The organism is Saccharopolyspora sp. NPDC000359 (assembly GCF_040300525.1).
Lineage (GTDB): Bacteria > Actinomycetota > Actinomycetes > Mycobacteriales > Pseudonocardiaceae > Saccharopolyspora.
The window spans coordinates 1-56,488 of the sequence record NZ_JBEPDU010000021.1; the positions used below are offsets into that span (position 1 = coordinate 1).

General features: G+C 70.7%; 54 protein-coding genes (1 of these 54 cut by a window edge). 32 read left to right on the plus strand and 22 right to left on the minus strand.

What is annotated here, in order from left to right:
• Positions 1-91 precede the first annotated feature (91 nt).
• The 5 genes from ABT324_RS15485 to ABT324_RS15505 all read left to right on the plus strand — a co-directional run bounded on the left by ABT324_RS15485 (position 92) and on the right by ABT324_RS15505 (position 2,828).
• The gene (locus ABT324_RS15485; protein WP_351176830.1) at positions 92-478 is read left to right on the plus strand and encodes a YchJ family protein; all 387 of its coding nucleotides are present in this window, start codon (positions 92-94) and stop codon (positions 476-478) included.
• Positions 479-517: 39 nt separating this feature from the next.
• On the plus strand, positions 518-1,261 hold the full coding sequence (locus tag ABT324_RS15490; RefSeq protein WP_351176833.1) for a MerR family transcriptional regulator: 744 nt from the start codon (positions 518-520) through the stop codon (positions 1,259-1,261).
• Positions 1,262-1,443: 182 nt separating this feature from the next.
• Positions 1,444-2,052 (plus strand): hypothetical protein, encoded by a 609-nt coding sequence (locus tag ABT324_RS15495; RefSeq protein WP_351176836.1) that lies wholly within the window; start codon positions 1,444-1,446, stop codon positions 2,050-2,052.
• A 115-nt stretch (positions 2,053-2,167) separates the two neighbouring features.
• A complete protein-coding gene (locus tag ABT324_RS15500) occupies positions 2,168-2,443 on the plus strand; it encodes a hypothetical protein (protein WP_351176839.1) in 276 nt (91 codons plus the stop codon).
• 100 nt (positions 2,444-2,543) lie between these two features.
• Positions 2,544-2,828, plus strand: a complete 285-nt coding sequence (locus tag ABT324_RS15505) for an SgcJ/EcaC family oxidoreductase (protein WP_351176841.1) — start codon at positions 2,544-2,546, stop codon at positions 2,826-2,828.
• Positions 2,829-2,917: 89 nt separating this feature from the next.
• On the opposite strand, the gene ABT324_RS15510 is transcribed toward ABT324_RS15505, so the two are convergent.
• Genes ABT324_RS15510 through ABT324_RS15520 form a run of 3 tightly spaced genes read right to left on the minus strand, consistent with a single transcriptional unit; the run spans position 2,918 to position 5,134 of the window.
• Positions 2,918-4,111 (minus strand): MAB_1171c family putative transporter, encoded by a 1,194-nt coding sequence (locus tag ABT324_RS15510; RefSeq protein WP_351176844.1) that lies wholly within the window; start codon positions 4,109-4,111, stop codon positions 2,918-2,920.
• Positions 4,108-4,680, minus strand: coding sequence for a M48 family metalloprotease (locus tag ABT324_RS15515; RefSeq protein WP_351176847.1), 573 nt, complete (start codon positions 4,678-4,680; stop codon positions 4,108-4,110). The genes ABT324_RS15510 and ABT324_RS15515 overlap by 4 nt, the downstream gene beginning before the upstream one ends.
• 43 nt (positions 4,681-4,723) lie before the next feature.
• Complete coding sequence (locus ABT324_RS15520; RefSeq protein WP_351176850.1) at positions 4,724-5,134, minus strand: helix-turn-helix domain-containing protein; 411 nt, start codon at positions 5,132-5,134, stop codon at positions 4,724-4,726.
• 296 nt (positions 5,135-5,430) lie between these two features.
• Here ABT324_RS15520 and ybiA point away from each other — a divergent pair, with 296 nt between their 5' ends.
• On the plus strand, positions 5,431-6,024 hold the full coding sequence (gene ybiA / locus ABT324_RS15525) for a riboflavin biosynthesis intermediates N-glycosidase (protein WP_351176853.1): 594 nt from the start codon (positions 5,431-5,433) through the stop codon (positions 6,022-6,024).
• 99 nt (positions 6,025-6,123) lie between these two features.
• Positions 6,124-7,689 carry an SMI1/KNR4 family protein gene (locus tag ABT324_RS15530; RefSeq protein WP_351176856.1) on the plus strand — a complete coding sequence of 522 codons (1,566 nt, stop codon included), beginning with the start codon at positions 6,124-6,126 and terminating at the stop codon, positions 7,687-7,689.
• 136 nt (positions 7,690-7,825) lie between these two features.
• Here ABT324_RS15530 and ABT324_RS15535 read toward each other — a convergent pair whose 3' ends face one another.
• The 3 genes from ABT324_RS15535 to ABT324_RS15545 are packed head-to-tail and all read right to left on the minus strand — an operon-like array spanning position 7,826 to position 8,525.
• The gene (locus ABT324_RS15535) at positions 7,826-8,122 is read right to left on the minus strand and encodes a hypothetical protein (RefSeq protein WP_351176859.1); all 297 of its coding nucleotides are present in this window, start codon (positions 8,120-8,122) and stop codon (positions 7,826-7,828) included.
• Positions 8,122-8,319 (minus strand): hypothetical protein, encoded by a 198-nt coding sequence (locus ABT324_RS15540; RefSeq protein ID WP_351176862.1) that lies wholly within the window; start codon positions 8,317-8,319, stop codon positions 8,122-8,124. Before ABT324_RS15540 ends, ABT324_RS15535 begins: the two co-directional genes overlap by 1 nt.
• Positions 8,316-8,525: an HC3 family zinc finger protein gene (locus ABT324_RS15545; protein WP_351176865.1), complete on the minus strand. Its 210-nt coding sequence runs from the start codon at positions 8,523-8,525 to the stop codon at positions 8,316-8,318. Before ABT324_RS15545 ends, ABT324_RS15540 begins: the two co-directional genes overlap by 4 nt.
• Before the next feature lie 131 nt (positions 8,526-8,656).
• On the opposite strand from ABT324_RS15545, the gene ABT324_RS15550 reads away from it, so the two are divergent.
• The 7 genes from ABT324_RS15550 to ABT324_RS15580 all read left to right on the plus strand — a co-directional run bounded on the left by ABT324_RS15550 (position 8,657) and on the right by ABT324_RS15580 (position 16,304).
• Positions 8,657-9,508: a helix-turn-helix domain-containing protein gene (locus ABT324_RS15550; protein ID WP_351176868.1), complete on the plus strand. Its 852-nt coding sequence runs from the start codon at positions 8,657-8,659 to the stop codon at positions 9,506-9,508.
• Between the two features lie 3 nt (positions 9,509-9,511).
• Entirely contained in the window at positions 9,512-9,772 is a 261-nt protein-coding gene (locus tag ABT324_RS15555) for a DUF397 domain-containing protein (RefSeq protein WP_351176871.1), read from the plus strand.
• A 483-nt stretch (positions 9,773-10,255) separates the two neighbouring features.
• Entirely contained in the window at positions 10,256-10,711 is a 456-nt protein-coding gene (locus ABT324_RS15560) for a YbaB/EbfC family nucleoid-associated protein (protein WP_351176874.1), read from the plus strand.
• 2 nt (positions 10,712-10,713) lie between these two features.
• Positions 10,714-11,031 (plus strand): type VII secretion target, encoded by a 318-nt coding sequence (locus tag ABT324_RS15565; RefSeq protein WP_351177120.1) that lies wholly within the window; start codon positions 10,714-10,716, stop codon positions 11,029-11,031.
• Positions 11,028-11,729 (plus strand): WXG100 family type VII secretion target, encoded by a 702-nt coding sequence (locus ABT324_RS15570; RefSeq protein WP_351176877.1) that lies wholly within the window; start codon positions 11,028-11,030, stop codon positions 11,727-11,729. The genes ABT324_RS15565 and ABT324_RS15570 overlap by 4 nt, the downstream gene beginning before the upstream one ends.
• A 10-nt stretch (positions 11,730-11,739) precedes the next feature.
• Positions 11,740-15,549 carry a DUF6531 domain-containing protein gene (locus ABT324_RS15575; protein WP_351176880.1) on the plus strand — a complete coding sequence of 1,270 codons (3,810 nt, stop codon included), beginning with the start codon at positions 11,740-11,742 and terminating at the stop codon, positions 15,547-15,549.
• Positions 15,546-16,304 carry a hypothetical protein gene (locus ABT324_RS15580; protein ID WP_351176883.1) on the plus strand — a complete coding sequence of 253 codons (759 nt, stop codon included), beginning with the start codon at positions 15,546-15,548 and terminating at the stop codon, positions 16,302-16,304. Before ABT324_RS15575 ends, ABT324_RS15580 begins: the two co-directional genes overlap by 4 nt.
• A 133-nt stretch (positions 16,305-16,437) precedes the next feature.
• Here ABT324_RS15580 and ABT324_RS15585 read toward each other — a convergent pair whose 3' ends face one another.
• Both ABT324_RS15585 and ABT324_RS15590 read right to left on the minus strand, forming a co-directional pair.
• Positions 16,438-18,819, minus strand: coding sequence for a Tex family protein (locus ABT324_RS15585; RefSeq protein WP_351177123.1), 2,382 nt, complete (start codon positions 18,817-18,819; stop codon positions 16,438-16,440).
• Between the two features lie 158 nt (positions 18,820-18,977).
• Positions 18,978-19,676 carry a hypothetical protein gene (locus ABT324_RS15590; protein ID WP_351176886.1) on the minus strand — a complete coding sequence of 233 codons (699 nt, stop codon included), beginning with the start codon at positions 19,674-19,676 and terminating at the stop codon, positions 18,978-18,980.
• Between the two features lie 186 nt (positions 19,677-19,862).
• On the opposite strand from ABT324_RS15590, the gene ABT324_RS15595 reads away from it, so the two are divergent.
• Both ABT324_RS15595 and ABT324_RS15600 read left to right on the plus strand, forming a co-directional pair.
• Positions 19,863-21,026 carry a GH25 family lysozyme gene (locus ABT324_RS15595; protein WP_351176889.1) on the plus strand — a complete coding sequence of 388 codons (1,164 nt, stop codon included), beginning with the start codon at positions 19,863-19,865 and terminating at the stop codon, positions 21,024-21,026.
• Between the two features lie 267 nt (positions 21,027-21,293).
• Positions 21,294-26,297: a tetratricopeptide repeat protein gene (locus tag ABT324_RS15600; RefSeq protein WP_351176892.1), complete on the plus strand. Its 5,004-nt coding sequence runs from the start codon at positions 21,294-21,296 to the stop codon at positions 26,295-26,297.
• On the opposite strand, the gene ABT324_RS15605 is transcribed toward ABT324_RS15600, so the two are convergent.
• The 3 genes from ABT324_RS15605 to ABT324_RS15615 form a co-directional block, all read right to left on the minus strand.
• Positions 26,298-26,609: a hypothetical protein gene (locus tag ABT324_RS15605; RefSeq protein ID WP_351176895.1), complete on the minus strand. Its 312-nt coding sequence runs from the start codon at positions 26,607-26,609 to the stop codon at positions 26,298-26,300.
• Positions 26,593-26,826, minus strand: coding sequence for a DUF397 domain-containing protein (locus tag ABT324_RS15610; RefSeq protein ID WP_351176898.1), 234 nt, complete (start codon positions 26,824-26,826; stop codon positions 26,593-26,595). The genes ABT324_RS15605 and ABT324_RS15610 overlap by 17 nt, the downstream gene beginning before the upstream one ends.
• A 110-nt stretch (positions 26,827-26,936) precedes the next feature.
• Positions 26,937-27,806 carry a Sco1979 family transcriptional regulator gene (locus tag ABT324_RS15615; RefSeq protein ID WP_351176900.1) on the minus strand — a complete coding sequence of 290 codons (870 nt, stop codon included), beginning with the start codon at positions 27,804-27,806 and terminating at the stop codon, positions 26,937-26,939.
• A 123-nt stretch (positions 27,807-27,929) separates the two neighbouring features.
• Here ABT324_RS15615 and ABT324_RS15620 point away from each other — a divergent pair, with 123 nt between their 5' ends.
• From ABT324_RS15620 to ABT324_RS15635, 4 genes are all read left to right on the plus strand, one after another.
• Positions 27,930-28,766: an SAM-dependent methyltransferase gene (locus ABT324_RS15620; RefSeq protein ID WP_351176903.1), complete on the plus strand. Its 837-nt coding sequence runs from the start codon at positions 27,930-27,932 to the stop codon at positions 28,764-28,766.
• A 201-nt stretch (positions 28,767-28,967) separates the two neighbouring features.
• A complete protein-coding gene (locus tag ABT324_RS15625) occupies positions 28,968-30,128 on the plus strand; it encodes an acetyl-CoA C-acetyltransferase (RefSeq protein WP_351176906.1) in 1,161 nt (386 codons plus the stop codon).
• 28 nt (positions 30,129-30,156) lie between these two features.
• Positions 30,157-30,621: a MaoC family dehydratase N-terminal domain-containing protein gene (locus ABT324_RS15630; protein WP_351176909.1), complete on the plus strand. Its 465-nt coding sequence runs from the start codon at positions 30,157-30,159 to the stop codon at positions 30,619-30,621.
• 2 nt (positions 30,622-30,623) lie between these two features.
• On the plus strand, positions 30,624-31,040 hold the full coding sequence (locus ABT324_RS15635) for a MaoC family dehydratase (protein WP_351176912.1): 417 nt from the start codon (positions 30,624-30,626) through the stop codon (positions 31,038-31,040).
• Positions 31,041-31,658: 618 nt separating this feature from the next.
• Here the strand turns inward: ABT324_RS15635 and ABT324_RS15640 are convergent.
• The gene (locus ABT324_RS15640) at positions 31,659-32,855 is read right to left on the minus strand and encodes a S8 family peptidase (protein ID WP_351176915.1); all 1,197 of its coding nucleotides are present in this window, start codon (positions 32,853-32,855) and stop codon (positions 31,659-31,661) included.
• A gap of 149 nt (positions 32,856-33,004) precedes the next feature.
• Here ABT324_RS15640 and ABT324_RS15645 point away from each other — a divergent pair, with 149 nt between their 5' ends.
• Positions 33,005-35,875 carry an ATP-binding protein gene (locus tag ABT324_RS15645; protein ID WP_351176918.1) on the plus strand — a complete coding sequence of 957 codons (2,871 nt, stop codon included), beginning with the start codon at positions 33,005-33,007 and terminating at the stop codon, positions 35,873-35,875.
• On the opposite strand, the gene ABT324_RS15650 is transcribed toward ABT324_RS15645, so the two are convergent.
• The 4 genes from ABT324_RS15650 to ABT324_RS15665 are packed head-to-tail and all read right to left on the minus strand — an operon-like array spanning position 35,872 to position 39,927.
• Positions 35,872-36,954, minus strand: coding sequence for an acyl-CoA dehydrogenase family protein (locus ABT324_RS15650; RefSeq protein ID WP_351176921.1), 1,083 nt, complete (start codon positions 36,952-36,954; stop codon positions 35,872-35,874). The two genes, ABT324_RS15645 and ABT324_RS15650, sit on opposite strands and share 4 nt — an antisense overlap.
• Positions 36,955-36,971: 17 nt before the next feature.
• The gene (locus ABT324_RS15655; protein ID WP_351176924.1) at positions 36,972-37,955 is read right to left on the minus strand and encodes an acyl-CoA dehydrogenase family protein; all 984 of its coding nucleotides are present in this window, start codon (positions 37,953-37,955) and stop codon (positions 36,972-36,974) included.
• Positions 37,952-39,067, minus strand: coding sequence for an acyl-CoA dehydrogenase family protein (locus ABT324_RS15660; RefSeq protein WP_351177126.1), 1,116 nt, complete (start codon positions 39,065-39,067; stop codon positions 37,952-37,954). Before ABT324_RS15660 ends, ABT324_RS15655 begins: the two co-directional genes overlap by 4 nt.
• A 5-nt stretch (positions 39,068-39,072) precedes the next feature.
• Complete coding sequence (locus ABT324_RS15665) at positions 39,073-39,927, minus strand: enoyl-CoA hydratase (protein WP_351176927.1); 855 nt, start codon at positions 39,925-39,927, stop codon at positions 39,073-39,075.
• A gap of 104 nt (positions 39,928-40,031) precedes the next feature.
• On the opposite strand from ABT324_RS15665, the gene ABT324_RS15670 reads away from it, so the two are divergent.
• From ABT324_RS15670 to ABT324_RS15680, 3 genes are all read left to right on the plus strand, one after another.
• Complete coding sequence (locus ABT324_RS15670) at positions 40,032-41,207, plus strand: acyl-CoA dehydrogenase family protein (RefSeq protein WP_351176930.1); 1,176 nt, start codon at positions 40,032-40,034, stop codon at positions 41,205-41,207.
• Between the two features lie 19 nt (positions 41,208-41,226).
• On the plus strand, positions 41,227-41,997 hold the full coding sequence (locus ABT324_RS15675; protein ID WP_351176933.1) for an SDR family oxidoreductase: 771 nt from the start codon (positions 41,227-41,229) through the stop codon (positions 41,995-41,997).
• 202 nt (positions 41,998-42,199) lie between these two features.
• A complete protein-coding gene (locus ABT324_RS15680; protein ID WP_351176936.1) occupies positions 42,200-42,829 on the plus strand; it encodes a TetR/AcrR family transcriptional regulator in 630 nt (209 codons plus the stop codon).
• Here ABT324_RS15680 and ABT324_RS15685 read toward each other — a convergent pair.
• From ABT324_RS15685 to ABT324_RS15700, 4 genes are read right to left on the minus strand one after another with little or no spacing between them, the layout of a single operon-like run.
• The gene (locus tag ABT324_RS15685) at positions 42,792-43,883 is read right to left on the minus strand and encodes an NAD(P)H-dependent flavin oxidoreductase (RefSeq protein ID WP_351177129.1); all 1,092 of its coding nucleotides are present in this window, start codon (positions 43,881-43,883) and stop codon (positions 42,792-42,794) included. The two genes, ABT324_RS15680 and ABT324_RS15685, sit on opposite strands and share 38 nt — an antisense overlap.
• An 11-nt stretch (positions 43,884-43,894) precedes the next feature.
• Complete coding sequence (locus ABT324_RS15690; protein WP_351176938.1) at positions 43,895-44,635, minus strand: CoA-transferase subunit beta; 741 nt, start codon at positions 44,633-44,635, stop codon at positions 43,895-43,897.
• 31 nt (positions 44,636-44,666) lie between these two features.
• A complete protein-coding gene (locus ABT324_RS15695) occupies positions 44,667-45,533 on the minus strand; it encodes a CoA transferase subunit A (protein ID WP_351176941.1) in 867 nt (288 codons plus the stop codon).
• Positions 45,533-46,288 (minus strand): enoyl-CoA hydratase family protein, encoded by a 756-nt coding sequence (locus tag ABT324_RS15700; protein WP_351176944.1) that lies wholly within the window; start codon positions 46,286-46,288, stop codon positions 45,533-45,535. The genes ABT324_RS15695 and ABT324_RS15700 overlap by 1 nt, the downstream gene beginning before the upstream one ends.
• Before the next feature lie 127 nt (positions 46,289-46,415).
• Between ABT324_RS15700 and ABT324_RS15705 the strand changes: the two genes are divergently transcribed.
• Both ABT324_RS15705 and ABT324_RS15710 read left to right on the plus strand, forming a co-directional pair.
• Positions 46,416-47,312, plus strand: coding sequence for an SDR family oxidoreductase (locus tag ABT324_RS15705; RefSeq protein WP_351177132.1), 897 nt, complete (start codon positions 46,416-46,418; stop codon positions 47,310-47,312).
• A gap of 256 nt (positions 47,313-47,568) precedes the next feature.
• On the plus strand, positions 47,569-48,603 hold the full coding sequence (locus ABT324_RS15710; RefSeq protein ID WP_351176947.1) for an MBL fold metallo-hydrolase: 1,035 nt from the start codon (positions 47,569-47,571) through the stop codon (positions 48,601-48,603).
• 6 nt (positions 48,604-48,609) lie between these two features.
• On the opposite strand, the gene kstR is transcribed toward ABT324_RS15710, so the two are convergent.
• On the minus strand, positions 48,610-49,218 hold the full coding sequence (gene kstR / locus ABT324_RS15715) for a cholesterol catabolism transcriptional regulator KstR (protein WP_351176950.1): 609 nt from the start codon (positions 49,216-49,218) through the stop codon (positions 48,610-48,612).
• Between the two features lie 162 nt (positions 49,219-49,380).
• On the opposite strand from kstR, the gene ABT324_RS15720 reads away from it, so the two are divergent.
• Genes ABT324_RS15720 through ABT324_RS15730 form a run of 3 tightly spaced genes read left to right on the plus strand, consistent with a single transcriptional unit; the run spans position 49,381 to position 52,422 of the window.
• Positions 49,381-50,637: a glycosyltransferase family 4 protein gene (locus tag ABT324_RS15720; RefSeq protein WP_351176953.1), complete on the plus strand. Its 1,257-nt coding sequence runs from the start codon at positions 49,381-49,383 to the stop codon at positions 50,635-50,637.
• 2 nt (positions 50,638-50,639) lie between these two features.
• A complete protein-coding gene (locus tag ABT324_RS15725; RefSeq protein WP_351177135.1) occupies positions 50,640-51,362 on the plus strand; it encodes a class I SAM-dependent methyltransferase in 723 nt (240 codons plus the stop codon).
• A complete protein-coding gene (locus ABT324_RS15730) occupies positions 51,349-52,422 on the plus strand; it encodes a prenyltransferase (RefSeq protein ID WP_351176956.1) in 1,074 nt (357 codons plus the stop codon). The genes ABT324_RS15725 and ABT324_RS15730 overlap by 14 nt, the downstream gene beginning before the upstream one ends.
• A 152-nt stretch (positions 52,423-52,574) precedes the next feature.
• Here ABT324_RS15730 and ABT324_RS15735 read toward each other — a convergent pair whose 3' ends face one another.
• The gene (locus tag ABT324_RS15735; protein WP_351176959.1) at positions 52,575-53,258 is read right to left on the minus strand and encodes a class I SAM-dependent methyltransferase; all 684 of its coding nucleotides are present in this window, start codon (positions 53,256-53,258) and stop codon (positions 52,575-52,577) included.
• Between the two features lie 168 nt (positions 53,259-53,426).
• On the opposite strand from ABT324_RS15735, the gene ABT324_RS15740 reads away from it, so the two are divergent.
• The 3 genes in view from ABT324_RS15740 to ABT324_RS15750 are tightly spaced (at most 22 nt apart) and all read left to right on the plus strand, a layout consistent with a single transcriptional unit that may run on beyond the window.
• The gene (locus ABT324_RS15740; RefSeq protein WP_351176962.1) at positions 53,427-54,461 is read left to right on the plus strand and encodes an acyl-CoA dehydrogenase family protein; all 1,035 of its coding nucleotides are present in this window, start codon (positions 53,427-53,429) and stop codon (positions 54,459-54,461) included.
• Positions 54,462-54,483: 22 nt separating this feature from the next.
• Positions 54,484-55,656 (plus strand): acyl-CoA dehydrogenase family protein, encoded by a 1,173-nt coding sequence (locus tag ABT324_RS15745; RefSeq protein WP_351176965.1) that lies wholly within the window; start codon positions 54,484-54,486, stop codon positions 55,654-55,656.
• A gap of 12 nt (positions 55,657-55,668) precedes the next feature.
• Positions 55,669-56,488, plus strand: the 5' portion of a protein-coding gene (locus ABT324_RS15750) for a bifunctional MaoC family dehydratase N-terminal/OB-fold nucleic acid binding domain-containing protein (protein WP_351176968.1). It continues 128 nt past the right edge of the window; the window shows 820 of its 948 coding nt (coding positions 1-820); its start codon is at positions 55,669-55,671; the stop codon falls past the right edge of the window.

Below are 56,488 nucleotides of genomic sequence, written 5' to 3' on the forward strand. Positions count from 1 at the left end.
GTCGTGAGTGCGTAACGGTGCTAGAACACTGTTACGCACTCACGACCCAGGCGGAGGCGGGGTGGCGCTCGGCCGGTGAGAAGCTGGGTGGGTGAGCACTGCTGGACGTTGCCCCTGTGGGCTTGGTGAGCCGTACGCCGAGTGCTGTGGTCGCCTGCACTCCGGTGCGGGGCGGGCGAGCACGGCTGAGCAGTTGATGCGGTCGCGGTTCAGCGCGTTCGCCGTCGGGGACGTCGACTACCTGCTCGCCTCCTGGCACCCGTCGACCCGGCCGGCGGAGCTGGAGCTTGACCCCGAGCAGCGCTGGGTCCACCTGGAGGTCTTGGAGCGCACCGGGGGCGGGCCGTTCGACACCGGGGGTGCGGTGCGGTTCCGGGCGCACTACCGGCTTTCGGGGGAGAAGGGCTCGCTGACCGAGCACAGCCGCTTCACCAAGGAAGGCGGCACCTGGTTCTACGTCGACGGCGACCACGGGTGATCTCGGCGCGGTTCGAACACGGGAACTAGACTGCGTCGGGTGGCGGAATACCGGATCGACGATCTTGCCCGGGCGGCCGGGACGACGGTGCGCAACGTGCGCGTCTACCAGGATCGGGAACTGCTGCCACCACCACGGCGCCAGGGGCGTACGGCGATCTACTCGGACGCGCACCTGGTCCGGCTGCGGCTGATCATCAACATGCTCGAGCGTGGCTACGCGTTCGCGCAGATCAAGGAGATGATCTCGGCGTGGGAGTCCGGTCGCAGCCTCGGTGACGTGCTCGGCCTGGAAGAGGTCGTCGGCGAGTCCTGGGCCGAGGAAGCCCCGCGTGCGGTCTCCGTCGCCGAGCTGCGCCGGATGTTCGGCAAGCAGTTCAGCCCGAGCAACGTCAAGCGCGCCATGGAGCTGGGCCTGCTGGAGCGGCGCGGACGCGGGTTCGTCTCGCCGAGCCCGCAGCTGCTCGACGCCGGTGCCGAGCTGGTCAGCCTCGGTGTCCCGCTCGGCGAGGTGCTCGACCTGGCCGAGCAGCTCCAGCAGGACATCGACCACGTCGCGGGCCACCTGGTGGAGCTGGTCCGCCAGCACGTCCTGACCCGCCCGGTCCCGACCGAGGAAGAGGTCCCGTACTACAGCGACGTCCTGCACCGGCTGCGCCCACTGGTGATGTCGGCGCTCAACGCTGCGGCGGCCCGCTCAGCGGCCCGGGTCATCCCGGAGGTCCTCGGCGACCGCCTGATCGAGATGCTCGCCAACTCCGAAGAGCACGCCAAGCGGGCCTGATTCCGCGGCAGTGGCGTTCTGCGGCCGGACGTTCGCGAAGCAGCCAGTGGCGATCGCCTTCGCGCCCGCCACCCGAGGCGCGCCTGGGCCTGCTGGTGGACAGCGTGGGTCGGACGTGCGGGGGAGGTCGCAATCCTGGTGTGTGACAATCGCTTTGACCATTCGGGACGGCAGAGGGACACATGACCAGCGCAGCACCCGGGACGAGGACTTCGAAGGACCGCTTGGCGCGCGTGCTCACCGAGGTCTTCGCGCCGTGGGTGATCGTGGTGGCGCTGCCGCTCGCGGTCGCCTGGCGGGCCACCGGGAGCACCGGCCCGGCGCTGGGCTGGGGTCTGCTGGTCTCGGCGACCAGCAGCATCCTGCCGATGGGCGTCATCGTGTGGGGCGCGCGCACCGGGCGTTGGGACAGCCACCACGTGCGCGACCGGGCGGGCCGGTTCGTGCCGTTCGTGGCGCTGATCGTGATGAGCCTGGTGGGCCTGGGGCTGCTGGTGCTGCTGAGCGCCCCGTGGCTGCTGATCGCCCTGGACGTCGCGATGATCGTGTCGCTGTTCGCCACCGGCGGGATCACGGTCTGGTGGAAGGTCTCGATGCACTCGGCGGTGGCGGCCGGTGCGGTGGTGATCCTCGCGGTGCTCTTCCACCCGGTGTGCTGGGCCCTACTGCTGGTGGTGGCGGCGATCTCGTGGTCCCGGGTGCACCTCCGCGACCACACGGCGGCCCAGGTCACCATCGGCGCGGTGGTGGGCGCGGTCGTCGGCGGTGGTCTTTTCACCGTGCTCGCCTGACCCCTGGGTCCGGACACGTCGTCGCGCGGTTGGGGTAAGGGCTGCGGTCCGGGACGTCCTCGGGGTGCTGCCGGATCCCGGTGCGGCGCCGGGGCGTCATGGTGGAGCCATGCTGATGCCCTTGTTGTCGGTCACGGCCATCGGCCTGGTGGCCGCAGTCCTCGTCATCACCACCCGGCACGCATCACCGGTACGCGCCCTGCTCCTGGGGTTGGCCGGGGCGTGGGCCGGTTTCTTCGGCGGTGCTCTGGTCGGGGTGGTCGTCGATGTCATCGCGGGAACCGGTTGGGCGGTCGCCCTCGTCGGGCACGCGGCCGCGGTCATCGGTGCCGCGGCCGCGGGCTGGTACGCCACCACCGCCGTCCGGGAGGCAGGGCCTGATGCGCAGTAAGGCGTTGCTCCCAGGGCTGCTGGCGGTCGTCCTCCTCGGCACCGCCGCATGCGGTGCGTCGGGGTCCCCTGGTACTGGCACGAGTGCCGACGAGGCGGCTGTGCGCGACCTGGTGAACCGGTACGTGGCGGCCTGGAACGCCGGTGACGGCCGGGCGTTCGGCGCTGCGTACGCGCCCGAGGCCACGCACGTCACCTTCGACGGTGCGCTGTTGCGCGGGCGGGACGAGATCGCCGGGGTGCACTCGCAGCTGTTCGACACGTTCCTGCGCGGTTCGCGGATCGAGCTCCAGGTCGAGGAGCTGCGGCTCGTCACCGACGAGGTGGCGGTCCTGCACACCTCGGGCGGGATCCTGGAGGCCGGGGACGCCGCGCGTGTCGCCTGACCGGCGGTCGATGAACACCATGATCGCCACCCGGCACGACGGTGGCTGGTCCCTCACGACGGTCCAGGTCACCCGGATCGCGTGACAGGTCAGACCGCCGGGAGGTCGGCTCGGGCCCGGTCCCGCACCTCCGCGACGATCGGGGAGCGCTCCGCGGTCCGGCCCACCTCGATCAACCAGCTCGCCTCGGTGCGGGTGTCGGAGGCGACGCCGCGGTACGGCGCGCTGCTCTCGTCCGGTTCCGGTTGGTGGCGGTGGCCTGCGGTGTGGGCGTCCAGGGCTGTCACCAGGCAGGCCGCTTCCACGGTCTGGTGCGCCGCGCGCTCGTCGAGGCCCGCTTCGCCAGCTGCCCGGCGGGCCCACGCGCTGACCTCGGGGTGGACGTAGGGGCGCAGGACGAGCTGGGCGTCGCGGATCTCCACCACCCGGCGGTACAGGGCGAACTGCGTGTTCGGCGCGACCATTGCGGTGGGCAGGGTGATCTGCGGGATCTCGTCGGCCAGTCGGCTCCACAGTGGACTCAGCTGCCGGAGCTGGTGCTTGGCGCGCAGCCAGGCGAACGGCAGCACCACCCGAGGCCCCCACACCGGCATCGTCGCGCCGAGCGCCACCAGGGCCACGCAGGCCGCCGCGCAGGCACCGCCGATCGGGTCCAGGACGCCGGGCTGGTTCCCGGCCACCGACACGGCCGCGGCGGCGATCTTGCTCGCCGCCCAGGCCGCCGAGGCCACGCAGCCCGCCTGGATCGTGCGGAGCCCGGCCCGCAGCCAGCGGCGGCGGGTCTGCGAGATGTAGCTGCGCAGGAACCAGCCGAACGCCAACGTGGCCGAGCCGATGTAGAGCGAGAACACCACGAGGTAGGCCGCCACGGCGGGGCGGTCGGCGAAGGCGGCCAGGAAGTCCGGGTCGAACGGGATGCCCGCGGACATCAGCAGCACCGCCATGGTGGCCGCTGCGACCGCGGCCACCAGGAACTGGATGCGCATCACGCGGCGCGCTCCGGCGGGCTCGTGGACCAGGTGGGCCAGCAGCCCGTGGACGCACACCGCCGCGAGGATGGCCAGCAGGTTCGCCGCCAGCCGACCGGAGTTCGGCACCGGCTCCCAGGCCGCGACCCAGGTCAGCGAGTCGGTGGCGACGAGGGCGGCGGACAGGCCGACCGAGCCGATCGCGCCGCACAGGTAGCACACGCTCGGCGTCGGCGAGGGCCGGGACTGGACGAGCTTGGCGATCGCCGCCAGCACCGCGATGAGCCCAGCGCCCTGCAGGACGATGCTGGTCATCGGCGCTTCTCGGGTCCGCGGCGGGCGCTGTCGAAGGTCGCCTGGATCTCGCGCAGCGTGCGGCCGGACTTCGCGTCGAGCTTGCGCACGCGGCGCAGCGGCGCCGGGGCTCGTCCCGCGCGGTACAGGTAGAGGCTGGCCACCAGCTCGGCTTCCTGCTCGGTGGTGGCGTCGAAGGCGGAGCGGCCGAGCACGCTCTGCACGAGGTCCCGCGGCAGGTCCGGCACCAGCGCGGCCACCAGCGGGGAGTCGGCGAGCTTGGTGTCGGAGTGCCCGCACACCAGGTGCCCGACCTCGTGCAGGATGATGTGCTCCTCGTGCAGCGGGGTGCTCGGCAGGTAGCCGATCACGTCCCGGTCGGCCAGCGAGATCAGCGCCCCGCACGGGCTGTCGGACTCCACCGCGGAGACCCGGCGCAGCTCGATCGGCCGCCCGCGCAGCTCGGACAGCTCGGCGACGAAGGTCTCCAGGTCCCACGGCGAGGGCAGGGGCAGGGCAGCGGCCAGCTCCTGGCACCGAGCCGCGAGGTCGCGCTGCTGGGACGGGGTCACCCCGCGATCCTCGCTCATGACCAGGACCAGGCGCGCGCAGCGGAACGACTCGTGATCATGATCATGCTTCATCGTGATCAGGGGTGGTGTTGGAGCGGCGCAGGTCCTCGACCACGCCGCGGATGCGGTCGGCCTGGGCGGGGGTGAGCCCGCGCAGGCTCACCGACTCCACGCCGCCTTCCTTGAGGCTGCGCAGCTCCACCAGGGTGGCCAGCTGGGTCCGGATCTTCTCGCCGTGCTCGCCGTCGTCGAAGGTGTCCAACGGCACTCCGAAGAACCCGGCCAGCGCTTTCAGGTGCTGCCAGCCGGGGTTCGGGGACTCGCCGGAGAGGATCTTGTAGAGCTGCGAGAGCGAGATCCCGGTGGCCGCGGCGATCGCCTTGACCTCGTGCGGCTTGCCGGTCTCGGGGTTGGGGAAGGACTCCCGCAGCCACGCCAGCCGCTCGGCCAGGGCGGCACCAGGGTCGTTCATCACACTCTCCGAAATCACGCGGCTTGGACCGTTTCGCCGATTGACGGATTCTCGCATCTAAGATTACCGTCTGTCGAGATTCCACGATCGTGGAATCGGGGTGCTGGGGGTGTGCCAGACAGGGCGCGGCGTGGCGTGCGTACCGCGTCCTGCCTGGCACCCAAGCCTCGACGAGCCGGTTGTGGACGCCGTCGCAGGTGCCCGGGGGTGGTCACCCGCTGTGCTGGAGAACACGCGAACTCCCGCACCGGAAATCGGGGTGCCGTCCACTGCGGGCCCCTGCGACACTGCCCGGCATGAGCCCCCGTGACGTAGCTGCGCTGATCGACCTGACCCGGCAGGGGCGCAGGGTGAAGTACCTGCACTTCTGGGGTCACCGGCCGGAGCGCGACGGCAGCGTCGGGAAGGGCTGCCTGAGCCAGTGGTGGCCAGCGCCGTTCGTCCTCGACGGGCGCACCTTCGCCACGGCGGAGCACTACATGATGTGGCGCAAGGCGCTGCTGTTCGACGACCGGGACAGCGCGGAACGGATCCTGGCGGCCGGTCACCCGAAGCAGGCCAAGGACCTCGGCCGCGGGGTGCGCGGGTTCGACCAGCGGCGCTGGGAGGCGCAGCGCTGCGAGATCGTCCGCACCGGCAACGCGGCGAAGTTCGCCCAGCACCCCGACCTGGAGGCGTTCCTCCTCGGCACCGGAAACCGGGTCCTGGTGGAGGCCAGCCCGGTCGACGTGGTCTGGGGCATCGGGCTGGCCGCCGACGATCCGCGCGCCGACGACCCGCAGCGGTGGAAGGGCCTCAACCTCCTCGGCTTCGCCCTCGGCGAGGTCCGCGAGCGGTTGGCGAAGGGAGTTCAAAACCATGGTGCTGCAACCTTTTCCGGTGGCCGTTAACAGATTCCCCTTGCGTCTACGCCGGTAGTCTTTCGGGTGCCGGTCCGGTCTGACCGGGGTCGGGTCGGACCGGTCTCGCGGGACGTGGACAATTCCGCCATGACAACGGGACTTCAGGCGGCGGCGCGGCGACTGGCGCTGGGGGTGCGCGCCGGGGGTGGGCGACCTGGACCTGCGGTCGTGTGGATGCGCGTCGAAGTGGGCGCCACCCGGATCACGCACCCGGTCGGCGTCGAGGTCGACCTCGAGCCGGACTTCTTCGACGCGAAGTCGGCGCTGCTCGACCTGCTCCCGATGCCCTCCGCCGGGCACCCGCTGGTGGTGGAGCTGGTGGTGCACGAGTCCGGCCGGTTCGAGCTGGCCTCCAGCACGGCGCTGGACTCGGAGACCCGCGTGGTGCTCGACGACGGGTTCCGGCTGCCCGGCCACCCGCTGCCCGGCATGGCGCTCCCGGCCGCCGCCCGGCGCACCGGCGCGCCGACCGATCCGGCGGTGCTGGCCGAGATCACCGGCCTGTTCCAGGAGTTCGTCGCCCGCTACCGGGAGATCAAGGGGCGGCCACCGGCGCTGCGCCCCGGCTACTCCGAGCAGGAGATCGCCGCGGCCGAAGCCGAACTGGGCGCGCGACTGCCGGAGGACCTGCGCGCGCTGTACCGGATGACCCGCGACGACGCGGCCGAGACCGGACTGCTCGGCCGGTACTCGCCCTACCCGCTGGACCACGTCGTCGAATACCACCAACCGGGTTCGCTGGGCTGGAACGACGGCCCGTTCGACGACGCGGTGGTCTTCGAATCGGAACCGCCGGGCGTCATCAAGCGCCTGTCGCGCAACGACTGGTGGATCACCTTCGCCACCGACTTCGCGATGAACAACCTCGCGGTCGACCTCGACCCGGCCGAGCGGGGCAGGTCCGGGCAGGTCTTCGAGTACGGCCGCGACGTCCACGGCCCGCCGGACCACTACGCGGAATCCGTGTCCGAGGTCCTGTCCAGCGTGGTGGCGGCCCTGCGCGAAGGCGACTACGAGGACGAGGACCCGGAGTCGGACTACCTGCAGACCTACACCGGTCTCGGCGGGGCGGGCTTCGGCGAGCGGGTCCACCACGACTTCGGCAGCCGCGACCTGGCCGACGTCGTGGAGGGAGCCGACGACGCCCAGCGGATCGTCATCAACGACGCGGTGGAGCTGGACCTGGCGGCGCTGGCCCCGCTGCGCGACCTGCGTGAACTGCGGATCAACCGCGCGAAGGTCGTCGTGCCCGCGCTGAGCGGCCTGCCCGCCCTGGAGTCCCTGTCGATCGAAGCGGAACGCATCGACCTCGACGCCTTGGCCGACCAGCCCACTGTCTGGGACCTCAAGCTCACCGGAGCAGCCGAGCGGCTGGACATCGCGGTGCTGCACACCCTGCCGAAGCTGACCAGGCTGGACCTGTCGGAGGTCGAGGTCGACGACATCACGCCGATCGCGGACCTGCCGGGACTGCGGGTGCTGGTACTCAACGCGGCCCAGTGGGCGGATCTGCGCCGAGCGGGCCTCCGCCCGCCGAACCTGGCTGCGGCGGAACGGGTGGGCACGGGCTCGCTGCGCGAAACCGCGGACTGGTGTGAATGGCTCACCGGCAACCCGGTGTCCCTCGACACGGTCTCCGGCACCACGAGGTGACGCGGGCGCCTCCCGCCGAGCGGATCGGCGGGAGGCGCCCGTCGGGGGGAGCGGCCGGGCGGTGTCGGGGAGGGGGCGAACCCGCCCGGCCGCGCGGCTCGATGCTCGGAGGTCGGGGGAGCGCATCGAGCCGGGTTCAGAGGCGCCGCAGGGACTCCAGGACGCGGTGCTGGAGATCCAGCGGCGGAGCTTCGGGCGGGGTCAGCGGCCACTGCGGTGGTGGCTCGGGGGTGTCCGGCTCGCGGAGGTGGTGCCTGCCGGTGGGCCGGTCGTGGCGGGCCTCGGCCTCGACGTGCTCGATGAGCTGCCAGACGTTGGTCGCGCCCTCGCCCGCGCCCGCGTGCTGCGGGAGCCGCCGGTGGTGGACGTACATCAGCGTCATTCCGGTGAGCAGAGAGAGCAGGCAGGCGGTGGCGGTCCAGAACGGGGACATCAGGTGTTTCCTCCTGGGTGGTCGAGCACGACAGGTCGGGATTCGCGCAACAAGCGGACGACCTCCTCGAGAGCAGTGGCGGCCGCGTCGACCTCGTCGTCGTCGAGCTGGCCGACAGCCGCGTGAAACGCGAGGTCGTCGATGAGCCACTGCGTCCGGCGCAAGAAGACCGCCAGCGCAACGGTTTTCGCGCTCACGTCTCAACACCGGCGAGCCGCCGGGCCTCCCGGTTGCACTCGACGCAGGTCGCCCAGAGCCAAGCAACCTCGCTGTTGTCCGCGACGACGTCCTGCTGGCACAACGTCCCCAGCTGCGTCCCGCTCGGATAAGCACACCCCACGGGCTTCTCGGCCAAGCTCGCATGCCGCTGCCCAGCAGCAGGCACCCAGTGAAACGGATACATCGACGACCCCAGTTCGATCGACGGACGAGGACTTACCGTGCTTACCGGTAAAAGTCTGGCTGTGGTGAATCGATCGATCAACTACCCGATAGGGGGTTGTTTGCGCACGTCAAAGGCCTAGTCTGGTTTTCATGGTCGGAAAATCCGAACACACGCCCAAAGCCCGAGCGCTAGGAGCCGAACTCCGCGAGTGCCGCCGCGAAGCCGGACTGACCCAGCAGGAACTCGCCGACCGGATCGGCGTCAGCCACGTTTCGGTGTCGCGCTACGAGTCGGGCACGCGGTCGCCGAACCCTGAAGACGTGGCTCAGATCCTGGCGACTCTGGGTGTGAACGGTGACAGGTACGCAGAACTGGTCGACATGGCACGCGGCGCGGACCAGCCGAACTGGCTGGTCGCGTCAGGTGTTACCGGCATCCGGCGCGAGCTCACGACGTTGATCGAGTTGGAGCGGACGGCCACGACGATCATCGACGTCGCGACGGGTGTGATTCCTGGCTTGCTCCAGACCTCGGATTACGCGCGGGCCATCATGGGCACTGCTCCTGGGGATGACCTGGAAGCCCGCGTGGCCATGCGGATTGGTCGACGGGATGTGCTCACAGGTGAGGATGCGCCCGAGTTCGTCGCGATCATCACGGAAACGGCGTTGCGAGAGCCGATCGGCGGCAGCTCGATCATGGCCAGTCAGCTGCGCTTCGTTCTGAAGATGAGCGAACTGCCCAACGTCGCTATCCACGTGCTGCCAGCGTCTTCCTCGCAATGGCACCCTGCTCATGCGGGTTCCTTCATCCTCTTCGAGTTCACCAAGACCCAGCCGATCGTTCACCTCGAGCACTTGACCACTGGCGCGTTCCTGTACAGCAAGAACGAAGTGGCGGTTCATGCCGCAGCGGCTTCCCATCTTCGGGAGCTGGCCATGACGCCAGATCGTTCTGCAGACTGCATCGCGGAGATCGTCGAAGGACTGGAAGGTAGTTGAAAGATGACCGGAGTTCCTACTGGCTGGCGGAAGTCCAGTCGGTCTGCGCAGCAGGTCACATGTGTCGAAGTCGGCCGCGTTGCCGAGACCTGGCGGAAATCGAGTCGGAGCACCAACACGGACAACTGCGTCGAGATCGTCCCCGCGACCTGCGGTGCGGCGGTGCGGGACTCGAAGGACCGGGAGGCGGGGTACTTCACGACGACCGCCCACCAGTGGCGGTTATTCGTCACCGCGGTCAAGGCGGGGCGCTTCGAGAGCTGACCGTCCGGGGTCGTGAGTGCGTAACAGTGTTCTAGCACCGTTTCGCACTCACGACCCCTGACCAGCGAAAACACCGTCCTGTCCGGCGAGACGTCCACGCCTACCCCGCTGTCGGACAGCGAGGTGGTCGAGGAGCGTTGGCGGTCGCTCCTCGCCGAATGCCCTGTGCACTGACCTCGTGAGTGCGCGAGGTTGTTCTTGCGACCATTCGCACTCACGAGCGTTGACCAGCGCAAACACGCGGCGCTCCTGGTGCTGGCGGGTCGTGAGTGCGTAACAGTGTTCTAGCACCGTTTCGCACTCACGACCCCTGACCAGCGGAAACGGTTGGTGCCACTGGATTTCTCCGCGGTGGTGCGTTGCTGGTAAGGCGTACGGCTGATTGGGCCATTTGATCGAAATTCCGCCCGCAGGCAAACGAGCCTGGCTACCCTCCCGCTGCGAGACTTCGTGTCCGCATGTGGAGCTGGGGGGGGGGAGCGCATGGACGGGAACATCCTCGATCCGGACGGTGCCCGCGAGCGGTTGGCGGCGTGGAAGGACCGGATCGAGAAGCTCGCTGCCGACACCAGGACGATGAGTGACCGGCTGCAGGAGGTTCGGGTCACCGCGACCGACCCGAAGGGCCTGGTCGAGCTCACCATCGATTCCACGGGCGCGCTGGTGGACATCAAGCTGACCAGCAAGATGGAGCGCACGGCACCGGACGTGGTCTCGCGGACCATCATGGAAACGCTGGCCCAGGCCAAGAACCAGCTGGCCGACCGCTCCCAGGAGATCATCGCCGACACGGTGGGCACCGAGTCGGCGGCAGCGCGGGCTATCTCCGAATCCGTCGGCAACCACCTGCGCACCAGCCCCGAGGAGGAGAGCACCGCGGCCCCGGGCCCTGACGTCGACGACGGCACCGAGCCGCAGTCGTTCATGGAGAAGTGGTGACCGTGGGCGACGGGTTCAACGTCAGCGCGGAGCAGATCCGCGAGCACGCGAGCAAGGTCGAGGAGATCCAGGCCCGCTTCGACGCGGTGAAGTCGGCCAGCGCGCAGATCCAGCAGGACGACCAGGCCTACGGACTGCTCTGCGGCTGGATCGCCGGTGTCCTCGAAGGTCGCCACGCCCGCCAGGACGAGCTCATCGACTTCGTGGCGGAGAACCTCTCGATGGCAGCGGAGTCGCTGCGCGCCACCGCGGACGACTACGAGAGCCTCGACCAGGAGCACGCGGACGCGATCCAAGCTTCGGGCGGTGAGATGCCGTGAGCGATGATTCGCTGGTCGCGCCGGTCGAATCCACCCGCAAGCCGTGGACCGGCTCCGGGCTGGCCGAGGGCGTCGAGGGCCTGGTCACCTCCATTCAGAACGAGGACTGGGTCTCCGGCGCGCTGGCCGGGATGGGCCTGGGTCTCGAAGTGGCTTCCGCGGTGCTCGACCCGTTCAGCGCCCTGCTGTCCAACGGCATCGGTTGGGCGATGGAGTACTTCGAGCCGCTGCGCGAGATCCTCGACGAGCTGACCGGCATGCCGGACGTGGTCAGGTCCCATGCCGCGACCTGGAACAACATGGCTGAGGAACTCGGCTCCATGGCCGAAGACCTCAAGTCGAGCCTGGAATCCGACCTGCCCGGCTGGCAGGGAGCCGCGGCCGACGCCTACCAGTCGATGATGGCCAACAACGTCGAAGCCGTCGGTGGCCTGGCCGCGATCTCGGCGGCGATGGCCTCGGCCACCGAAGGTGCGGGCGGCCTGGTGGAGATGACCCGCGAGATCGTCCGGGACCTGATCGCCGACCTGGTGGCGCGCGTGATCGTGTGGGCCGTCGAAGCGATCTTCGTGGTCACGATCCCGGTGATCGCGGCCCAGATCGTGTCGGCGGTGGTCAAGTGGGTCGGCCGCATCTTCACCTACGTCACGAGCCTGATCGACAGCCTGACGAACCTGAGCAAGCTCATGAACGGATGAGGGGGAATCCGTGGCACCGCGCAAGCCCAGAGGAGGAGACGGAGGCGGCGACGGGGGATCCCCCCAGCGGAAGCCCTCGCAGAAGGTCGGGAGCATAGACGCGAGCTCCAGCGTCTCCAAAGCCCAAGACGCCACCTTCGAAGCAGCACAAGGTGGCAGAGCAGGAGGAAACGGCCAAAGCCCCACCACGCCGTCCAGCACCACACAGCCGCCGAAGACTGACCCATCGCCGCAGACCCCACCGAAGCCTGGCGACAACGACACCCCGCTCCACGACAAGTCCGACGACCCCCAGAGCCCGAACAGGGACGGGGAGAACCGCAACACCGAGGGCGACCCCATCGACATCGCCACCGGCGAGATGATCCTGCCGCAGACCGACGTGGAACTGCAGTCGGTCCTGCCGTTGGTGCTGAGGCGGATGCACCTGTCGTCGTACCGGGTCGGTCAGCACTTCGGCCCGTCCTGGGCTTCCACGCTGGACCAGCGGTTGGAGCGCAGCAGCGCTGGCGTGTCGTTCGCTGCCGAGGACGGAAAACTGCTGCTCGCACCGACGCCAGCGGTCGGGGCCACCGCGCGGTTCGCAGGCTCGCGCCACGAGCTCACCCGCAGCGAGGACGGCGGCTACACCCTCACCGAACACGACACCGGGCGGAAGCTGCTGTTCGCCCCAGGCGACCGGGTGTTGTGGCTGGCCAGGATCGTGGACCGCAACGGCCACCACATCGACTTCGACCGCGATACCGACGGAACACCGGTCGAGGTGCGGCATTCGGGCGGCTACCGCCTCCGTGTCGAGTCCGAAGACGGCCTGGTGACAGCACTGCACCTCCGCGAAGCGGACCACGGCGAAGACGTGACGCTGATGCGTTACGTCTACGAAGACCGACGGCTCACCGAGGTCATCAACGCCTCAGGCCTCCCGATGCGCTTCACCTACGACCACGCCGGCCGGATCACCAGCTGGACCGACCGCAACGACAAGTGGTACCGCTTCACCTACGACGCCGAAGGGCGCGTGGTAGCAGGTGAGGGCTCCGGAGGCTTCCTCAGCGGCACGATGGAGTACGACCGCGAGAACCTGATCACCACCTGGACGAACTCGCAGGGCGCTCGCACCACCTACTACCTCAACGAAGCGGGCCAGACGATCCGCGAGATCGACCCGCTGGGCGGCGAAACCCTGTCCGAGTGGGACGAGTACGACCGCCTGCTCTCCCGAACTGATCCGCTTGGTAGGACAACCCGCTACGAGTACGACGATGACAGCAACCTGATCGCTGTCACACGCCCGGACGGCAGTCAAGCTCGATTCGAGTACAACGCCCTCCGGCTGCCCATCACGATCGTCGCTCCAGACGGCACGGTGTCGAGACGCGAGTACGACGACCGCGGGAACCTCACCAAGACCATCGATCCGCTTGGGGCGATCACCAGCTTCGCGTACGACGACCGCGGGCACCTGACGACCATCACGGACGCCATGGGCAACGTGCAGCGGGTAGAGACGGACGAGGCGAGTCTTCCGATTGCTCAGACGGACTCCTTGGGCAACACAACTCGCTACGTGCGTGACATGTTCGGCCGAGTCGTGGAAGTCGTTGACCCGCAAGGCGCCACAACGCGTTTCGGCTGGACTGTCGATGGCAAACCAGCGTGGCGCATCCTCCCAGATGGGGCGACTGAACGATGGATCTATGATGGGGAAGGGAACCTCCGCGTCCATGTTGACCCACTGGGGCGGAAAACCCAGACCGAATCAACGCATTTCGATCTCCCCGCTATGGAAGTTCGGCCAGATGGCACACGGCTGCGCTTCGATTACGACACCGAGTGCCGTCTGATCAAGGTTGTCACCGATCAAGGCTTGGTGTGGCGCTACGATTACGACGCTGCGGGCAACCTGGCTCAGGAGACCGACTTCAACGGTCGCGTGGTCGCTTACGAGCACGACGGCGCTGGACAGATGGTCGCGCGCACCAATGGTGTGGGAGAAACCACGCACTTCGCTCGAGATGTCTTCGGCAACGTGATCGAGCGCCGCAGCGTTTCGGGGACTGCGACATTCAGTTACGACCCCCTGGGGCGCATGGTCGAAGCGATGGACGGTGACACGCAGGTCACATTCGAGCGCGACCAGCTCGGACGCATCCGGGCCGAATCGATCAATGGCCGTGTCGTCGTGTCGGATTTCGATGTCCTAGGGCGCAGGACTCGTCGACGCACGCCATCCGGTGCGGAGAGCTTGTGGCAATACGATGCGAACGATCGTCCCGTAGCACTGCACGCTGCTGGGCGAACTCTCCGTTTCGCCTACGACAGTGCCAGCAACGAGATTGAGCGACAGCTGGGAACGGCGGCCGTCCTCACCCAGGAATGGGACATCAACCACCGGCTCGTTTCCCAGACAGTCACCGGTGCGGCGGGGCGGCAGATCCAGCAGCGTGCGTACAGCTACCGGTCCGACGGCTTCTTGACCAGGTTCGACGACAAGCTCACCGGATCTCGCTCATTCGAACTTGACCGGGCAGGCCGCGTCACTGCGGTCAACGGAACAGGCTGGGCTGAGCGCTACGCTTACGACGGGGCGGGCAACCTCACCCATGCGTCCTGGCCGACCTTGCCTGGCTCGGACGAAGAGGAGATTGGTGACCGCCAGCACAACGGAACACTGATTCGCCGCGCTGGAAAGGTGCGTTACGAGCACGATGCGCAGGGCCGGATCACCTTGCGGCAGCGCAAGCGTTTGTCCCACAAGCCCGAGACGTGGCGCTTCTTCTGGGACGCCGAGGACCGTCTCATCGAAGTGCTCACCCCGAATGGAGTCCGCTGGCGCTACCGCTACGATCCGTTGGGGCGCAGGGTGGCCAAGCAGCGGTTGACGCCGGACGGCTCCGGTGTCGTGGAACAGATCGAATTCAGCTGGGATGGCACCGTCCTAGCGGAACAGGCTCACACCGACGGAGTGGCCAACGGGCACCAGCTTGCTGATCGCCGCGTGATGGTTTGGGACTACGAACCGGGTACGGCCCGCCCTCTGCTCCAGAGGGAACGGTCCCAACTCCGCAACGCTCCCCAGCAATGGTATGACGAACGATTCTACTCCATCGTCACTGATCTCGTTGGTACTCCGACAGAGCTCGTCAATCTACACGGCGGCATAGCCTGGTTCCACCGAACTACGTTGTGGGGCGTCACAACAGACCAAGCACGGACCGGAGCCTACACCCCCCTGCGCTTCCAAGGTCAATACGCAGACCCGGAAACAGGATTCAACTACAACTTCCAGCGCTACTACGACACAGCAACTGGCAACTACGCGAGCTGCGACCCGCTCGGTCTGGCAGCGGGTCCTCATCATCATCGTTATGTCAGCAACCCGCTAGAGCTTGTCGATCCACTGGGGTTGAACAGTCAAAGGGCTTGCAAGCGCGCGCAGAAGGTCATCGACAATGCTGATAACGGAGTGGTCAGGGAAGCGCCGAACTACCACGGGCGACTGCCGCGGCAGGTGGAGCAGCAGATCTTGGCCAACCCGGACGCGGTGTACGTGTCGCAGGGCACAGGAGGACGCCTGATCTTCAGAGGGGGAGACGACGTCGTCATCACGGAGGGATCGGGAGCTAGAGCAGGTCAAGTCGTAACCAGCTACGGGCCATCTGGGCCGCGTGGAGAAAGTGGAGCGACGATTTTTGGTGGAGAAGCTTCCGACCCTGGGATGCCCATCACGCACCAGGCTATAGTTGAGGGCAAAGTCCCTCGCCCTGATGGAGGTTACCTTGCCCCGGCCACGCAAATACTCCCAAGGTCTGACTCATGAAAATTGACCTGGGCGTGGGTGTCGCGGTTTCGGTGAATCCTGGGCCGTTGCTGGAGTGGCAACCGAGGTTTGCGCTTTCCGGTCTGACGGTTCATGTGGGCCCCTATCTGGATTCTCTCGAGCACGAGCACCTTTTCTTGCGCACCGTTGGGAGTGGGGACTGGCACGAAGCGGAAGATGACGAACTCAGGTTCGACCGGCATAGTGGGATGCTGGAGAGTCTGATGTTCCACGTCCCGGAAGATCCAGTGCTTTCGCCTCCTGCCTGCGGGGGAGAAGTGGCTGAAGGCGAGGATTCGGTCCAACTGGTGTTGGGGGAGGGGAGGAACTTCTCCTTGCCTCGATCCAAATCCCGGTATGTCTCCGAGCGCGGTGACGTGCTTATCTGCCTCAGGAGTGGCGAAGCGGCAGGTTGCTCGACGGGCGGCACACTGCTGAACATTGCGCCTGAGCTCTATCTGATTGCGCAAGACAACCGTCTCCAAGGGTGGATGTTGCGTCACCCGGAGCGTTGCCTCACTTCTTCGTGGGAGGTTCCTGGCCAAGAGCCGCCCGACGCCGAGCTCTCCGGTTTCTTGGCGCGGTACTTCGCACTCACGGCGAGCCCGAACAATGAACGGATAGCTGATGGTGATCCTGAAGTGCTGCAAGCGCTCACCGAGCTGTCGCGCTCGCTCGACCCGGAGTCTGGGGCTACTACCCGGCGTGCCGTGCTAAGAGCTGCGATAGCTGATCTTGTGGATTTCTTCTCGTGATTTCGCTGTGCTGAGCCCAAGGTCCTTGGTGTTCCAAGGCGCATCGTGTACCACAAAGGTCCGAATCGCTCAGCACAGACCGCAGAAGGGCGCCTTGACCGGGTGAGGCCGGTCAAGGCGCCCTTCTGGTGGGTTACTTACCGAAGCCTGCCTTGCGGAGGGCGTCGGCCATCGCTCCGGTTGGGGCGTTGTCGCGCTGGCGCTGGCCACCGCGGCCCTGGCCTCGGTTCTGGCCGCCCTTGCCGCCGCCCTGAGCGCCCCGGCTTCCGTTGCGGTTGCCGCCGCCCTGGCCTCGGCCTCCGCCGCGGTTGGCGTCGCGGTCCGGCTTGCCGCCCGCGCCCGGCTCGTCGTCCAGGCGGAGAGTCAGGGAGATTCGCTTGCGGGGGATGTCGACGTCGAGGACCTTGACGCGGACGATGTCTCCCGATTTGACCACGTCGTGGGGGTCGTTGACGAAGTTCTTCGACATCGCCGATACGTGGACCAGGCCGTCCTGGTGGACGCCCACGTCCACGAAGGCTCCGAAGGCTGCCACGTTGGTGACGACGCCCTCCAAGGTCATGCCCGGCTTGAGGTCGGCGATCTTCTCCACGCCGTCGGCGAAGGTCGCCGTCTTGAACTCCGGGCGGGGGTCGCGGCCCGGCTTGTCCAGCTCGCTGAGGATGTCGGTGACCGTCGGCAGGCCGAAGTTGTCGTCCACGAAATCTTTCGGCTGCACCGACTTCAGCACCCGGGTGTTGCCGATCAGCTCGCGGATCTCGGTGCCGGTGCTGCCGATGATGCGCTGCACCACCGGGTAGGCCTCCGGATGCACCGCCGAGGAGTCCAGCGGGTCGTCGCCATCCGGGATGCGCAGGAAGCCCGCGCACTGCTCGAACGCCTTCGGGCCCAGGCGCGCCACGTCCTTGAGGGTCTGGCGGGTGCGGAACGGGCCGTTGGTGTCGCGGTGCGCGACGATGTTGGCCGCCAGCGACTCGCTGATGCCCGACACGCGGGTCAGCAGCGGGGCCGACGCCGTGTTGACGTCCACGCCGACCGCGTTCACGCAGTCCTCGACCACCGCGTCCAGCGAGCGCGACAGCTTCGCCTCCGACACGTCGTGCTGGTACTGGCCGACGCCGATCGACTTCGGGTCGATCTTCACCAGCTCCGCCAGCGGGTCCTGCAGGCGGCGGGCGATCGACACCGCGCCGCGCAGCGAGACGTCCAGGTCCGGCAGCTCGCGCGAGGCGTAGGCCGAGGCCGAGTACACCGACGCGCCGGCCTCGGAGACCGAGATCTTGGTGAGCTTCAGGTCCGGGTTCTGGCTGATCAGCTCGCCGGCCAGCTTGTCGGTCTCGCGGGAGGCCGTGCCGTTGCCGATCGCGACCAGGTCGACGTCGTGCTCCTTGGCCAGCGCGGCCAGCTTGGCCAGCGACTGGTCCCACTGCCGCTGCGGCTGGTGCGGGTAGATCGTGTCGGTGGCCACCACCTTGCCGGTGCCGTCCACGACCGCGACCTTCACGCCGGTCCGGTAACCCGGGTCCAGGCCCATCGTGGCGCGCGAGCCCGCGGGCGCGGCCAGCAGCAGGTCGCGCAGGTTGGCGGCGAACACCCGGACCGCCTCGTCCTCGGCGTTCTGCCGCAGCCGCAGCCGCAGGTCCACGCTCAGCCGGGTCAGGATGCGGGTCCGCCACGCCCAGCGGACCACGTTCGACAGCCACTTGTCCGCCGGGCGGCCCTGGTCGGCGATGCCGAACCGCTGGGCGATGCGCAGCTCGTAGTCGGTCGGGCCGACCTGCTCGGAGCCGTCGTCGGGCTCCAGCGACAGCTCCAGTGCCTCCTCGTTCTCGCCGCGGAACAGCGCCAGGATGCGGTGCGAGGGCAGGGCGGTGAACGGCTCGGAGAACTCGAAGTAGTCGGCGAACTTGGCGCCGTCCTCCTCCTTGCCCTCGCGGACCTTGGAAACCACCCGGCCACGGGTCCAGACCTGCTCGCGCAGCTCGCCGATCAGGTCGGCGTCCTCGGAGAACCGCTCCACCAGGATCGACCGGGCGCCGTCGAGCGCGGCCTGCGCGTCGGCGACGCCCTTGTCGGCGTCGACGAAACCGGCCGCGGTCTGCTGCGGGTCGTTGCTCGGGTCGCTCAGCAGCTGGTCGGCCAGCGGCTCCAGGCCCGCCTCGATGGCGATCTGGGCCTTGGTGCGGCGCTTGGGCTTGTACGGGAGGTAGATGTCCTCCAGCCGGGCCTTGGAGTCGGCCGCGTTGATCTGCGCCGCCAGCTCGTCGGTCAGCTTGCCCTGGGAGCTGATCGACTCCAACACCGTGCTGCGCCGCTCTTCGAGTTCGCGCAGGTAGCGCAGCCGCTCTTCGAGCGTGCGCAGCTGGGCGTCGTCGAGGGCGCCGGTCGCTTCCTTCCGGTAGCGGGCGATGAACGGCACAGTCGACCCGCCGTCGAGCAACTCGACGGCGGACTGCACCTGGCTCTCGCGGACGCCGAGCTCCTCGGCGATCTTCTGATGGACAGTCGTCACGATGTTGATTCCGCCTTCTCTGCGATCTTCGCCAGATCCGACCGGCCATTCTGCCGGACCGCGCCCGCAGGCTACGTGGGCGCTCGCGTCGGCGTGTCGGGATGCGGCTCGCCTGCGGTATCGCTCCAGGTCTCGGCCCGCCGCCGTTCAACGGCGACGGGTCACGGCTGGGGCGCCCAGGGGCTCTTGTGACGGCGGAAGACCGGTGAGCCGGAGCAGCGCTCCTCGTAGCGCTGCTGCAGGTGGCTGTAGTCGTGGTCGGGGAAGAGGATGGGAAGCGCTTCGAGCGTCCGGTCCAGCTGGGCGACCCTGGTCGTGAACTCGTCGTCGCAGAGGTCGACGTCGGCGAAGAGGTACTGCCAGTTCGGTGCTCCCTTCAGCAGGAGCAGGTTGTCGACGTACGACTGGAAGTCCAGGGCCAGCCGCTCCAGCCGGGCCTTGGTGATGTCGTAGAACCACAGCTCGTCGTTGGTCGCTCGCAGCGCGGTGAGCCTGCCCGAGCCGGGCGCCTCCTCCAGCCCCTTCAGCTCCCACAGCAGCTCCTGCTTCTCCGGGGCGAGCCGCTCGTCCTCGACCTCCACGATCCAGCCGGTCATGCAGCTGCGGATGTCCGTGAGCGCGAACTCGCCGTGGACGTAGTGGGCGACGGAGTGCCAGGAGAGGTGGATGCGATCGGTGTTGAGCAGGTAGTCGCGGGTGCCGTCGACGGCGTCGGCTCCCCAGCGGTCGCTGATCAGGTCGACGTCGTCGGCCGAGAGCTCCCGGGGCGGGCCGGACCCGATGTCGCAGGTGGTCACGACGATGTCGGGTGCGGAGCGGAGCTCCTCGACGTGTGCGCGGATCCGGTCCGGTAGGTTCATGGGCTCGATCATCTCCTCGGTGCGGCGCTTGTGACGCGGGCCGCACTGGCTTCGGCCCGTGACCCGCTGGCGTCACTAATCGTGACGGATATGGACGGTGGCGGTAGCTCGGAGGGGTTAATCTAGGTACTCGGGCACGTACAAACCGCGATGCAGGTACACGCTCCGTGCTGGAGTGTGGGTCTCGTGAACCCCGAGACCCCCGACCAAGCGAGAAACCCCGAAAACCACGACAACGCTTCCACCCCGAAGCAGGCGTCCCCCGCCCAGCGCGCCGACCAGGCGCTCCGCGCCGCCGCCGACCGCGTTCGCGCGTGGCTCGCGCCGCTGCTCGAGCGCTTCGTGCAGTGGCTGGCCCCGCTGCTGCGGCGGGTCCAGGACGCACCGGTGGTGCGGCGCTTCCGGGAGAGGGTTGCGCCGCACGTGGCCGCGGTTCAGGAGAAGCTCCCCGAGCCCGTCGTGCGGGCTTCGCGGACCCGTTCCATGCAGGCCGGTGCCGCGGTCGCCGCCGTCGGCGTGGTGGGCCTGGTGATCGGCACCGCCGCCGCTGGTTCCTCCGACCCCCAGGTCGAGGAGGCCGCGGTGGCCGCCCCGATGCAGTCCGCCCCCGAGCAGCAGGTCGCGCTGGAGCAGCAGGCCACCCTGCAGCAGCAGCCGACCCCGCAGCAGGTGGAGCCGCAGGCCGCCCCGGCACCCGAACCGGAGGCCCCGCTCGGCCCGCCTGTCGAGGGCATCGACGTGTCCAACCACAACGGCAACATCGACTGGAGCCAGGTCGCCGCGGACGGCAAGAAGTTCACCTTCGTGCTGGCCACCGACGGCACCAGCTTCACCAACCCCAAGTACAGCGAGCAGTACCACGGCGCCAAGGACGCCGGGCTGATCGCCGGTGCCTACCACTTCGCGCGGCCGAGCTCCTCGTCCGGCGAGGCGCAGGCCGACCGGTTCCTGGACGTGGCCGACTACCAGTCCGACGGCAAGACCCTGCCCCCGGTGCTGGACCTCGAGGTCGACCCGAACTCGGGCGGCTGCTACGGGATGTCGGTCGACGAGATGCACCAGTGGACCCAGGCGTTCAACGACCGGGTCCAGGAGCGCACCGGCAAGGAACCGATCATCTACGCCAACCCGTCCTTCTGGCGGCAGTGCATGGGTAGCACCGACAGCTTCGACGGCCACCCGCTGTGGCTGGCGTCCTACGGCGTGGACAGCCCGTCCGTGCCCAACGGCTTCAGCAACTGGCACTTCTGGCAGTACACCGACAAGGGCGACGTTGCCGGCATCAGCGGCAACACCGACCTGAACCTGTTCCAGGAAGGCATGGCGCGGCTGGAGAAGTTGGCGCGCTGACCTCGGTCCGCAGGACCTCCACGGGAGCGGGCCGTCCGCGAGAGCGGGCGGCCCGCTCCTTCGTGCTCGGGGTCAGCAGTGGCCACGCCGGTGTCCTTTGTGGACTGGACAGGGTGTGGGACTCCATGAGACGCGTGGCGGGCCGGTTCGGTTGCGCAGTGCTCGGGTGATGTTCGCCCGGTGTCGCGATCAGGGGAGCGGCCCGTACTGGGGGTTGCGGACCGATATCCTCGCCGCGATCGATGATCACCTGATCGGAGGCGCGGCGTGTCACTGTGGGAACAGCGGGTCACCACCGCTCGGCGGTTGTGGGGCAGCGGTGACCTCGACGCCGCGGAGCAGGAGCTGCGCACCGTCCTCGACGACGGTGACTTCGACGCCGCTGCGCACGCCGCCTGCCTGCTCGGCGGGCTGCTCGACGAGCGCGGCGACCACGAGCAGGCCCGCGCGCTGCACCAGCGGGCCATCGATTCCGGGCACCCGATCTACGCGCAGCTCGCCGCGATCTCCCTCGGCCTGCTGCTGTTCGACGCCGACGACCTGACCGCCGCCCAGGCCGTGCTGCGCTTCGCCGCCGAGGGCGCCGACCCGGACGCCGCTGGTCGCGCCGATGCGCTGCTGGCCCAGGTGCTGCACATGCTCGGCGACGTCGACGGCGCCCGGGAAGCTCGCGATCGGGCCCTGACCAGCAGTGATCCCGGCGTGGTCGAGATCGCCGGGGAGCTCGAGCTGCCCGCGCCGGGCCAGCCCTCCACCGACCAGTACCTCCAGGTCGCCTACGAGCAGGCGTGCTCGCTGCTGGAGCAGGGGCGCGACCGCGACGCCGAACCGATCCTGCGGCGGCTGCTGGACAGCGGGCACCCGAACTACGGATCGCTGAGCGCGGCCAAGCTCTACGCGCTGCATGCCGAGGACGCCGCGACCGCGCGGCAGATGGCCGAGCGGATCATCGGCTACCGCCACCCCGAGCACCTCGGCTGGGGGCAGGTGCTGCTGGGTGGCGTGCTGGAGGACGAGGGCGACGCGGCGGGCGCGGCTGAGGCGTTCCGAGCGGCGGCCGAGGACCCGCGCCCCAGCATCCGGCTCCACGCGCTGATCCACCTGGGCATGCAGTTGCGCGAGCTGGGGCAGCCGGACCAGGCGCGGCAGACCTACCAGCGGGTGATCAACACCCGCCACCCGCACTTCTCCGTCGAGGCGCTGGGCGTGCTGGCCGAGCTGCAGCGCGACTTCGGTGATGTCGCCGGGGCGATCGAGACCTTCAACCGGGTGGTGGCGTCCGGCCACGATGGCAAGGCGCCGCTGGCCGCCTACAACCTCGGGGTGCTGCAGTACGAGCACGGCGACCCGGAGGCGGCTGCGGCGGCGTTCCGCCGGGCAGCGCAGGCGGAGAACCCGCACATCGCGCACCAGGCCGAACTCGCACTGTCCATGATGGACGTCGTCGACGCGCAGCAGGACCCGGCCGGGGAGGACGCCAGGCAGCTCGCGCTGCGCGCCCACCAGGCCGCGAGCGCGGGCGACCTGGACTCCGCCCGCCTGTCTTACCAGCAGGTCATCGACATGGACGTGCGGATGTGGTCGGTGATGGCGGCCAACTCGCTCGGTCTGCTGGAGGCCGTCGCCGGAGACCTCGACCGGGCGCGCCGCACCCTGCAGCGCGCGTCGACCTCCGACGAGAGCTCGCTGGTGCAGGACGCCGCCTTCCGCCGCGCGATGGTCGATGAACCCGGCGCGGCGCCGGTGTTGGCGGCGATCTTCCGGCTGGAGCATGCCGAGGACGCCGGGCTGGACGAGCTCGCCGCCAGCGCCGATCCGCAGGTGCGCGACCTGGCGCTGCTGGTGCGGGCCGAGCTGCTGCTGACCTCCGACGTCACCGCGGCCGTGGAACTGCTGGGCGGCCTGGTCGAGTCGCCGAACCAGCTGGTGTGGACCAAGGCCGGGCAGCTGATGGCCAGCTGGCTGGTCCGCGAGCACCGGACGGGTGACGCGGTGCGGTTGCTGGAGCGCATCGTCGACGGCGGGCACCCGCTGCTGCTGCCGTGGTCGGCGGCCCAGCTAGGTGACCTGCTGGTCGAGCACGGCGAGCCGGAGGACGTCATCGCGGCGTTCGCCACCGCCGCCGGAGCGGGGTACCCGGCGCTGCTCGGCGAGGTGTTCGGCAAGCTCGCCATGCTCTACCGCATGGCTGGGCGCGAAGACGAGCTGGTGGCGCTCTACCGGACCGCGATCGACAGCGGCCACCCCGAGTTCGCGCCGCGCGCCTCCTACCTGCTGGGTGAGCACCTCGTGCACTCCGACGTGGGCGCCGCGCTGGAGTGCTTCGACCGCGCCGCCGCTTCGGAGTCGCAGGTCGGCGTCCTGGCGGGCCTGGGCGCGCACGTCATCCGGCGCGACCTGGGCAGCACGCAGGCCGTCCTCGCCGAACTGGCCGAGGACCCCGAGCTGCTCGCCCACGCGACCGAGCTGTGCCTGAACCTGGCGCACCGGCACCAGTCGGACGGCCAGTTCGCCGAGGAGGTGTTATCGCTGGTCGCGGACGCCGGTGACCCCGACCGGCAGCAGGAGGCGTTGCTCTTCCTGGGCGCGCTGCACGACGACGCCGACGACAGGGCCGGGGCCCGCGCCGCCTGGGAGCGGGCGGCGCAGGGGGACAAGCCGCGCGAAGCAGCCGTCGCCCGGTACCACCTCTCGGAACTGCTGCACGCCGACGGTGATCTGGACGGCGCCGACGCGCAGCTGGCCGAAGCCGCTGCCGGTGACACGGAGGTCGCTGGGGCGGCTGCGCTGCGGCTGGCCGCGTTGCGCGACGAGCGCGGAGACGTCGAAGGCGCGCTGGAGGCCTTCGACCGCGCTGCGACGGTCGGCGACGCGGCCGAGGCCGCCACGGCGAATGCCCACATCGGGGGCGTGCTAGCAGAGCAGGGGAAGACCGAGCTCGCGAAGGCGGCTTACGCGCGTGCGATCGGTTCCGGTGTGCCGGAGGTGCAGGCGGAGGCCGCGTTGGCGCTCGGCAACCTGCTGCGGGACACCGGGGACGAGGCCGGTGCCGAGGCGGCTTACGCGCAGGCCCTGGCGTTCGGTGACGAGCACGTCAGCGTCCGCGTCTACCAGGAGATGGGTGCCGAAACAGCGGAGATGCGCGCCTACCGGTTGATGGCGGAAGGCGATGTCGACGGTGCGCGCGCGGCGATCGTCGAGCAGTTCGGGTCCGACCGGGTGGCCGACTTCTGGTGCGCCGCGTGGACCGATCTGGCAGCCGCGGCCGCGGTGCTGACCGAGGTCTCCGGAGACGACCTGCGGGCCTGCTCGCAACTGGGGCTGGACTTCGGTGCCGCGGTGGAGGACCCGGCCGAAGCACGGGCGTTCTTCCGCATGGTCGCCGACCGTGGGCACCCGGAACTTGCACCACTGGGCCAGGTGCAGCTCGGTCTGCTGGCCGAGCAGCAGCGCGAGAACGCGATCGCGCTCGCCTGGTACCGCCGTGCCAGCGCCCACCCCGAGCACGGAGCGCAGGCCGGGGTGCTGCTCGCGCAGCTGCTCGCCCGGCTCAACGACGTCGAGGGCGCGAAGTCCGCGTGCCGGAACGCGTTCGCGACGGCGGAGGGGGCTTCCGCGCTGGATGCCGGGGTGCTGCTCGGGCAGCTGCACCACGAGTCCGGCGAGCCCGCTGACGCCCGGCGGGCCTGGGACCAGGCGGAAGCGGTGGCCGAATCGCCCGCGCAGTTCGGCGAGGCGCTGCACCGCCGCATCGCGCAGATCGGCGAAACCGCTGATGAGGCCTGCGCATTACTGCGCCGCGCCGCCCGCTCCGACGATGCGCGCACGGCGATCACCGCGATGCTCTGGCTCGGGGAACGCGCGGTGCAGGCGGAGGACCTGGACACCGCGGTCCGCTGGTTCGGCGAGGCTGCCGAGCTGGGCGTGCCGGAGCAGTCCGAGGCGGCGCGGAGCAGGCTGGCGAACATGCTGCTGGCGCAGGGCGATCGCGACGCCGCCCGGACCGAGTACGAGCGGGTCAGCCGGTCCGCCAACCCCGACATCGCGGCGCGCGGTGAGCTCGGCATCGGCATGATCCGCCACGAGGAGGGCGACCTGCCCGGCGCCGTCGCCGCCTACGTCGGCGCCGCTGCCCGCTCCGTGCACGAAGGTTTGGCCGAGGACGCGATCCACGGCGCCCGGGTGGTCCTGGAGCAGCAGCACTCCGGTGGCGACCACCGCGCCGCGGCGGACACGCTGCGCCGCCTGGCCGAGGTGGTGCCGGAACGCGACGTCGCGGAATGGGCCCACGAGACGGGAACCGAGTTCCTCGACGCCGACGACACCGACTCGGCGCTGGTCTACCTGCGCTGCGCGGTCGAGGTCGGCGCCCCCGAACCCGACCCGGCAGCGGTGCTGGCGCTCGGCGACGTCCTGCAGCGCCGCGACGACCCACCAGGAGCCCGGCAGGCCTACGAGCGGGTGCTGGAGACCGGCGACGAGCGCCTGGCCGCGGTGGCGAAGTATCGGCTGGTGACCCTGCTGGGCGAGGACGACCCGGCGGCGGCCGAAGAACTCATGCTGCGCCAGGACGACGTGCTGGACCCGGCGATGAAGCTGATGCTCAGGATGAAGCGCCACGACGAAGGCGACGCGGCCGGGGCCATCGAGCTGTTCCGCGCCGCCGCCGACCGCGCCGACGAGCAGTTCTCCCCGGTGGCGGTCTACGCGCTGGCGCAGTCGCTGCGCCGGGACGGCGAGGTGGAGCAGGCCCGGCAGACCTACCGGCAGCTGGTCGAAGCCGCCCCGGACGACCCCTACGCGGGCCAGGCCCTGCTGGAGTTGGCCGCCATCGCCTACCAGGCCGAGGACGACGAGGAAGCGCGCGCGTGGAGCCTGCGGGCGTGGGAGTCCGAGGACCAGGAGCTGTCCGCGAAGGGGGCGATGAACCTCGGTGTGATCGCCAAGCGGCAGCGCGACATCGAGGCCGCCGCGCCGTGGTTCCAGGCCCTGATCGACCTCGGGCACCCGTCGGCGGCGTTGGCCGCCGCGCACCTGGCGGAACTGCACTACTGGCGCGAGGAGCTCGCCGAAGCGGCCCGGCACTACGGCTACACCCTGGCCAACACCGAGGACAGCGAGCTCATCGCGGAAGCGGCCTACCGCGTCGGCGAATTCCACTACCAGCGCGGCGAGTTCGACGCGGCGCGCGAGTTCCTCGACCGGGCGGCCCGCACCGAAACCCCCCACTTCGCGGCGCAGGCGAGCACCCTCCTGGCGCGCCTCGGCTGATCAGGCGCGGGCGACGATCAAGCGTTCCGGCAGCGCCAACACCTGGTCCAGGACCTCGCACGCCGCGCCGACCGCGTGCCACTCCGCGATGGTCGGGCTCGTGGACAGGCCCTGCTCCTGCGAGACGCGCGCCGCGCGCACGTCGTCCTCGCCGCGCAGCTCGACGACGTCGACGATGTCGCCGTGCGGGCGGACGTAGACCAGCGCCATGAGCTCGCCGTCGGCGTCGCGGATCGGTGGCATCAGCCGGAACCCGCGGGCCACCAGTTGGCGCAGCCGGATGCTGGACTCGTCCTCAGCTGACGAGGTCATCGAACTCACCGTCCTTGGCGCCGCTCAGGAACGCGGCCAGCTCGGCCCTGGTGCAGATCAGCGCGGTGCCGTTGCGCTCACGCGACTGGCGCAGTGCGATGGTGCCGTCGTCCAGCGCCGCGAGTTCGACGCAGTTGCCCCACTTACCGCTGTGGCGGGACTTTCGCCAGGTCACGCCGGGTAGCGCGGCGACGGGTACTTCGTACCTACCGTTCATCAGGTCTCCCTGGATCGGTAGCACATGCAATTGCATGCGCCATTGCGCGTGACGGTACCACAGCGTTCCGCAACTAGATGATCACCCAGCGTGGTCAAATCTGGGGTGCTTCAGAGCGCCTCGCGGACCTTCCGCAGCATCTGGCGGGTCTGCTCCGGGGGCCGCGCATCCACCATCAGCCGATCGAGGGTGCGGCTGTAACGCTCGACCTCCTCCCGCTTGTCCAGGTACAGCGCACCGCTGAGGTGCTCCAGGTAGACGACGTCCGGCAGCTCGGGCTCGGCGAAGCGCAGCACCGTGAACGACCCCTCCGCCGCGTACCCGCTCAACGCGAAGGGCACCACCTGGAGCGCGATGTTGGGCAGCCTGGTCATCTCCAGTAGGTGGTCGACCTGCGCGCGCATCACCGCGATGCCACCGATCGGCCGGTGCAGCACGGACTCGTCGATGACCGCCCACAGCCGCGGGGCGTTCGGGCGGGCGAGCAGCTTCTGCCGCTTCATCCGCAGCGACACCCGCCGACGGGCGTCGTCGTCGGCCAGCGCCGGGTGCCCCGAGCTGGCCAAAGCCATCGCGTAGTCCTCGATCTGCAGCAGCCCGGGGACGAACTGCAGCTCGTAGGTCTGGATCCGGGCCGCCACGCCCTCCAGGCCGACGTAGTCCTGGAACCACGGGGGCATCGCCTCCGCGTACCGGTTCCACCAGCCTGGCTGCCGGGACTCGGCGACCAGCTGCAGGAAGTGCGCGCGCTCGCCCTCGTGGTGCACGCCGTAGAGCGTGAGCAGGTCGGCGATGTCGCGTTCCTTCAGCGAAACCCGGCCCAGCTCCATCCGGCTGATCTTGGACTCCGAGCCGCGGATCGCCCGGGCCGCCTCCGCGGGCAGGACCTCCGCCTCCTCGCGCAGGCGGCGCAGCTGGGCGCCCAGGATGATGCGACGTGCCGTCGGGCTCCCGTCGCGGGCAGCGCTGTCCCGCGCCATGGCCGCACCTCCTCAACACCTGCTCACCGAAGTGATAGCACATCGGATGTTTACGCAGCGCAGTGAATTACGTACGCTGTGCCACCTTCCGCACCCCGACCACGATGCCCAGCGAGGACACCGATGACTGCCGGTCCCAGCGCCGCCGACGGCGAACTCCCGATCCACATCGACACCAGCAAGGCCAGCATCGCCCGCGTCTATGACGCCTTCCTCGGTGGCAAGGACAACTACGACGTGGACCGCGAGGTCTTCCGCCGCATCCGCGAGGTCACCCCGGAAGCGGCGCAGCTGGCCTGGGACAACCGCCAGTTCCTGATCCGGGCCACCCGGTTCATCGCCGCCGAGACCGGCGTGACCCAGTTCCTGGACTGCGGATCCGGGCTGCCGACCGCGGAGAACACCCACCAGGTCGCGCAGCGGATCGCCCCCGACGCGCGGGTGGTCTACGTCGACAACGACCCGGTGGTGCTCGCGCACGGGCGCGCGCTGCTGGAGGAGAACACCCAGACCCACTTCAGCCCGGCCGACATCTTCGAACCGGCGCAGATCCTGCAGGACGAGGTGGTGCGCAGCCACCTGGACTTCAGCGAACCGATCGCGCTGTTCCAGATGGGCACCCTGCACCACTACGACGGCGAGCGGCCGCCGCAGGACATCATGCGCGAGTACGTCGAGGCGCTGCCGTCCGGTTCCTACGTCGGCATCAGCCACTTCCTGGACCCGGAGACCGAGGAGTACAGCGACCTGGCGCGGCGCATGGAGCGGACGTTCCTGCACAGCCCGATGGGCACCGGGGTGTTCCGCACCCGCGCCGAGGTCGAGGCCATGTTCCGGGGGCTGGAGTTCGTCGAGCCGGGCCTGGTCCGCTGTGCGGACTGGTGGCCGACCGGCCCCCGCCTCAAGCCGCTCTACCCGGTCCAGCACTGCATCGCCGGAGCAGTGGCCCGCAAACCTTGACCTGCCCCTTGGTGCCGCGATTTCCGTTGAATCCGGACGTCTGATTCCAATGGAGATCGCGGCACCGTGCTGTTGTGGGCGCCGCGGACCTCGGGGCGGGCATCTGCGACCTCTACCAAACGCTTGCTTGTTTCGTTAGACTCCGGGGCACTCGTGGATCAGCTTGCGCTCCCGGGGTTCCGGGTGGCGGAGAGGACGGTCATGGCCGAGGCGTACATCATCGATGCCGTGCGGACCCCGGTGGGCAAGCGCGGCGGCGGGCTCAGCGGGATCCACCCGGCGGACCTCTCCGCGCACGTGCTGCGCAGCCTGGTCGCGCGCACCGGGGTCGACCCGGCAGCCGTGGAGGACGTGGTGTGGGGGTGCGTCGACGCGGTCGGCGCGCAGGCAGGCAACATCGGGCGGACCGGGTGGCTGGCGGCCGGGTTCCCCGAGCATGTGCCCGGGGTGACCGTCGACCGGCAGTGCGGGTCCTCCCAGCAGGCGGTGCACTTCGCCGCGCAGGCGGTGCTCAGCGGCACCTCCGACCTGGTGATCGCCGGCGGGGTGCAGAACATGAGCGCGATCCCGATCGGCAGTGCGCTGCGGGGCGGGGCCGAACTCGGGTTCCCGGTGGCCTACGGACCCGGCTGCGGTTCCACCGGGTGGCAGGAGCGCTACGGCGACGAGGAGGTCACGCAGTTCCGCGGCGCGGAGCTGATGGCCGAGAAGTGGCAGATCTCCCGCGACGACATGGAGGAGTACGCGCTGGAGAGCCACCGCCGCGCGGTGGCCGCGATCGACTCCGGCCACTTCACCGACGAGCTGACGCCGATCGCGGGCGTGGAGCACGACGAGGGGCCGCGGCGCGACACCAACAAGGAGAAGCTCGAAGGGCTCAAGCTGCTGCGCGAGGGCGGTCGGCTCACCGCTGGGGTGGCCAGCCAGATCTCCGACGGCGCGGCGGCGTTGCTGATCGCCTCGGAGCAGGCGGTCGCCGAGCACGGACTGCGCCCGCGGGCGCGGGTGCACCACATGAGCGTGCGCGGTGACGACCCGGTCTTCATGCTGTCCGCGCCAATCCCGGCGACCAAGCACGCGCTGGCCAAGACCGGGTTGCGGGCCTCGGACATCGACGTGGTGGAGATCAACGAGGCGTTCGCCAGCGTGGTCCTGGCCTGGCTGCAGGAGGTCGACATCGACCCGGCCCGGGTCAACCCCAACGGCGGGGCGATCGCGCTCGGTCACCCGCTGGGCGCGACCGGGGCGAAGCTGATGACGACGCTGCTGTCCGAACTGGAGCGCACCGGCGGCCGCTACGGCCTGCAGACGATGTGCGAAGGCGGCGGCACGGCCAACGTCACCATCGTGGAACGGCTTTGAGCGCGCCGGTGCGAGGGAGGGGAGCGACGTGCCGATCAACAGGGACTTCGTGGGCCACGAGTTCAGCGCGGGCGAGGCCTACGAGGTGACGCGCGGCAAGATCCGCGAGTTCGCCGAGGCGATCGGGGACCCGAACCCCGCGTACCGCAGCGCCGCGGCGGCGCGGGAGCTGGGCCACCCGGACGTGATCGCCCCGCCCACCTTCGGCATCGTGGCGGCCGGGGCGGCGGCGGAGAGCAACCCGATCCGGCGGCCCGAGTTCGGGTTGGACATGCGGCTGGTGGTGCACGGGGAGCAGAGGTTCCGGTACGAGCGGCCGATCCGCGCCGGTGACGTGCTGACCGCGACCGGGCGGATCGCCGAGATCCGCGACGCCGGGCGCAACGAGCTGGTGCGGGTGGAGACCGAGATCCGCGACGCGGGCGGCGACCTGGTCTGCACGGCGGTCAACGTGATCGTGTCGCGGGGCACCGCGGCCGGGGCGGAGGAGTGAGGATGCGCTACGACGAGGTGTCCGTCGGCACCGAGATCGGCCCGCAGCGCTACCCCATCCAGCGGCTGACGCTGGTGAAGTACTGCGGGGCGTCCGGGGACTTCAACGTGATCCACTGGAACGAGCGGATCGCCCGGCAGGCGGGCCTGCCGGACGTGATCGCGCACGGCATGCTCACCATGGCCGAAGCGGCCCGCCTGGTCACCGACTGGGCAGGTGATCCCGGCGCGGTGGTGGAGTACGGCGTCCGCTTCGCCAAACCCGTGGTGGTGCCCGACGACGACACCGGGGTGGAGGTCCTGGTGACCGGTCGGGTGGTGGAGAAGTTGCCCGACCGGCAGGTCGCGGTGGACCTCACGGCCACCTGCGGCGAGGTCGAGGTGCTGTCCCGAGCCCGAGCCGTCGTCCGCCTCGACTGACCCCCACGCCAGTGCCGACCACCGCTGACACCCACCTCCCACCCCAGCCCGCACGACCTCCGGCACCTCCTTCGTCCACACTGGACATCCAGTTTCAACTGTGCAAACCCCTGCTGGCAGGGTCTACAGTTTCAGTTGAAACTGTGCCCCAGGGTGGAGGCCCGCAGTTTCAACTGAAACTGCGGATTCTCGTGGGTGTGGGTCGCAGTTTCAATTGAAACTGCGACCTGTGGGGTCGGAGTGTCGTTGTGGGGTAGTGGTGATGGGCAGGCTTCGGGGGCCTGCCCATCGTTCGGGTGCGGGTTGATTCGTTGGCAACCCGCCCCCTCGCACAAGTCCTCGCAACCTCCGATGCCGACTGTGTCCACACTGGACGTACAGTTTCAACTGAAACTGTGAATCCCTGTGGCAAGGGTGGGTACGGTTTCAGTTGGAACTGTGGTTCCGGGGTGGAGGTTCGCAGTTTCAACTGAAACTGCGGATTCGTGTGGGTGCGGGTCGCAGTTTCAGTTGAAACTGCGGTGGGGGTTGGGTGTCGTTGTGGGGTGGTGGTGATGGGCAGGCTTCGGGGGCCTGCCCATCGTTCGGGTGGGGTTGGTCCGTGGTGGGGTCAGTAGCTCACTGCTGAGCCGAGTCGATGAAGCCGACGTGCAGCAGGGTGTTCGGGGACCCGGCGCCGGGGTTGTTCACCACGTTCTGGGTTCCGCCGCTCACCAGCGCTTGGGCGACCTGGGCCGGGGTGGCCGACGGGTTCGCCGTCAGGTACAGCGCGGTCGCCCCCGCCACGTGCGGGGTGGCCATCGACGTGCCGCTCATCGCACCCGAGCCACCACCGTTGGTCGTCGAGGTGATGTTGGTACCAGGCGCGAAGATGTCCGTGCAGGTGCCGTAGTTGGAGAACGACGACCTGTTGTCCCGGATGTCCGTGGCGTTCACCGTGATCGCCGACGGCACCCGCGCCGGGGAGGTGCTGCAGGCATTCGCGCTGTCGTTTCCCGAGGCCACCGCGAAGGTGACACCGGACTGGATCGCCCGCTGCACCGCACTGTCGAGCGATCCGTTGGAAGGGCCCCCGAGGCTCATGTTCGCCACCGCGGGCTGGGCCGCGTTGCGGGCCACCCAGTCGACACCGGCGATGATCTGCGAGTACTGGCCGGAGCCCTGGCAGTTGAGCACGCGCACGCTGACCAGCTGCACCTCCTTGGCCACACCCCAGGTCTTGGACCCGATGGTGCCCGCCACGTGGGTGCCGTGCCCCTGGCAGTCGGAGGCGTCGCCGTCGTTGTCGATGAAGTCGAAGCCGTCGCTGACCCGGCCCTCGAACTCCGGGTGGTCCTTGTCCACGCCGGTGTCGAGGACGTAGGCGGTGGCCCCGGAACCGGTGTTCGGGTAGGTGTAGCTGCTGTCCAGCGGCAGGGCCTGCTGGTCGATCCGGTCCAGGCCCCAGGTGGCGTTCTGCTGGGTGCCGCTGATCCGGGCGATGCCGTCCTGCTCCACGTACGCGACCGCGTCGTCGGCGGCCAGGCGCCTCGCGGCGGCCTCGTCGAGCCGCACGGCGAACCCGCGGATCGTCGACGTGTAGGTCGCCGTCACGGTGCCGCCGTAGGTGTCGGCGAGGCGGGCCGCTGCGCTACGGGTCGCGGACGCGCTCGCGACGTCGTCCTCGAGTACCACGATGTAGCTGTCGGCGACGGGGTTGGCGCTGGGGCGGACCTCCCCGGTGGGCTGGGCCGAAGCCGGGGCGGCGATCAACGCCGCGGCCAGCGCACCCGCGCCGAGCGCGGTGGTCAGCCGGATCTTGCGATCGTGTCGCATCTGGTTGCTCCCTTGCAACTCGTGCGGCTGTCAACAGGTGTTGGTGGCGCACAGCCGCGTGCAAACACGATCGGTTGGTGACCGCATGGTGATCAATCCGTGTTTCAGTACGTAGGGATACCAGTCTTTCGGCGAAGGGAGAGTCCGTGGTGCGCACCCCGAGACCCGCCCGGCCGCAGATCCGCACCAGCTCACCGGTGCTGGTGGGCCGCGGTGAGCAACTCGCCTCGTTGCAGGCGCTGGCCGGGTTACACCCGGCGGTGGCGCTGGTCGAGGGCGAGGCCGGGGTGGGCAAGAGCAGGCTGGTCCGGGAAGTCCTCGCCGGTGATCTGGGACCGACGACCCCGCTGGTCGGGTACTGCCGCCAGGTGGGGGAGCCGTTCCCGTACGGCGCGGTGCTGGAGGCGCTGCGCAGCACGCACCCGGCGCTCAGGCACCGGCCCGCGTTGAGCCCGGTGACCGGGGTGCTCGGCCCGCTGCTGCCGGAGATCGCCGAACACCTGCCCACCCCGCCGGAACCGCTCGGTGATCCGCGCGCCGAGCGGCACCGGTTGTTCCGCGCGGTGCGCGAGCTGCTCAGCGCCCTGGGGCCGCTGCTGCTGGTGATCGAGGACCTGCAGTGGGCCGACGACGGAACCCGCCAGCTGCTGCGGTTCCTGATGGGCGACCCGCCCGCGAACCTGACGACCGTGGTGACCTACCGGCGCGAGGACGTGCCCGGCGGCCTGCCGCTGGGGGCGGCGTACCGGCCGCCGAACGGCGTCGTCAGCGTGGTCCTCCCGCTGGACCCGCTGGGCGTGGACGAAGTTCGTGCGCTGACCGCCGCGATCCTCGGCAGCGACCGGGTTTCGCCGCAGTTCGCCGCCCGGTTGCACGAGCGGACCGCGGGAATCCCGTTCGTCGTCGAGGAAACCCTGCGCGCGCTGCGCAACCGCGGCGGTGCGGTGCGCACCGATGGCCCCGCCGCGCGTCGCCTGCTCGACACGGTGGAAGTGCCAGTGCTGCTGCGGGACGCGATGGCGGAACGCCTCGCCGCGCTGCCGACTGCGGCGACCAGCCTGGTCAAAGCCGCTGCGGTGCTGGGCGTGCCCGTCAGCGCTGAACTGCTCGGCGCGGTCGCCGAGGTGCCGGAACCACGGCTGCGCACGGCACTGACGCACGCACTGCGCGGGCACGTGCTGCACGAGCAGGACGGTGGCACCTACGGGTTCCGCCATTCGCTGGCCATGCAGGCGGTCTACGACACCATCGGCGGACCTGACCGCGCCTACCTGCACGCGCGCGCCATCGACGTGCTGGACCAGGTCGAGCCCAAGCCGCTGCACCAGCTCGCTGACCACAGCGAACGCGCCGGGCGGGTGGCGGACTGGTTGGCCTACGGCGAGGCGGCCGCCGACCGGGCCGCGGAGCTCGGTGACGCGGCGACCACCACCGCGCTGCTGCAGCGGTTGTTGAAGGAACCGAGCCTGCCCGCCGAGCACGTGGACCGGTTGGCGATCAAGCTCGGCAAGATCGCGCACACCGGGCTCGACCAGCTCGACCCCAGCGAAACCCTGGAAGGCCTGCTCAACGACCAGCGGCTGTCCACCTCAGCGCGCGGCGAAGTCCGCCTCTACCTGGGCTTGCTGCTGCTGCGGCAGGCCGGTGGGCTGGCCGCGGCGCGCGCGGAGATCGAGCGGGCGCTCAACGACCTCTCGGAACGGCCCGAGCTGGCCGCCCGCGGGGCTTCGGTGCTCGCGCTGGCCTACGTCGGCCAGACCTCGCTGGAGGAGCTGCGCCCCTGGCAGGCGCGGCTCACCGAGTACCGGGAGCGGGCGACGGGTGAGTTGCGGTTGTCGTTGCTGGCCAACGAGTTCTGCTCGCGGATGCACGTTGGTGACCCCACCGTGCTCAGGTCGCTCTACGAGCTGCCGGACGAGGTGACCACGCCCGGCGAGCAGCACCACCTGGCCCGGCTGCGCTCCAACCTCGGCGACGCCTGCACGTGGACCGGGCACCTGCGGTTGGCCGGGGAACTGCTGCGGGAAGGCGTGCGGCTGGCCACCGCCTGCGGCGCGATGTTCGTGGTCAGCACGGCCAGGTCCACGCGCGCCCGGCTGGACTGGTTCACCGGCGAGTGGGACGGCCTGGCCGACCGCGCGCGCCGGATGCTCGACGAGTACCGCGACCTGTTCCCGGTGACCAGCGAGCTGAGCCTGGTGCTGGGCTCGCTCGCGGTCACCCGCGGCGAGTGGGCGGCCGCCACCAGCCACTTCACCGAGACCGGGGCGTTCGCCCCGGAGGAGGCGATCAGCCCGGTCGGCATTGCCGGGTGCGCGGGCCTGGCGTGGAACCTGCTGTCCCAGGACGAACCGGTCCGGGCCTGCGCGGACGTGGACCGCGGCCTGGACTTCCTGCGGCGCAAGGGCGTCTGGGCCTGGATCGGCGAGCTCGGCCCGGTGGCGGTCGCGACCTACCTGGCGGCGGGCCGCGAGGCGGACGCGCAGCAGTTGGTGGCGGAGATGGCCGACGGGATCGCCGGACTGGACGTGCCGATCGCAGTGGCCGCGCTGACCCAGTGCCGTGGACGCTTGGCCGAACACCGCGGTGACCACGCCGAAGCGGTGGCGCACTACCGAGCCGCGGCCGAGCGCTACGAGGAGCTCCCGGCGCCCTACTACGCGGCTGCGGTGTCCGAGCGCGCGGCGTCCTGCCTGCTCGCCACTGATGCGGCTGCGGCGACCAAGCAGCTGTCCGAGCTGGTCGACGTCTTCGACCAGCTGGGCGCCACGCGAGATGCGGCGAGGTGCCGGCACCTGTTGCGCGGCGCGGGCGGCGGCAAGCCGTCGCGCCGTGGTCGCCGCGGTTACGGCGACGAGCTGTCACCGCGGGAGGAGGAGGTGGCCCGGTTGCTGGCCAGCGGGCACACGAACCGGGAGATCGCCGAGATCCTCTTCCTGTCGCCGCGCACCGTCGAGCAGCACGCGGCGAGGGTCCTGCGGAAGCTGGGAGTCCGCTCCCGAACCCAGCTGCGGCTCTAGCCCGCGGCTTGTGGGATCACCCCTTCCCGGTGGTGCTGGGGAGTGCCGAAGAGGTGCTTCGTGGCGTGGGCCCTCTTCAGGTGGAGGTGGGCCTCGTGCTCCCAGGTGATCCCGATGCCGCCGTGGAGCTGGACCCCTTCCGCGGCGATGAGCGAATACGCGTCGCTGCAGGCGGATTTGGCCATCGCCGCGAGCTCGGTGGCGCGCTCGTCGTGGGTGGCGACCGCCCAGCTCGCCGCGTAGGACAGGGACCGGGCCGACTCGATTGCCGTGTAGCAGTCGGCCAAGCGGTGCTTGATGGCTTGGAACGAGCCGATGGGGCGGCCGAACTGCTTGCGCAGCTTGGTGTACTCCACGGTCTCGTGCAGCCAGCGCTGTGCCGCACCGATCTGCTCGGCGGCGACCGCAGCGGCCGCCACGTCCGACATCCGCCGCAACGGCGCCGGGCCGATGAGCGTCGCCGGGGCGTTGGCGAGGTGGACTTCGCCCATGCGCCGAGTGGGGTCCAGGGGCGCCGACGGGGTCACCGCGGCCTCCGGTGATGCTTCGAACAGCGAGGCCGCACCGTCGGCCACCGCCACGACCAGCAGCGTGTCGGCTTCGGCCGCGTCGAGCACCAGCGCCTTGTGCCCGTCGAGGTACCAGTCCTGGTCTACCACCCGCGCTGTTGTCGCGAATTCCGTTGCTGACCACAGGTGATTCGGCTCCGCCCACGCGACGGAGACCACCTGCTCGCCCGATGCGATGCCCGGGAGGAGGCGGTCGCAGGCGTCGCGGTCGCCCGCCGCCAGCAGTGCCTCGGTGCTCAGCACGGTGCTCAGGAACGGGTTGGCCACCAGCCGCCGTCCCAGCTCCTCGACGACGATCAGTGTTTCGAGCAGGGTCGCCCCGACACCACCGTGCTTCTCAGGGACAGCCAGGCCGTGCGCGCCGATCTCCGCGAGCTGATCCCACAGCACCGGGTCGAAGTCGGTGCGTGGCTGCTCGGGGTCGGGGATGGGCGGACCGCCGTGGCGGTCGAGCAGTTTGCGCACGGTGCGGCGCAGCTCCTCCTGCTCCTCGGTGAACGCGAACCGCACGGTTCCTCCCTGCGTGGTCAGGTGCCGATGGGGGTGGCGTCGGTGGCCAGGGCCGTGGCGACGCGGGCGCGGTGCCAGGCCGGGGTGCCCCAGGCCGTGCGCAGGGCGGTGGCCTTGGTGAGCCACAGGTGCAGGTCGTGCTCGGCGGTGTAGCCGATCGCGCCGTGGACCTGGAGCGCCGTGCGCGCGGCGGTGCGGGCCGCCTCACCTGCGGCGATCTTGGCCGCGGAGGCGTCGCGCGAGCCGCGTGGGCCGCCGATCGACAGGCAGGCCCCGCGCACCAGCGGGCGGACGAACTCCAGCTCCAGCAGCACGTTCGCCAGGTGGTGCTTGACGGCCTGGAACTCGCCGACCGGGCGGCCGAACTGGTGGCGCTGCTTGACGTAGTCGGTGGCGGTGTCCAGCAGCCGCCGCCCGAGACCGAGCAGGTAGGCGGCGCAGCCCAGCACGCCGTGGTCGAAGGCGGCACCGGCGTCGGCCGCGGCCACGGGTTCGGCGGTGTCGTGCTCCACGGTGAACAACCGCCGGGCCGGGTCGAAGGACTCGACCCGCTGCAGCCGGATCCCGCCCAGCCTGCGCACGTCGTCGCCGTCGCAGCGGAACACCGCACCGGCCTGGTCGGCGTCCAGCGCGCAGGGCAGGTGACCAGCGACGACCGCTGTGCCGACGGCTCCACCGGCCAGCTCCGCCAACCACGGCGAGTCCGGCAGCAGGCGCGGCAGGAAGGCCAGCGATTCGATGACCGGTCCCGGCAGCGCGGCGTAGCCGAGCTGCTCCAGGCACAGCGCCATCTCGACCGGGCCCAGCTCCAGGCCGCCGCGTGCCTGCGGCACGGTGAGCCCGGTGACGCCGAGTTCGGCGAGCTCCCGCCAGACCTCCCACCACGGCGCCGCCTCGCCGTCCGACCAGGCGCGGGCGATCTTCGCCGTGCCCGCGTCGGCCAGCAGGTCCCGCAGCGTGTCGGCCATGTCCTGCTGCTCGCGGTCGGGTGCGAACTTCATCGTGACCCCCTCGGCAGCCCGAGCAGGCGCTCGGCCGCCACGTTGCGCTGGATCTCGTTGGTCCCCGCGTAGATCGGCCCGGCCAGCGAGAACAGGTAGTCCTCCACCCACGGTGAGGACTCGGCTTCCGGACCCAGCAGGTCCCACGCCGCCTCGTGCATCGCGATGTCCAGTTCGGACCAGAACAGCTTGTTCAGGCTGGCCTCCGCGCCGAGCGAACCGCCACCGGTCACCTTGGTGACGGTCTCGAAGGTGGCCAGCCGGTAGGCCTGCGCCGCGATCCACGCATCCACCACCCGGTCGTCGTCCAGCGCGCCGGGCAGCTCGGTGAGCCGCTGCGCGGTGGCCAGGAACCGGCCGGGGCTGCGCAGCGTCAGCCCGCGCTCGTTGCTCGCGGTGCTCATCGCGACCCGCCAGCCCTCGCCGACCCCGCCGAGCACGTCGCGGTCGGGCACGAACACCTCGTCCAGGAACAGCTCGGCGAACGCGGGTTTGCCGTCGATCCGGCCGATCGGCCGCACGGTGACCCCGTCGGCGTCCAGCGGGAACAGGAAGTAGGTCAGCCCGCGGTGCCGCTGGGCCTCGGGGTCGCTGCGGAACAGCCCGAAGGCGAGGTCCGCGAAAGCCGCGCGGGAGCTCCACGTCTTCTGCCCGGACAGCAACCAGCCGCCGTCCACCCGGCGCGCGGTGGAGCGGATCCCTGCGAGGTCGCTGCCCGCCTCCGGTTCCGACCAGGCCTGCGCCCAGATGTCGGTCCCGGCGGCCATCCGCGGCAGGTAGCGCTGCTTCTGGTCCGGCGTGCCGTGCTCGAAGAGCGTGGGTGCCAGCAGGAAGATGCCGTTCTGGCTGACCCGGCCGGGTGCGCCCGCGGCGTAGTACTCCTCCTCGAACAGGACCCACTGCAGCAGGGAGGCGCCCCGCCCGCCGAACTCCTCCGGCCAGGACACCACCGAAAGCCGTGCCGCGTGCAACTCCTGCTCCCAGCGGCGGTGCGCGGCGAAGCCCTCCTCGGTCTCCAGCGAGGGCAGCGGTTCCCGGGGCACGTGCTCGCGCAACCAGTCCCGCACCTCGTCGCGGAATTGCTGGTCTGCGGCGGAGAGGTCGAGGTCCACGGCGCTCACCCCTGCTCCTGCGCGGCCTGCTTCATGCTGCGCGCGTCCATGCCGCTGAGCGAGTCCTCGCCCACCTCGGCGTTGTGCGCGTGGGCGAAGTGGTGCAGCCCGAAGGCCGAATCCATGCCGCTCTGCAGGCCCATCAGGTCCTCGGCCTGGTTGATGGCCTTCTTGGTCAGCGACAGGCCGAACAGCGGCATCTCGGCGATGGTCCCGGCCAGCTCCAGCGTGCTGCTCGCCAGCTCCTCCCGCGGGACGACCCGGTTGACCATGCCGATCTCGTAGGCCCGCTGCGCGGGCATCCGGCCGCCGGTGAACAGGAACTCCTTGGCGATCCGCGGGCCGAGCACCCACGGGTGCGCGAAGTACTCGACGCCGGGGATCCCCATGCGCACCACCGGATCGGCGAAGAACGCGTCCTCGCTGGCCACGATCAGGTCGCACACCCAGGCCAGCATCAGCCCGCCCGCCACGCACGCGCCCTGCACCGAGGCGATCACCGGCTTGGGCATCTCCCGCCACCGGCGGCACATGCCCAGGTAGACCTCCTGCTCGCGGGCGAAGCGGGACTCGCCGCCGCGGTGCCGGGTGTGGTCCCACCACAGGCCAGCGCGGCGCGGGTAGCTGACGTCGATGTCGCGCTCCGGCGAGCCGATGTCGTGCCCGGCGGAGAAGTGCTTGCCCGCACCGGCCAGCACGACCACCTTGACCTCGTCGTCCTCGCAGGCGCGGTAGAAGGCGTCGTCGAGGGCGTAGGTCATGGCGGAGTTCTGGGCGTTGCGGTACTCGGGCCGGTTCATCGTCACCACGGCCACGCGGTCCCGGCGCTCGTAGGTGACGACCGCTTGCTCTGCTGCCATCGGCGCTCCTCCGTTGCGGTTGCGGCAGCTCGAAGATAGCCGAACAAGCAAGTGCTTGGTAGAGTCCGTTGCACTGGCGCAGCCGCTGGGAGCGAGGAGGGTGCGTGGACCTCACCGACAACGCCGAGGAGGCGGCCTTCCGCCGCGAAGTGCGGGACTGGCTCGGCGACCACCTGACCGGCGAGTTCGCCGCCGCCCGCGGGCTCGGCGGCCCCGGGCGCGAGCACGAGGGCTTCGACGTGCGGCTGGCCTGGGACCGGCTGCTGGCCGAGCACGGCTGGACCTGCCTGGGCTGGCCGCGCGAGTTCGGTGGCCGCGAGGCCACCGTGCAGCAGCAGGTGATCTTCCACGAGGAGTACGCCCGGGCCGGCGCCCCGGTGCGGGTCGGCCACATCGGCGAGGAGCTGCTGGGCCCCACGCTGATCGCCTTCGGCAGCCCGGAGCAGCAGCGCCGGTTCCTGCCCGGGATCGTCGGCGTCCGCGAGCTGTGGTGCCAGGGCTACTCCGAACCCGGCGCGGGCTCGGACCTGGCCAACGTCGCCACCACCGCGCGGCTGGACGGCGACCGGTGGGTGCTCAACGGGCAGAAGGTGTGGACGTCGATGGCGCACGTGGCCGACTGGTGCTTCGTGCTGGCACGCACCGACCCCGAGCAGCAGCGCCACCGCGGCCTGTCCTACCTGCTGGTGCCGATGGACCAGCCGGGCGTGCGGGTGCGGCCGATCGTGCAGCTGACCGGGACCTCGGAGTTCAACGAGGTGTTCTTCGACGACGCCCGCACCGACGCCGACAACGTGGTCGGCGAGGTGGGCGCGGGCTGGCAGGTCGCGATGGGCACCCTCGGGTTCGAGCGCGGCATCGGCACCGTCGACCAGCAGGTCGCCTTCCGCCGGGAACTGACCGGGATCACCGAGCTGGCCCGGGAGAACGGGGCCATCGACGACCCGGTGCTGCGCGACCGCATCGCCCGCGCCTGGGTGGACCTCGAGGCGCTGCGCTGCACCGTGCTGCGGACCCTGGGCGCCGACGGCCCGCCGGGCGCGGAGTCCTCGGTGGTGAAGCTGCTGTGGTCGACCTTCCACCGCGACCTGGGCGAGCTGGCCATGGACGTGGCCGGGGCCGGTGGCCTGCTGGCGCCGGGCGCGCCCTACGACCTCGACGGCTGGCAGCGGCTGTTCCTGTTCACCCGAGCCGACACGATCTACGGCGGCTCCAACGAGATCCAGCGCAACATCATCGCCGAGCGCGTCCTCGGCCTCCCCCGGGAGGGCCGACCATGAGCGCACGAGGAGGACTGGGATGACCGCACCACCCGCGCACGGGCTGCTCACCGGCAAGACCGCCGTGGTCACCGCCGCAGCTGGCACCGGGATCGGCTCCGCCGTGGCCCGCCAGATGCTGGCGGAAGGAGCGCAGGTGCTGATCAGCGACCGGCACGAGCGGCGCCTGGAAGCCACCCGGGCCGAGCTCGCGCGGCTGCCCGGCGCGCAGGTCGAGGCGGTGCCCTGCGACGTCACCGACGAGGCGCAGGTGCAGCGGATGCTCGACGCCGCGACCAGCGCGTTCGGGCAGGTCGACGTGGTGGTGAACAACGCCGGGCTCGGCGGCACCGCGTCGATCCTGGACATGACCGACGAGCAGTGGCACAAGGTCCTGGACGTCACGCTCACCGGGACCTTCCGCTGCACCCGCGCGGCGGTGCGGCTGTTCCGCGAGCAGGGCAACGCCGGGGTGGTGGTCAACAACGCCTCGGTGGTCGGTTGGCGGGCGCAGGCCGGGCAGGCGCACTACGCGGCGGCGAAGGCCGGGGTGATGGCCCTGACCCGCTGTGCGGCGATGGACGCGGCGTCGCTGGGCGTGCGCATCAACGCGGTGGCGCCGAGCCTGGTGATGCACGAGAACCTAGCGAAGGTGACCTCCGAGGACCTGCTGACCGAGCTCACCGGCCGCGAGGCCTTCGGCCGATCCGCCGAACCCTGGGAGGTGGCCAACGCGATCATCTTCCTGGCCAGCGACTACTCGACCTACCTCACCGGCGAGGTCATCTCCGTCAGCAACCAACACCCCTGACGACGCGACCTCGATGGGGAACACCGCCCCAACTCCAACGGAAATCGTGGTCCACGGGCGTGTCGAGGCGACCCGCGGGTTCCACCGGGATCAGGTGCCTGATCCCGGTGGAACCCGCACACCCACCGGAGGCGGCGGTGGGGCGGGCGCCCGCGGCAGGCCTGCGGAGGTGGGGTCCACCGGGCTCTGAGAGGATTGTGCCGTGGTATCGACCAAGCGCTTGTCCAGCCGGAACCGCCCCGCGCGGGAGTCCGGCTCCGAGCGGCGTGCCGAGTTGCTGGCCATCGCCGCCGAGCTGTTCGCCACCCGCGGGTTCCTCGCCACCACGGTGCGCGACATCGCCGACGCCGCGGGCATCCTCTCCGGCAGCCTCTACCACCACTTCGACTCCAAGGAGTCGATGGTCGACGAGATCCTGCGCGCCTTCCTGGACGACCAGCGCCGCACCAACGAGCGGGTGCTGCGCGAGGCCCCGGACCCGCGCACCGCGATCACCGAGCTGGTCCGGCAGTCCTTCGCCGCGATGCAGGAGCACCGGGCGGCCATCGCGATCTTCCAGAACGAGGCGAAGTACCTCGAGCAGCTGGACCGGTTCGACTACCTCGCGCAGGCGGCCACCGACTTCGAGCGCACCTATACCCGCGTGCTGCAGGAAGGCCAGCGCGCCGGGGTCTTCCGCACCGACCTCAACGTCAAGCTGGCCTACCGGTTCATCCGCGACATGGTGTGGACGGCGGTGCACTGGTACAACCCGCGCGGAAAGCTCACCGCCTCGACCATCGCCGACCAGTACGTCACGATCCTCTGCGAGGGGATCGCCCTGCCGGAGTGATCCGCTGGCGGTCGCCACCGAGCTCGGCGAGCCTGCTCGCCGCCTCGGTGACGACGCGGTCGATCAGCTCCTCGCAGCTGGGCAGCTCGTCGATCATCCCGACGACCTGGCCCGCGGGCAGCACCCCGGCGCCGGGGCGGCCGTCCACCAGCGCGGACCTGATCAGCATCGGGGTGTTGGCGGCCAGCAGCACGCGGCTGAGCGGGAGCTGCTGGGCCCGCCGCATGGCCAGCCCGTCGGTGATGAGCTGCCGCCAGCTCATGCCGGTCAGCGCCTTGAACGCCACCGCCTGCCGCAGCGCGTCGGGCAGCCTGCGCAGCAGGCCGCGGGACTCCGCCGCGTCGGTCAGCGCCGTCCGCAGCATCCGGTGCGGCAGCCCGTCGACCTGCGAGGTCACCACCGTGTCGGACACCGAAGCGGCCAAGTAGGACTGCTGGACCTCGCGCGGCACGCGGCTGTCGGAGGTGAGCAGAAACCGGGTGCCCATCGCGATGCCCGCCGCGCCGTAGCACAGGGCGGCGGCCAGGCCGCGCCCGTCGAAGAACCCGCCCGCGGCGACCACCGGGATGTCCACCGCGTCGACCACCTGCGGCAGCAGCAGCGTCGTGGCCACCGACCCGGTGTGCCCGCCGCCCTCACCGCCCTGCACCAGCACCGCGTCGGCACCCCAGGCGGCGACCTTCTCGGCGTGCCGCCGCGCGCCGATCGAGGGGATCACCACGACCCCGGCGTCCTTGAGCTTGCCGATCAACCGCTGGCTCGGCGCCAGCGCGAAGGAGGCCACCCGGACCTGCTCGCGGATGAGCAGGTCCACCCGCTCCTCGGCGTCGGAGGCGTCCGCGCGCAGGTTGACGCCGAACGGGTTGCTGGTGCGCTCCTTGACCTCGCGCACCGCGTCGGCCAGCTGCGGCAGCGTCATCGTGGCGGAGGCCAGGATGCCCAGCCCGCCCGCTCGCGCGGTGGCCGACACCAGGCTGGGCCCGGCGACCCAGCCCATCCCCGTCTGCACCACGGGGTGGCGGACGCCGGTGAGGTCGCACAGCGGGGTGCGCAGTACCTGCTCGATCACGCCGGGACCTCCTGGTCGCGCAGGTTGCGCGGGTCGATCTCCCCGCGGATCAGCGCCAGCTCCTCGTCGGTCGGCAGGCGGGTCTGGGCCACCTCGTCCACCGCGAGCTCGAACCCGGTCCGCTCCTGCACGTCGGACACCGCGACGCCGGGGTGCACCGACCGCAGCCGCATGCTGCCGCCCGGGCCGGTGAAGTCCAGCACCGCCAAGTCGGTCACCACCACCCGCACGTCGTGGAACCGCGCGCCGACCTGCCGCGCCCGGTCGTGGCCGATGCCGGACACCAGGTCGACCGACTCCACGAACACCCGGTCGCTGTGCTTGGCGACCCAGTAGTTCGTGGTGTGGTTGACCGAGTTCCCCGGGGCGCCGCGCACCCCGATCAACTGCACCTTCGGCCGGTCCCACGGGCCGATGCGGGAGATGTTCTGGTTGCCGTAGCGGTCCACCTGGGAGGCGCCCATCATGACCCGCCGCCGCCCGCCGGCGAGCATGTCCAGGACCCGGCCGTAGGGCATCCAGCCCTCCACCGGGCTGCTGGACTCCTCGCCCAGCGGGGTCGTCGCGGCCAGCAGCATCGCCTCGCCGTCGGTGAGCAGCAGGTCCGGCGCGGTGGTCAGCCGTGCCAGCCGCGCGCCGATCGACGGGATGGTCCCGAACGGCGAGGCCAGCACCGCCCCGGCGTCCCGCCAGGTGTCGGCGCAGGCAGTGGCGCACACTTCAGCTCTGGTGATCACTTGGGGTCCCTCCTCGGGCCGAGCGGTTTCGTCAGGTGGTGCGGGCACCGTCGTGGAAGGCGGCCACGGCCTCCTGGTAGCTCTGCTCGTCGCCGTCGAGGAACTGGGCGCGGAACGCCTCCCACGCCTCCGGCTTCGCGCTGGCCGCGTAGTGCCGCTGGAACGCCTCGTCGCGGCCGTAGTCGGGCACGCAGCTGGTGAAGTGCGCGCCGTTGGGGGCTTCCACCACGCCGTCGGTGTGGGTTCGGTTGAGCAGCAGGGACTGCGGTGGCCCGGATTCCAGCAGCTGCTCGGTCGGCACGACCTCCTCGCAGCTCACGTAGCTGCGCTGCGCCGCCGCGCAGAACAGGTCGTCGAAGTACGGGTCCGGGCCGAGGTACTGGGCGTTGCCGTGGCGGTCCGCGCGGTTGAGGTGCACCAGCGCGACGTCGAGCTGCAGCGCGGGCATCGCCACCAGCTCCTCGCCGTCGGCGTACGGCGAGGTCACCGTGCGCAGCTCGGGGTTGAGCGCCATCACGTCCGAGCCCAGCCCGGCGCGGGTCGGCAGGAACGGCAGACGCGCTGCGGCGGCGCGCAGCCCGGCCAGCACCATGCCCTCGTCGTACTCGGCGACCTCCAGCTCGCCGCGCTGCCGGGCGGCCCGGAAGTGCGGGTCGAGCGGGATGGAGTCCAGCGAGACGAAGCCGTGCACGAGCTTGCGGAGCTTGCCCGCGGCGCAGAGCAGCCCGACGTCCGGGCCGCCGTAGGAGACCAGCGTCAGGTCCCGCAGCGGGGACCGCAGGATCGCGCGGACCAGCGCCATTGGCTTGCGGCGCGAGCCCCAGCCACCGATGCCGATGGTCATGCCATCGGCCAGCCCAGCGACCACCTCGTCGGCGGTGAGCACCCTGTCCTGCACTACGACTCCTTCGGTCCGTTGTGGACGAACTCGGCGCGGGCCCGGTCGCTGACCCCGGTGAGGTTGAGCTCGAAGGTGAAACCCTGCTCGAACCGGTAGCTGCGGTTGACGTCGACCGGGTCGATGCCGTTGAGCGATTCCTTGGCCTTGCGGACCACCAGCGGGTCCTTGTCGGCGATCTCCTCGGCCAGCGCGACCGCCGCCGCGGTCAGCTCGTCGCGCGGCACCACCTGCCACACCGAGCCGAAGTGCAGCAGCTGCTGCGCGGTCACCGGGCGGCCGGTGTAGAACATGGCCCGCATGGTGTGCTGCGGCACCAGCCGGGACAGGTGGGTGGCGGCCCCGAGCGCGCCCCGGTCCACCTCGGGCAGGCCGAAGGTGGCGTCCTCGGAGGCGATGATGATGTCGGAGTTGCCCACCAGGCCGATCCCGCCGCCCAGGCAGAACCCGTGCACCGCGCTGATCACCGGGACCGGGCACTCGTAGACGGCCTTGAAGGCCGCGTAGCAGCCGTGGTTGACCTCGACGAGCTTGGTGTGCCCGGGATCTGCGGCGATCTCCTTGATGTCCACGCCCGCGTTGAAGCCGCGCCCGGCGGCCCGCAGCACCACGGCGCGGGTCTCGGGGTCTGCGCCGGCGCTGTCCAGCGCCTCGGCGAGTTCGTGCCAGCCCTGCACCGGCAGTGCGTTCACCGGGGGGTGGTCGACGGTCAGGACCACGACCCCGCGGGGTCGCCGTTCGATGTGCGTGCCCATGACACCTGCCAAACCTAGCACTTGTTTGGTTGAGTTGTTACCGTAGCAACATCCGAGGACAGCACGCCAGCACCGCCGACGGCGCCGGTGCCCGGGAGTGTCCGGTGTGGACAGGAGGCAGCGAGTGATCTGCGCAGGCAGGGTCGTCATCATCACCGGCGCGGGACGTGGCCTGGGGCGGGCGCACGCGCTGGAGTTCGCCCGGCAGGGCGCGCACGTCGTGGTCAACGACCTCGGGGTGCAGCTCGACGGCAGCGGCGGCGGTGGCCAGCCGGCCCAGCAGGTCGCGGCCGAGGTCCGCGCGCTGGGCGGGCAGGCCGAGGTGCACGGCGCCGACGTGTCCGACTGGGAGCAGGCGCGCGAGCTGGTGGACTTCGCGGTGGCGCGCTTCGGCCAGTTGGACGTGCTGGTGAACAACGCCGGTGTGGTCCGGGACCGGATGTTCGTCAACCTCTCGGAAGCCGAGTGGGACCAGGTGATCCGCGTCCACCTCAAGGGCCACGCCGCGACGCTGCGGCACGCCGCCCAGCACTGGCGCGACCGGTCCAAGGCGGGGGAGCAGGTGCAGGCCCGGGTCATCAACACGACCTCCGGGGCCGGGTTGCTCGGCAGCATCGGGCAGACCAACTACGCCGCGGCCAAGGCGGGCATCGCCGCGCTGACCATCAACACCGCGGCCGAGCTCGCCCGCTACGGGGTCACGGTGAACGCCATCGCCCCGTCGGCGCGCACCCGGATGACCGAGGACGTCTTCGCCGACATGATGGCCCGGCCGTCGGACGGGTTCGACGGCATGGCGCCGGAGAACGTCTCCCCGCTGGTGACCTGGTTGGGCAGCGCGGAATCCGCCGACGTGACGGGCCGGGTGTTCGAGGTCCAGGGCGGGCAGTTGACCGTGGCGACCGGCTGGGGGCGCGGACCGTCCCGCGATGCGGGACGTCGCTGGCGCCCGGAGGAACTCGGCCCGGCCGTCCGCGAACTCCTCGCCGAGGCCCCGACCCCGGAACCGGTCTACGGCACCTGACCTCGGTCGACGGCACACCGCCGGGGTCGGGGTGCGAGTTCCGCGGACATCTCATGTGCGACTCCCGTGGAACTCGTGTCCGCGGAGCTCCGTCAGGTGGAGGGGTGCGCGAATCCCATCTCGGTTCCCATTGGAATTGCGGTGGACTCGCGCTGGGACGGGGCGCCGGGGCGCGGATTGCACGTGGTGGGGCGGGAAGCGGCGTGGGCGCGGGTTACCCTCGCGGGGGAGCACGGCGAGGAGCTGGAGGTCTGCGGTGAGCGGTGGTGCGGTGGAGGCCAGGCACGCCTGGATCGAACCCGGGGTGTTCGAGGTGGCACCGGGAGTGCACCGAATCCCGCTGCCCCTGCCCAACGACGGCCTGCGCGCGGTCAACGCCTACGCCATCGAGGACGACGGCGGGCTGGTGCTCATCGACTCCGGCTGGGCGCTCGACGAAGCGCGCGACCAGCTCGAATCGGCGCTGGGCGAGATCGGGTACGGCTTCGAGGACATCCGCCGGTTCCTGGTCACCCACGTGCACCGCGACCACTACACCCTCGCGGTGGCGCTGCGCCGCACCTTCGGCTCCCGGATCAGCCTCGGCGCGGGCGAGCAGCCCTCCCTGGAGGCGATCCTGGAGGGCAACCAGGAGGTCGAGGCCGAGCGGCTGCGGCGGTGGGGCGCCGCCGACCTGCTGGCCAAGCTCGCCGAGGCCTACGGCGGGAAGGCGCCGAAGACCCGCAGCCCCTACGAACTCCCCGACGAGTGGCTGGACGGCAAGGTCGAGGTGCCGCTGGCCTCCCGCACGCTGCTGGCGGTGCCGACGCCCGGGCACACCGCCGGGCACGTGGTGTTCCTGGACTCCGCCTCGTCGCTGATGTTTTCCGGCGACCACGTCCTGCCGCACATCACGCCGTCCATCGGCGTCGAACCGGCGCGGCCCGAACTCCCGCTGCGCGACTACCTGGACTCCCTGCGCCTGGTGCAGTCCTACCCGGACATGCGGCTGCTGCCCGCGCACGGCCCGGTCGGCGGCAGCTCGCACGGCAGGGTCGCCGAACTCCTGCAGCACCACGAGGAACGCTTGGAGCAGACCGCGGGCGCGGTCCGCGACGGCGCGGGCACGGCCTACGAAGCGGCCCTGGCGCTGGGCTGGACCCGCCGCAACCGGAAGTTCCTGGACATGGACCTGTTCAACCAGGTCCTCGCGGTCGGCGAGACCGACGCCCACCTGGAAGTCCTGGTCACCCGCGGTGTCCTCACCGCCACCACCGACGACAGCGGCATCCGCGAGTACGCGCTGGCCTGACCCGGCTCAGGCCAGCAGCAGGCGGACGGTGAGCTCGAGGCGGTTGGAGACGTCGGAGGCCGAGGCGCGGCGGGTCACCCAGGCGACCAGGTTGGACAGCCACACGTCGCCGATCACCCGAGCGATCGCCTTCTCCTCGTCGGTCGGGTCGCCGTCGGTCATGGCGTTGGTGAAGAACCGCTCGACCAGCGCCGCCACCGCGTCCACCTCCGCCGCCGCCGAGGTGTCGGCGAACATGAACGCCCGCGTCATCGCCTCGGTCAGCTGCGGGTTGCGCTGCAGCGAGCGGGTGGTGCGGTTGAGCACGAACATGACCCGCTCGTACGGCGTGCTGCCCGGGATCTTCGTCCGGTCCAACTTGTCCTGGGCCCGTTCGAACTCCCTGGCCAGGCCGGTGACCAGCAGGTGCACCTTGGACGGGAAGTAGCGGTAGAGCGTGCCCAGCGCGACGTCGGCCCGCTCCGCCACCGTCCGCATCTGCACCGCGTCGTAGCCACCCTTGGTGGCCAGCGCGATGGTGGCGTCGATGATCCGCTTGCGGCGCTCGTGCTGGGCGGAGGAACCGGACTCGTCGTCGCGCAGTGCCTGCAGGACGTTCCTCGAGGTGCTTTCCATGCGGCGCGGGCCCCCTAGACGACTGGTTGTCGAAAACCGCGTGTTCGTCGCCACGCGGCTCGTCGCCCCACCACCCTGACGGGTTAAGGTGATCGACGTGGTTCGATCAGAACATGTTCCAGTCTACCCAGTCCGCCCGGCGCGGGCTGTGTGAGGTGAGCCGTGCGGATCGCGTTGCTGTCCTACCGGAGCAAGCCGCACTGCGGCGGGCAGGGCGTCTACGTCCGGCACCTCAGCCGGGGGCTGGCCGAGCTCGGCCACCACGTCGAGGTGTTCTCCGGGCAGCCGTACCCCGAGCTGGATGCCGGGGTGGACCTGACCGCGGTGGACAGCCTCGACCTCTACAACGACGCTGATCCCTTCCGCACCCCGAGCTGGCGGGAGCTGCGGGACGCCGTCGACCTGCTGGAGGTCGGCACCATGTGGACCGCGGGCTTCCCCGAACCGATGACCTTCAGCCTGCGCGCGGCCAAGCTGCTGCGCGCCCGCTCCCACGAGTTCGACGTGGTGCACGACAACCAGTGCCTCGGCTACGGCTTACTGGCCCTGCAACGCGCCGGGATCCCGCTGGTCGCGACGGTGCACCACCCGATCACCCACGACCGCCGGGTGGACCTGGCCGGGGCCATCGGCTGGCGCCGCGTCGGGCTGCGCCGCTGGTACGGCTTCACCCGCATGCAGGCCCGGGTGGCGCGCCGGATCCCGCACCTGCTGACCGTCTCGGAGTCCTCGGCCACCGACATCCGCCGCGACTTCGGCGTCGCCCCGCACCAGCTGCGGGTGGTGCCGCTGGGGGTGGACGCGGAGGTCTTCCAGCCGCCGACCGCCCCGCGCGTCCCGGGCCGCATCGTGGCGATGGCCAGCGCGGACACCCCGATGAAGGGCATCGGCACGCTGCTGGAGGCGGTCGCCAAGCTGCGCACCGAGCGCTCGGTGGAACTGGTTCTGGTCGCCAAGCCCATCCCCGGCGGACCCACCGAGCAGCTCATCGACGAGCTGGCCATCGGCGACGTGGTGCGCACCGTGAGCGGGCTCAGCGACGCCGAGCTCGCCGCGCTGCTGGGCTCGGCCGAGGTCGCCAGCGTCCCGTCGCTGTACGAGGGGTTCTCGCTGCCCACCGTGGAGGCGATGGCCTGCGCGACGCCGCTGGTGGCCAGCCGCGCCGGGGCCATCCCGGAGGTCGCCGGTGCTGACGGGGAGACCGCCGACCTGGTGCCGCCGGGCGACGCGGAAGCGCTGGCCACCGCGCTGGCGCGGCTGCTCGACTCGCCGGAGCGGCGGCAGCGGCTCGGCGCGGCCGGTCGGGCGCGGGTGCTGGCGAAGTACGACTGGAAGTCGGTGGCAGCGGCGACGGTCGACTGCTACGCGGAAGCGATCGCGCGCACGCCGCGCGCACGGAAGGGAGCAACGCTTTGCTGACGGTGGACTTCGACAGGCTCGGCGTGCAGGCCGGCCAGCGGGTGCTGGACCTGGGTTGCGGCGCGGGGCGGCACGCCTTCGAGCTCTACCGCCGCGGCGCGGACGTGATCGCCTTCGACCAGGACGTGGCCGAGCTGGAGAACGTGGCGGCGATGTTCGGCGCCATGAAGGCCGAGGACCAGGTCCCCGACGGTGCCAACGCCCAGACCGTCTCCGGGGACGCGCTGGCCCTGCCCTTCCCGGACGGGCACTTCGACGTGGTGATCGCCTCGGAGATCATGGAGCACATCCCCGAGGACGAGAAGGCCATGCGCGAGGTGGTGCGCGTGGTCAAGCCCGGCGGCCGGGTCGTGGTCACCGTGCCGCGCGCCTGGCCGGAGAAGATCTGCTGGGCGCTGTCCGACGAGTACCACCAGGTCGAGGGCGGGCACGTGCGCATCTACAGCGCAGACGAGCTCATCGGTAAGCTCCGCGACGCGGGCCTGCGCCCGGTGTTCCACCACTACGCGCACGCGCTGCACTCGCCGTACTGGTGGCTCAAGTGCGCGGTGGGCACCGACAACGACGACCACCCGCTGCCCAAGCTCTACCACAAGATGCTGGTGTGGGACCTGATGAAGGGCCCGTGGCTGACCCGCACCGCGGAGCGGCTGCTGAACCCGGTGATGGGCAAGAGCATCGCCGTCTACCTGGGCAAGCCGGGGGCAGCCCGTGCTGGGGCCTGAGGTCCCCGGCGCGCTGTCCGCGGAGCAGGCCGTCCAGACCGGGCGGGCGATCGCGGCGACGCAGCTGGCCTCGGGCGCGATCCCGTGGTTCACCGGCGGGCACGTGGACCCGTGGGACCACGTCGAGTCCGCGATGGCGCTGTCCGCGACCGGGCTGGTCGCCGAGGCCGAGCGCGCCTACGAGTGGTTGCGCGCCACGCAGCGCGCGGACGGGTCGTGGCCGCTGAAGGTGCACGACGGCCGCGTCGAGGACGCCGGGGCGGACACCAACTTCTGCGCCTACCCGGCCGTCGGCGTCTGGCACCACCTGCTGATCAGCGGGGATGACGGGTTCGCCGAGCGGATGTGGCCCGTGGTGCGCGCCGCGATCGACTTCGTGCTGACCGCGCAGCGCGAGCGCGGCGAGGTGGACTGGGCGATCGGCGCGTCCGGGGTGCCGACCGGGGAGGCGCTGCTGTCCGGCTGCTCCAGCATCCACCACAGCCTGCGGTGCGCGCTGGCGCTGGCCGAGCACCTGGACCAGCCGCAACCGAGCTGGGAAGTGGCGTTGGGGCGGCTGGGCCACGTCATCCGGCACCACCCGGAGGCGTTCACGCCCAAGACCCGGTACTCGATGGACTGGTACTACCCGGTGCTCGGTGGGGCGCTGCGCGGTGCGGCCGGGCGCGATCGGTTGTTCGCGCGCTGGTCGGACTTCGTGGTCGACGGCCTCGGGGTGCGCTGCGTGGACGACCACCCGTGGGTCACCGGCGCGGAGACCTGCGAGCTGGTGCTGAGCCTGGAGGCGGTCGACGAGTACGACCGGGCGCGCGAGCTGCTGGCGGCCATGCAGCACCTGCGCGACCCGGACGGCTCGTACTGGACGGGCCTGGTCTACGCCGACAACAAGCGCTGGCCGGTCGAGCTCTCGACCTGGACGGCCGGTGCGGTGGTGCTGGCGGCTGACGCCCTGTCGCGCACCACCCCGGGCAACGGCATCTTCCGCGGCGAGAAGCTGCCCACCGGTCTTGCGCTGGAGAACCCCTCCTGCTGCGAGCTGGAGCACGTCCCCGGATCCTGACCTGCGGCGATGCCACGGGTTCCGGGGCTCCGCCGCGCGCTGTCCCGCGATTCCAATGGGAATCGGACGTCTGGGCCCCATTGGATTCGCGGGGAGTTGGTCTCCTGCGCCGTGTCCTGACGTGCCGGGTTCCTCGGTGGGAACCGCGGAGGTCAGGGGAGGGTGCCGGGCTCCCCTGAGGTGCGCTGGAGGACGCGGAGGGAGCCGACGACGCGGATCTCCTCGAAGGAGCCGGTCTCCAGAGCTCGGCAGTAGATGCGGTAGGGGGCCTGGCCGCCGTCCTCGGGGTTCGGGAAGACGTCGTGGATCACCAGGACCCCGCCTGGGGAGACCCAGGGGGCCCAGCCCTCGTAGTCGGTGGTGGCCGCCGCGTCGGTGTGCCCACCGTCGATGAACAGCATGGACAGCGGGGTGCGCCAGAACGCGGCGACGTCGCCGGAGCGGCCGACGATCGCGGTGACCTCGTCCTCCAGCCCGGCGCGGGCGATGGTGCGCCGGAACTCGCCCAGCGTGTCCAGCCTGCCGACCAGCGGGTCGACCAGGTCCGGGTCGTGGTACTCCCAGCCGGGCTGGTGCTCCTCGGACCCGCGGTGGTGGTCGACGGTGACGATCCGGCCGCCGGTGCGGCGCGCCGCCGCGCCCAGGTAGACAGCCGACTTGCCGCAGTAGGTGCCGATCTCCACCGCCAGGCCGGTGCCCAGGTGCTCCAGCGCCGTCTCGTGCAGCGCCTGGCCCTCGTCGGCGGGCATGAACCCGGTGGTCTGCTCGGCGAGCTCGCCCAACTCGGCCGGGATCGGTGGGTGGTGCGGGCGTTCGGTGGCCGATCCCTGCGTCACTGGTGCTCCTTCGCGATGGCTTCTGGCGTGCGCACCGAGACTACCTCCTGAACTCCTGAGTTCTGGTAGAAGCTGTTCTACTCAACGCCCGCTGGGTCTTGCGTCCGGGGGTCGCGGGAGGTATCACTAGAACAAGTTTCACTTGACGGCGCTCGGTGAGGCGGGGAGATGGAGTTCGCGCTCGAGGAAACGCAGCAGGAGGTCCAGGATCTGGCTGCCGCGGTGCTGCGCCGCGAGTCCGGCCGTGCTGGTGGAACTGGTTTCGACGAAGGTGCGTGGAAGGCGCTGGACGACGCGGGCTTGCTGTCCCTGGCGGTCCCGGAGCGGCTCGGCGGCGCCGGGCTCGGCATGCTGGAGACCGCGATCGTGCTCACCGAGGTCGGTCGCGCCGCTGCCGATGTCCCGGCCCTGAGCGCGCTCGCCTTCGGCGTCCTGCCGATCGCCAGGCACGGTTCCCCGTCGCAGCAGCAGGAGCTGCTCGCCGGGAAGCCGCTGACCGCGGCCCTCAACGAGCCCTCGTCGCCCCTGCCCGGCGAACCCCGGACCGCGGTGGCAGCCGGGAAGGTGTCCGGGACGAAGACCGGTGTCCTGGACGCCGACCGGGCCCAGCGGCTGCTGGTCTCGGCCACCACCCCGGACGGGCCGGCGGTCGTGCTGGTCGACCCGGCGGCACCGGGCGTCGCGCTGCACCGGACCCGGAGCTCGTCGGGTGCCGAGTGGGTGGTCCGGTTCGACGAAGCGCCAGCCGAACCCCTCGGCGACGCCGCAGCGCTGGCCGACGTGCACGCCTGCGCGCTCGCCGGTATCTGCGCGATCGGTGACGGCGCGGTCGCCGGGGCCCTGGCGCTCACCGCTGAGCACCTGCGGACCCGGCACCAGTTCGGCAAGCCGCTCGCCGCCTTCCAAGCCGTGGCCCAGCAGGTCGCCGACGCCTACGTCGCCGCGCGCACCCTCCACCTGGCCACGCTCTCCGCGTGCTGGCGGCTGGGTTCCGGGCTCGATGCCACCGAAGACCTCGACGTTGCCGCCTGGTGGCTGGCCGAGGAGGCTCCGGCGCTGCTGCGCACCTGCCACCACCTGCACGGCGGGCTCGGGCTGGACATCACCTACCCGCTGCACCGCTACTCGTCGCTGATCGCGGACCTGGCCCGGCTCGTCGGCGGTGCGGACCACCGCTTGGACGCGCTCGCGGCGCGAGCCTGACGCCCACCGAGAGGAGGTGCTGATGTTCATCGACCTCACCGCCGAGCAACGCGCACTCCAAGCAGAGCTGCGCGACTACTTCAGCGGACTCGTCACACCGGAGGAACGCGAGCAGCTCGCCGTGGACCGGCACTGCCAGGCGCACCGCGACGTGGTGCGCCGGATGGGTCGGGACGGCTGGCTCGGCGTGGGCTGGCCGGTCGAGCACGGCGGGCGGGGGTTCGGCGACGTCGAGCAGCTGATCTTCGCCAACGAGGCCGCCCGCGCCGACGTGCAGCTGCCCGCGGTGACGCTGCAGACGGTGGGGCCGACGCTGCAGGCCTACGGCACACCGGAGCAGAAGGCCTTCTTCCTGCCGAAGATCCTCGCCGGTGAGGTCCACTTCGCGATCGGCTACACCGAACCGGACGCGGGCACCGACCTCGCCTCGCTGCGCACCACCGCCGTGCGGGACGGGGACAGCTTCCTGGTCAACGGCCAGAAGACCTTCACCACCGGCGCGCACGACGCGGACTACATCTGGCTGGCCTGCCGGACGAACCCGGACGCGCCCAAGCACAAGGGCATCTCCATCCTCATCGTCGACACCACCGACCCCGGCTACTCGTGGACGCCGATCATCACCTGCGACGGGGCGCACCACGTCAACGCCAGCTACTACCAGGACGTGCGGGTGCCCGCGTCGATGCTGGTCGGTGAGCTGGACCGGGGCTGGCGGCTGATCACCACGCAGCTCAATCACGAGCGCGTCATGCTCGGACCGGCCGGGCGCATCGCGGGCCTGCGCGAGCGGGTGCGCGCGTGGGCCGCCGCGCGGACCGCCCTGGACGGCACCCCGCTGCTCGACCTGCCGGACGTGCGCCGGGCGCTGGCGCGGGCGCGGGCCGACGAGCGGGTCAACGAGCTGCTGAACTGGCAGGTCGCCGCGGCCGCCGCGCGCGGTCCGGTCGCCGTCGCCGACGCCTCGGCGACCAAGGTGTTCTCGTCCGAGCGGATCCAGGACCTGGGGCGCCAACTGGCCGAGGTGGTCGGGCGGCACGGTGACCCGTCCGATGCGGACACCGCGGACCTGTTGTCCTGGTTGGACGTCCACAACAAGCGGAACCTGGTGCTGACCTTCGGTGGCGGGGTCAACGAGGTGCAGCGCGAACTGATCGCCACCGCCGGGCTCGACCTGCCCCGAGTGCCCCGCTGAGCCGGAGGGAACATGACCAGCTCGATCAGCGACGCCGCCCACCGCATCCAGGAGCGCGGACCCAGCGCGCCGCGCGCGGCCCGCGACCCGGTGAACCTGCCGATGGTCAACAACTGGGTGGAGGCCATCGGCGACCAGAACCCGGTCTACACCAGCGAGACCGCCGCCGCCGGGTCCGTCCATGGTGGACTGGTCGCGCCACCCGCCATGGTGCAGGTGTGGACGATGGGCGGCCTGGATCCGCAGCGCGACCCGGACGACCCGCTGCACGCCATGATGGTCGAGCTCGACGAGGCCGGGTTCACCTCGGTGGTGGCGACCAACTGCGAGCAGACCTACCACCGGTACCTGCGGCACGGCGAGCAGCTCACCGTGACGACCCGGCTGGACAGCGTGGTTGGGCCGAAGACCACGGCGCTCGGCGAGGGCTGGTTCGTCACCACCCGCAACACCTGGTTCGTCGGCGACGAGCCGGTGGCCGAGATGCTGTTCCGGGTGCTGAAGTTCCGCCCGCCGGAGCGCGCGGCGCAGCGGCCGGAGCAGGAACCGGGGACCGCGGTGATCCGCCCGGCGATCGGCCCCGACACCGCCTACTTCTGGGCGGGTGCCGCGGCCGGGGAACTGCGCATCCAGCGCTGCGGCCAGTGCGGGTTGCTGCGCCACCCGCCCGGCCCGATGTGCCCGGAGTGCGGCGCCACCAAGCGCACCCACCTCGTCTCCGAAGGCCACGGCGAGGTCCACAGCTACGTCGTGCACCACCACCCACCGGTGCCCGGCAAGGATCTGCCGCTGGTGGTCGCGCTGGTGGAGCTGGACGAAGGGGTCCGGGTGC

Excerpts from the sequence above, each read along its gene's own strand:
- ABT324_RS15495 (WP_351176836.1), top strand. The coding sequence starts at position 1,444 with ATGACCAGCGCAGCACCCGGGACGAGGACTTCGAAGGACCGCTTGGCG.
- ABT324_RS15500 (WP_351176839.1), top strand. The coding sequence starts at position 2,168 with ATGCCCTTGTTGTCGGTCACGGCCATCGGCCTGGTGGCCGCAGTCCTC.
- ABT324_RS15510 (WP_351176844.1), bottom strand. The coding sequence starts at position 4,111 with ATGACCAGCATCGTCCTGCAGGGCGCTGGGCTCATCGCGGTGCTGGCG.
- ABT324_RS15515 (WP_351176847.1), bottom strand. The coding sequence starts at position 4,680 with ATGAGCGAGGATCGCGGGGTGACCCCGTCCCAGCAGCGCGACCTCGCG.
- ABT324_RS15520 (WP_351176850.1), bottom strand. The coding sequence starts at position 5,134 with ATGAACGACCCTGGTGCCGCCCTGGCCGAGCGGCTGGCGTGGCTGCGG.
- ybiA (WP_351176853.1), top strand. The coding sequence starts at position 5,431 with ATGAGCCCCCGTGACGTAGCTGCGCTGATCGACCTGACCCGGCAGGGG.
- ABT324_RS15530 (WP_351176856.1), top strand. The coding sequence starts at position 6,124 with ATGACAACGGGACTTCAGGCGGCGGCGCGGCGACTGGCGCTGGGGGTG.
- ABT324_RS15535 (WP_351176859.1), bottom strand. The coding sequence starts at position 8,122 with ATGTCCCCGTTCTGGACCGCCACCGCCTGCCTGCTCTCTCTGCTCACC.
- ABT324_RS15545 (WP_351176865.1), bottom strand. The coding sequence starts at position 8,525 with ATGTATCCGTTTCACTGGGTGCCTGCTGCTGGGCAGCGGCATGCGAGC.
- ABT324_RS15550 (WP_351176868.1), top strand. The coding sequence starts at position 8,657 with ATGGTCGGAAAATCCGAACACACGCCCAAAGCCCGAGCGCTAGGAGCC.
- ABT324_RS15555 (WP_351176871.1), top strand. The coding sequence starts at position 9,512 with ATGACCGGAGTTCCTACTGGCTGGCGGAAGTCCAGTCGGTCTGCGCAG.
- ABT324_RS15560 (WP_351176874.1), top strand. The coding sequence starts at position 10,256 with ATGGACGGGAACATCCTCGATCCGGACGGTGCCCGCGAGCGGTTGGCG.
- ABT324_RS15580 (WP_351176883.1), top strand. The coding sequence starts at position 15,546 with ATGAAAATTGACCTGGGCGTGGGTGTCGCGGTTTCGGTGAATCCTGGG.
- ABT324_RS15590 (WP_351176886.1), bottom strand. The coding sequence starts at position 19,676 with ATGAACCTACCGGACCGGATCCGCGCACACGTCGAGGAGCTCCGCTCC.
- ABT324_RS15605 (WP_351176895.1), bottom strand. The coding sequence starts at position 26,609 with ATGACCTCGTCAGCTGAGGACGAGTCCAGCATCCGGCTGCGCCAACTG.
- ABT324_RS15610 (WP_351176898.1), bottom strand. The coding sequence starts at position 26,826 with ATGAACGGTAGGTACGAAGTACCCGTCGCCGCGCTACCCGGCGTGACC.
- ABT324_RS15615 (WP_351176900.1), bottom strand. The coding sequence starts at position 27,806 with ATGGCGCGGGACAGCGCTGCCCGCGACGGGAGCCCGACGGCACGTCGC.
- ABT324_RS15620 (WP_351176903.1), top strand. The coding sequence starts at position 27,930 with ATGACTGCCGGTCCCAGCGCCGCCGACGGCGAACTCCCGATCCACATC.
- ABT324_RS15625 (WP_351176906.1), top strand. The coding sequence starts at position 28,968 with ATGGCCGAGGCGTACATCATCGATGCCGTGCGGACCCCGGTGGGCAAG.
- ABT324_RS15635 (WP_351176912.1), top strand. The coding sequence starts at position 30,624 with ATGCGCTACGACGAGGTGTCCGTCGGCACCGAGATCGGCCCGCAGCGC.
- ABT324_RS15640 (WP_351176915.1), bottom strand. The coding sequence starts at position 32,855 with ATGCGACACGATCGCAAGATCCGGCTGACCACCGCGCTCGGCGCGGGT.
- ABT324_RS15655 (WP_351176924.1), bottom strand. The coding sequence starts at position 37,955 with ATGAAGTTCGCACCCGACCGCGAGCAGCAGGACATGGCCGACACGCTG.
- ABT324_RS15665 (WP_351176927.1), bottom strand. The coding sequence starts at position 39,927 with ATGGCAGCAGAGCAAGCGGTCGTCACCTACGAGCGCCGGGACCGCGTG.
- ABT324_RS15675 (WP_351176933.1), top strand. The coding sequence starts at position 41,227 with ATGACCGCACCACCCGCGCACGGGCTGCTCACCGGCAAGACCGCCGTG.
- ABT324_RS15700 (WP_351176944.1), bottom strand. The coding sequence starts at position 46,288 with ATGGGCACGCACATCGAACGGCGACCCCGCGGGGTCGTGGTCCTGACC.
- kstR (WP_351176950.1), bottom strand. The coding sequence starts at position 49,218 with ATGGAAAGCACCTCGAGGAACGTCCTGCAGGCACTGCGCGACGACGAG.
- ABT324_RS15740 (WP_351176962.1), top strand. The coding sequence starts at position 53,427 with ATGGAGTTCGCGCTCGAGGAAACGCAGCAGGAGGTCCAGGATCTGGCT.
- ABT324_RS15745 (WP_351176965.1), top strand. The coding sequence starts at position 54,484 with ATGTTCATCGACCTCACCGCCGAGCAACGCGCACTCCAAGCAGAGCTG.